The organism is Luteitalea sp. (assembly GCA_009377605.1).
Classification (GTDB): Bacteria; Acidobacteriota; Vicinamibacteria; order Vicinamibacterales; family Vicinamibacteraceae; genus WHTT01.
In genome coordinates, this window is record WHTT01000010.1 from 1 (window position 1) to 57,671 (window position 57,671).

Genomic DNA, 57,671 nt, shown 5'->3' on the forward strand with positions numbered 1-57,671 from the left:
ACTGGCGAATCACCGAGCTCGATGCTCGCTTGTGTCAGGCGATCCGAGTACACGTTGGTCAGCAGCGAGGGCACCACTATTCCCTGTGCGTCGACCGGCTGCGCCAGCCCGAAGGCCACTGCCCCGCTTGCGATAATGCCGCCGCCAACCAGCGACGCTGCCATCACTTTCCGACTCCACCAATTCCTTGATCTCCAAGTTCGCATTGTTCGTCCTTTCTGAAGTCAGCTCCTACAAGAGCCTCCTCGGGTGCCTTGAGCCACCGGCGTGCGAAGCGTCGAACGCCACGCTGGCGTCTCCTCCGGCACCAAGCAACATCCAGTATTGGCAACCGCCAGGTATCTTGAATAGCTACATAAATGGGGGAGATTTCGGACAGACCGATCGGCTTCTGGGTGATGATCTGCACGGTCCGAGAGGACCGGCTCGTCGACGTGGGGAAGCTCGCCCGCGAGGGCCGCTTCGATTACTTGCTCGTGGAGTCGACGGAGATCTCGGCGCCGCTGCCCGTCGCGGGGCCTCGCCTGGGCCGGCGGACGGTCCTCACCTTCCCGCTCCCGCCTCCTCCGCAGAAGAACTGATCGCCGCCATCGGACTCGAGCCCTGACACGCCCACTCCGGGTGGCATCTCGAGCCTCTCCAGGACCTCTCCCGTTCGAGGATCGACGCGCCGCACCTCGCTCTCGTCACCTTCCCAGGTACCGTGCCACAGCTCTCCGTCGATCCAGGTGACCCCGGTGACGAAACGGTTGGACTCGATCGTGCGAAGAATCGCCCCTGTGTGGGGATCGACTTGATGGATCGTCCGGTCCCGATACTGCCCCACCCAGAGCGTCCCCTCGGCCCACGTGAGCCCCGAGTCACCGCCGCCGCCAGGCGCCGGGATCGTGGCGAGCACACGGCCGGTCTTCGGATCGATCTTCTGGATGCGATCCTCGGCGAGCTGAAACAGGTGCTGGCCGTCGAAGGCCGTTCCTGCGTGCGCGGCGACATCGATCGCGCGCAGCGTCTTCCCGCTCGCAGGATCGAAGGCGTTCAGCGTGTCTCCAGCAGCAATCCAGACGTGCTGACCGTCATACGTGACGCCATGCACCTGGTCGACGGCCGGAAAGGGTCCATACTCACGGACGATCTCAGCGGTTGATCGACTCATGCTTCCATCCTAATCAATCGGCAGAGGAGCGGGGAGTAACAAGGTCGTCGTGAATCCCGGCACGGGCGGGGTCATCCAACGACGCGCTCGCCCGCGACCGCACGACTGCACCTTGCCGGCTGCAGCAAGCGCGTCGAGCGCCCGCTGCACGGTGCGCTGGCTCGTCCCAAGCGCAAGCGCCAGGGCCGAGCTCGACCACGATTCACCGTCGGCGAGGAAGGCGAGCACCGCCGCATGCTCCTCTTCGACGGGCCGCGCCAGCACGACGACCTCGCGTGCCAGGCGCGGCGTCAGCGCAAACCCTCGCTTCGTTGCGCGCACGTCGGCCAGCCTCCGAAGCACCGTGCGAAGCCGCCCGACTTCGACGCGCAACCGCGCGCGGTGCGATTCATCGGCGTGCTTCGCTCCGAATGCCCGCGCCACGAGCGTGTCCCTCGGCACGTCTCCCGGCCACGCTTCGCCCAGCGCGCGTCCGAGCGCGAACAACACCGGACGCCTTGCGAGCGAGGCCACCGTGCGTGCGTCACGCACGACATGGCGGCACGCGTCCACGACGAGCGCGTTCGACGCCAGCAACGTTTCGACCTCCTCGAGCAGGAGGAGTCGCTCCTCGCCACTGGCAAGCAGGCGCGCGGCGGGCGTGTTCAGGACGAGGGAGGCGCTCTCGACCTCCGCCGTCAGCGCAGGGATACGTGCAAGGCGCGCGGCGCGCTCGGCCCGAGCGAGCGCCGCGCGCGCCGCCTTCGTCCGGAGGCGCCGCATCGCGATCCCCGCGACCACCAGCTCGTGGGCAGTCCTCGACGCGGGCGGGAAGGGCGCGGGGTCGAGCTCGGCGAGCGTTCGCTCGGCCGCGTCGAGGCGGCCGATCAGGAGGAGGCGCCGGACTTCGAGATACCGCGCATGCGCGGCGTTGACCCGGTCGCCGTGCGCGTCGAGCGTCGCCCGCGCCGCGTCGAGCGTCTTTGCAGGCCAGCCCAGGTCGCGCGAGACGAGCGCGATCTCGGCCTCGGCGACGACGCACCGCGCGCGGGCCACGGCCTCTTTCGGACCGAAGGCGCGCGCGGCACGTCGCAGGAGCGCCTTCGCGCGCACGAGATCGCCGAGCTGCGCCATCGCGATGCCTCGCAACGCGAGCGCCGGGGCGTCGTCGCGCAGGGCGACCCGCTTCAATGCGCCGAGGGGATCACCCGCAGCGAGTGCACGCGCCGCGGCCGTGATCAACGAGTCCATCGGAATCCCGCCACACTGGTCACTCCCACCGTTCGATATCCCGCGCTCAGTCTATGTCATGACCAGAAACACCAGGTCGTACCGAGAAACGACTGGAAGGAGAGCCTGGAGCAGCAGCAGTCGGGAGTCGTCGAGTGCCGAGGCTGATCGGGGGATCGCGCCCCCGGTGAGACGCTACACGGATCAATCTTGCCTGAGCGCGGCGACCGGATCGATCCGTCCTGCGCGCAGCGCCGGAATCAGCGCCGCACATGCGCACGCCTGGATCCGCTCCGCAATCGCCCAGCCATGGAGCGGCTGCGTCTGCAGCGTACGCAGGATGAGCATGTCGAGCGTCCCTGGCAGAAGGTCGGGAATGGAGCGGCGCGTCATGGTATGGGCTATCGACACTAACGCGTACGGCGGTCAGCTGTCAACCACTGGGCGTCGTGACGGCGGCCAAATCCAAACGAACGACTTGATCGTAGTTGCAGCGGCGAGAACAACGTAATGGTTACGATGACTACCGGACTGCTGACGATGAGGATTCGTCTGGCGCGTCACTGCTCCATGAGCTCCCGTGCAACCGCCAGCGCCTCGTCCAGCGTGGTGACAGCGCCGTCGAGTTGCCGTTCGTAGACAGCGCGTAGGATCTGCCCCATCGATGGTCCCGGCGAGACGCCGAGATCGATCAGGTGTCGCCCCATGAGCAGCGGCACGGGCGGTCGGTGCTCGACGCCAAGCGCGCGCGCGCGTTGGATGAACCAGTCGATCGCGGAGCAATCGAAGTGACCGGCGCGGCCGCGGCAATCGGCGTGAGCGAGACGGCTGAGCAGCTCGAGGTCCAACTTCCGCGCAAGCCGGCGGAACGCACCGTCTCCCACCGGCGTCGGCGACTTGTACCATGCATTTGGCGCCAGGTGATACTGCACGAGCCCGAGCACCTGTCGCCGCACGTCGTACCCATCCATCGTGTGTACGTTGAGCCGATCCAAGAAGCGCTTCGCCGGCTCCACGCCGCGCGCCTCGTGGTTCGGCGATCGGATCCTCCCGTCGATGTCAGCCGTGGTCATCGGCTTGCCGAAATCGTGTGTGATCGCACCGAGCATGATCGTCACCCGTTCGGGACGAGACAGGCCGTCGAGTTGCTTCGTCGCCTCGTCTATCACCATCAACGTGTGGATCCAGACGTCACCTTCGGGATGCCACTCGGGCTCCTGCGGGCAGCCGATGAGAGCATGCATCTCGGGCCACAGCACTTGAACGATGCCAAGGTCACCTGCGAGCGCGAAGCCCGCGGATGGTCGTGGTGCCTGCAGCAGGAGCTTTTCCAGCTCACCCCAGACGCGCTCAGCGGGCAGATCATCGAGCGGGACTTGTCGGCAGAGCGCCGCCGTTGCCTCGTCGAGGCTGTACTCGAACCGGGCGGCAAACTGCAGCGCGCGCAATACGCGTAACGAGTCGTCTGCAAACGTGGCGAGATCGGTAGCACGGAGGCGTCGCGCCGCAAGATCCGAGCGTCCACCGTGGGGATCCAGCAGCTCGTCGGTCAGCGGATCCCATCCCATGGCATTGATGGTGAAGTCGCGGCGGCGCGACGCTTCCACGAAGGAGAGCGACGGATCGCCGGTAACCGCGAATCCACGATGACCGCGCCCCACCTTCGACTCACGTCGTGGCAGTGCCACGTCGATATCCTTCACCTTGTACACGGTGAAGCTTTCGCCCACCACGTCGACACGACCGATGGATTCGAGCAGCGCGCGGAGCTCGGCTGCCGGCACGCCGTAGACCTCGAGGTCGACGTCCTTGGAGAGACGACCAAGGAGCCGGTCGCGCACGAAGCCGCCGACGACTATCGCGCGGCCACCATGCGCATCGACGACACGGGCAATGTCGATGGCCACCGTCAGATCGTGGGGCCGAGGCGAGTTCATGAGCGGCGGTGACGAGTGAATCGGCGCATGATGCGGTCACCCACCGCGGGTGCCATTGCATTCAGCACCGGCAACAGACGAGACAACCGATGCGGGTAGACCTCGGCACGAGGGCGTGTGAGACAGCGCACGATGGCATCCGCCACCTGCTCGGCCGACTGGCGTGGTCCCAGGCCACCGACACGTCGGCCGAAGTCTCGCACCATCACCTCGCGAAACTCCGTATCCGTACTAATAGGAAACACGACGCTGACATGTATGCCGGAGCCGGCCAGCTCCGTGCGAAGTGCTTCGGCGAGCCCCGCTTGGGCAAATTTCGTGGCGCAGTAAGCGCTGTACAAGGGCAAGCCACGGCGGCCGACGATCGACGAGACGAACACCAGGTGCCCGCTGCCTTGGGAGCGGAACAGTGGGAGCGCCGCGCGGGCCGCGTGAAGTGAGCCAAGCAGGTTGACGTCCATCAGATGACGGACGATCTCGACGGGTGTGTCTTCGAGCGCGCCGTGGTAGCCGATACCGGCGTTGCAAATCATGACGTCGAGTCGGCCGGTCGTCTGTGCCGCCTCGCCCGCAAGCCGGTGCATGTCTGCCTCCGAGGTCACATCTGCAATCACCGGTATGGCCATCCGGCTCGTCGTGCGCAGCTCGTCCGCGAGCCTCGCCAAGCGATCGGCTCTCCGCGCTGCCAAGGCGACGTGCATGCCACGGCCCGCACACGCACGGGCGCATGCGGCGCCAATGCCAGCGGAGGCTCCGGTGATCGCAACAGTACGACCCGCAAGATCGCGTGCCATGCGACCATCATAGCGAAGGTCCTTGGTCCTTGGTCCTGGGTCCTGGGTCCTTAGTTCTTGGCGTGGTGGCTGGGCGTCGTCTGGCAGGCTGGACGACCTGTTAGAATCGCGGCGACGCCGCGCACCAAGAACTAAGGACCAAGGACCAAGAACCAACGCTGCCATGGACCCGACCATTCACCTCCTACGCGACCTCGTCGCCATCGATTCGGTGAACCCATCGCTCGTCCCTGGCGGCGCCGGGGAGCAGCAGATGGCAGAGGCGTATGCTGCGGATCTTCGAAGTGCCGGCTTGGACGTCGAGCTCGTCGAGGTCGCGTCTGGCCGTCCCAATGTCGTAGGCGTTCTGCAAGGACGCGAGCCCGGCCGGACGCTCTTGCTGTGCGGTCATCTAGACACGGTCGGTGTGGAGGGCATGGAGGCGCCGTTCACACCGATCGAGCGAGACGGCCGGCTCTATGGACGTGGCGCGCAGGACATGAAGGGGGGCCTTGCGGCGATTGCCGGCGCGGCACGAGCGGTGGCCTCGTCTGGCCGATTCACTCGCGGCCGCCTCGTGGTGGCGGGTGTGATCGACGAGGAGTATGCGAGTGTCGGCGCCGACGCGCTGGTCGCCGATTGGCATGCGGATGCCGCGGTGGTCACCGAGCCGACGGGGCTGCAGCTCGCCGTCGCCCACAAAGGCTTTGTGTGGATCGAAGCCGAGACGCAAGGGCGAGCGGCGCACGGCAGCCGCCCGGAGGATGGACGCGACGCCATCATGCGCATGGGCCGCGTGATCGCGGCGCTGGAGCAGTTGAATGGCGAGCTGCGCGCGCGGTCGCCTCATCCGCTTGTCGGTACCGCCTCGTTGCATGCATCGATGATCGACGGCGGGCGCGAGTGGAGCAGCTATCCGGATACCTGTCGTCTGCGGCTCGAGCGCCGCACCGTGAGCGGCGAAACGGCGGACACGGCCCTGGCGGAGGTGACCTCGACCCTGGAGGCGTTGCGTGAAGCGGATGCCGAGTTCGAGGGACACGCGCGTATGGTTTTCGCGCGGCCCTCTTACGAAATCGACCGACGCGCGGAGATCGTGCAGGCGCTCATCGCTGCCGCCCATGGGACCGGTCTGGGCCTGACACCGGAAGGGGTGAGCTTTTGGACAGACGCCGCCATTCTCGGCGGCGCCGGCATTCCGTCCGTGGTGTTCGGCCCCGGCGGCGCGGGACTTCACGGCACCTGCGAGCACGTGGTGATATCGGATGTCTTGATCTGTCGCGATGTGCTCGTGCGGTTGGCGGAGCAGTTTTGCTAAAGGTTCGAGGTAAAAGGTCCGAGGTAAGAGGTTATCTGCAGGGTTCAACGCCGGAGGTTTCCTTCGGGTTTCGGGGTAAGGGCTTGACGAAACGCTCGACGTTCCAGCCCTCGGCGCTCGACGTCAACCTCTTCGCAGGAACTGGCCTCCTACCTTGAACCTCGAACCTCGAACCTCGAACCTTGAACCTCTTTCCTTCCCGGCAACCGATGCCGTGCCGCATCTCCTTCGAAGCGAAGCACCGGCGCGCGTGGCTCCGTCGTCCATCCCGGGGAGGTGTGCCCGCATGCAGCACAACGCAGCGTGACCCGATTGGGCTCGAAGTGGAGGAGCGCGTCATGTCCCTGTATCCCGCACAGCCATTGTGCCAACCGTGTCACGACCCGCTGCGCCAAGCTCTCACGCGACGCGGGTGCCGCGGCGCTCGGCGTCTCAGCCTGGAGCGCCAACCGAGCAACGTTGGTCGTCATGTCCATCCTCTCCTGGTACCGCCGCGCCTTCGCTGACGCGGCACCGGTGCGTGTGGCACGCAAAGAGATCACCCCGCACACCTGCCAGCAAATGATGTGCCTACAGACTCTCCAGGGGGACCATGATGAGCAACTATTTTATTCGTAGCGCATTAGGGATGCTTGGCGCCAAACAGATGAGCTCCGGCGCGCCATGGAATTCCTTCCGCCGGTCACGGAAATTTGACCTGCTGGATCGACGATTGGGATTCCCGGATCCCGAGGGGACGGCGGGTCAGCTCTTCGGTGCGAGGAGATGGTCGAGGGCGTGCCCGTAATAGCGCAGGACACCACGGTCGCGCACGCGAAAACGGTGCCCCTCGCGCACGATGACGCCGCGCAGACAGAGCAGCTCCACGCCGCGCTCGGTCGCCACGGTCGGGTCACTGACGTCGAGGTTCGCCCCTCGGACCATGAGCGTCGTCGTCAGGGCTTCGACGCGCGCTTCGAGATCGGACTCCGCAATCGACGGCCGCATGGCCGTGGCGACGAGGGCGGTGGGCAATACCTTGTAGAGCTGGCTGACGCGCTCTCGTGTCAGACGTGCGAGCTGCAGCACATCGCGCCGCGAATCGGAGCAATACCCAGTCAATGAAATCGGCGGGCCGAAGGTCACGAACGCCCGCGTCTCGTAGCCAACGGCAGAGCCGACCATCTCGGCAATCTCTCGCGTGAAGGGTCGCTGGCCACGCTTCACGCCCTGGCGAGCCAGCGTGCGATCCTCGAGCACCAGGTCGTAGGTGATCGCGCAGGGGACGATCTGCACATGCGCACCGTTGTCGGCCAGCAGCGTGGCATGAACCAGCCCCGTCTTGAACGGCTTGAGATCACCCGCGTAGCTCCTGCCGCCCTCCGGATAGAACAACAGATCGTGCTGCTCGAGTATCTCGGCGACGTACGCCTTCTGCGTCGCCAGATATACTGGGTCGCGGGCGTTACGTCGAATCGGAATCGCGCCGGTGACATGCCGGTTGATCAAGCCGAACGCCCCGCCGAACAGGTTGATGCCGGCGGCGATAATCGGCGGCCGGATCGCGTAGTCTTCGAGCACGAGCGGGCCGATCAGGTAATCCAGGTGACTCCTGTGGTTCGAGACGTAGACCGTACGTCCTGCCGCCACGCTCCGTTCGACATGCTCCAGGCCTTCGCCGATCCGTGTGATCTTTCGAAGAATAGGGTAGAGAGGGTGTTTCAGCGCGCGGTAGATGTGATACCGCTGCGTCGTGCGAAGCTCGTCGAGATAGGCGTGGATTCGCTCCCGCGCCTCAACCGGCGAGAGTCCCTCGGTGCCGCGGAGGTAGCGGGCCACCTCCTCGCGTGAGAGGACCGCCTGGGTAATCTCGTCCAGCATCAGCGGAGAATATAGCATCGCTTCCTCGCGGGGCGCAGCCTTAGGGCGGTGCCTCGCCACGCTCGCGGTGCGTTCGGCGAACGCGCCCTACCATCGTGGTAGGGACGCCTCGCCGAGGTGTCCGTTTCCGGCTCCAGGGCTGTTGGTTCTCAGGACCCAAGAATCGCACAGATCCTTTGCGTGAACTGCGCCGTCGTTGCCGATCCGCCAAGATCCGGCGTGCGGCAGCCTTCGTCGAGCGCTTTATGCAACGCGGTTCGGATGCGATTCGCCGCGGCGCCCTCGCCTATATGGTGCAACATCATCAACGCCGAGAGCAGAAGTGCTGTGGGGTTGGCCACACCCTTGCCGGCGATATCCGGTGCGCTGCCGTGTACCGCCTCGAAGACCGCCATCTCCTCGCCCAGGTTCGCGCCAGGGACGACGCCGAGGCCGCCCACGAGGCCTGCGCAAAGGTCGGACACGATGTCGCCATACAGATTGGGCATCAGCAGCACGTCGAACCGCTCCGGGTGCATGACGAGCTGCATGCACGCGGCATCCACAATGCGCTCATCGTAGGTGATGTCGGTGAACTCCTTGGCTACGGCGCGGACGCTGTCGAGGAAGAGACCGTCGCTCAGCTTCATGATGTTGGCCTTGTGCACCGCCGTGATCCGTTTCCGGTCGTGCTCACGCGCGTATGCAAACGCAAACCGCGCGATGCGCCCGGACGCGTGCGCCGTGATCACCTTCAGGCTCTCGACGACGCCCGGGACGACCCGATGCTCGAGACCGGCATACAGGTCCTCAGTGTTCTCGCGTACCACGACGAGGTCGACGTCGGCAAAGCGCGACGGCACACTCGGCAGGTTCGTCACGGGCCGGAGATTCGCGAACAGGTCGAGCTGCTGGCGCAGCGCGACGTTCACGCTCGTGAATCCCGAGCCAACCGGCGTCGTCACAGGGCCCTTGAGCGCCACCTTGTGGTGCCGAATCGAGGTCAGGAGCGCCTCTGGTAACGTTGTCTGTTGCTGCTCCAAGGCTGACGCTCCGACGTCGAAGCGTTCCCAGGTCACGTCGACACCAGCCGCGTCGATGATGCGCACAACGGCTTCCGTGACCTCAGGGCCGATACCGTCGCCAGGGATCAGGGCAATTTGATGCATGGGAGTAAGGGTCAGCGTCGAGGTTCGAGGTTCAAGGTTCAAGGTTCGAGGTTCGAGGTTCAAGGTCCAAGGTGGAAGGTCCGGCGTTCGGGCGCCCCGGCGCTCAACCTCGAGCCTTTCGTGGCTCCCGGGTGCTTTCAACCTCGAACCTTGAACCTCGAACCTCTCACCTTATAATTCCACAGGGAGGCACTCTTGACTGTGACTACTGCTGTTTCGCTCGACGTTCTACAGAATATCGCCACGCGGCTTCGCATCGACTCCGTTCGTGCGACCAGCGAAGCCGGAAGCGGCCATCCTACGACCTGTTGCTCCGCGGCTGATATCGTAGCCGCGCTGTTCTTCGCGGACATGCAATTCGACCCCAAGAATCCGCGGCGGCCGGATAACGACCGCTTCGTGTTGTCGAAGGGGCATGCGGCGCCGCTGCTCTACGCGGTCTGGGCCGAGCTGGGCGTGATCGGCCGCGCCAGCCTCTTGAAGCTCCGCCAGATCGACTCCGACCTCGAAGGTCATCCGACGCCGCGCCTGCCGTTTGTCGACGTGGCGACCGGTTCTCTTGGCCAAGGCATTTGTGCGGCGGTGGGGATGGCCCTCAACGCGCGCCGCATTGGATCCACCTACCGCACCTACGCCTTGTTGGGTGACGGCGAGTCGGCGGAAGGCTCCGTGTGGGAGGCTGCTCAGAGCGCGCAATTCTATGCGCTCGAGAATCTCTGCGCCATTGTCGACGTCAACAAGTATGGGCAGAGCGGCCAGACGCAGCTCGGGCACGACCTCGAATCGACCGCGGCCAGATGGCGTGGCTTTGGTTGGCATGCACTCGTGGTCGATGGCCACGACCTGCAGGCGCTCGTCGAGGCGTACGCCACCGCGCGCGCGACGCAAGGTCGTCCAACTGTCATTCTGGCACGGACGCTCAAGGGCAAAGGCATCTCCTTTGTCGAAGGCAAGGACGGGTGGCACGGCAAGCCGCTCAAGAAGAATGGTGAGATGGAGCGCGCGATTGCCGAGCTCGAGCAGCAACTCGTCGACGAGCGTGGCGCCACGCGTCCGGTCATCCCGGCTCCGGTGAACGCGACGAGCCCTCCGACGCCTCGCACGCCTCCGGATGTGCTCGTGCCCGCTTACAGCAAGGGGGACAAGGTTGCCACACGGGAAGCGTATGGCACAGCGCTCGCCAAGCTTGGCGCCGCCGATCCACGCGTGGTGGCGCTCGACGGCGACGTCAAGAACTCAACCTTCAGCGAGAAGTTCAAGGAACAGTTTCCGGATCGTTTCTACGAGGCGTTCATTGCCGAGCAGTCAATGGTCGGCATGGCCATGGGACTCGCAAGCGTCGGTGCCATTCCGTTCGCCTCGACCTTTGGGTGCTTCCTCACACGCGCCGCGGATTTCATTCGCATGGCCGGCATCAGTGCGGTGAACGTCAAGCTCTCCGGATCGCATTGCGGCGTGTCCATCGGCGAGGATGGACCGTCCCAGATGGCGCTCGAGGACCTCGCGCTGATGCGGGCCGTGCCGGACGCGACCGTCCTGTATCCCTGCGATGCGGTCAGCACCGAGCGCCTCACCATCCTTGCTGCTCAACAGCCGGGCATTGTCTACCTGCGAACGACGCGGCCGAAGACTCCGGTGCTGTACGGGGCAGATGAGCCGTTCACCGTCGGCGGGTCCAAGGTCCTCCGGAGCGGTACGAAGGACCAGGCCACTGTCGTCGGGGCCGGGATCACCGTCTATGAGGCGTTGGCCGCATTCGACGAGCTGTCCAAGAAGGGAATCTCGATTCGCGTGATCGATCTGTACTCGATCCAGCCGGTCGATGCCGATGCGTTGGTGGCTGCGGGGAGGGAGACCGGCAGGATCATCACGGTTGAAGATCACTACGCCGCTGGCGGGTTGGGCGATGCGGTTGCTGAAGCGGTCGCACCACACGCCATCCCGGTACAGCGTCTGGCCGTGCGTGAGATTCCCCGAAGCGGCCAAGCCGACGTGCTCCTCGATCGCTACGGCATCTCCGCGCGTCACATCGTGGAAGCCGTTGTCGGAGCAACGGCTTAACGAAGGTCCGAGGTTCGAGGTGTGATGGAAGGTAGGGACGCGTCGCCGACGCGTCCGTTCGCCGACGCGCTGTTCGCACACGGCGCGTTCGGCGAACACGGCCTACCGCAGCTCCCTGACCCCGATGCGGTCTTTCCTGCTCCATGTCGTTCCCGTGTTGATGGGGCTGGCGGCCGCGCCCGGCGCGGCGGGCACCGGTGTGCGGGATCCCACATGGTCACCCGACGGCCGGCAGTTGGCCGTCTCGGTTCTGGATCAGATCTGGACCGTCAGCCCGAGGGGCGAGCTCTCTGCCGCTCTCGCCAAATGGCCTGATAAGAAGCCGGCCGTCGAGCGCGACCCTGCGTGGTCTGCTGATGGTCGCTGGATCGTCTTTGCCGCCGATCGGGGCGAGGGATTCGATCTCTTCATGGTCGACCGTGGCGGCGGGGCACCGACACGCCTGACATTCTTGCCGGGCGACGAACGCTGGCCGTCGTGGACGCCCGATGGGCGCGTGGTGTTCGCCCATCACGCGATCGATCAGTGGGACCTCTACATTCTCGATGCCGCGGGCGCCGGTCCAGGTGCGCCGCCCACGCCGGTGCCTTTGGGCAAGACGTCAGACGATGAGATGCAGCCGCGGGTCTCGCGGGACGGCACGCGCCTCGCCTTCGCCTCCACACGCGACGTGCTCCCGGGCGACATTGACATCTGGGTGACGGCGCTCCCTGGGCGGAGCGAGATCGCCGATCCGCAAGGCACAACGCCGGAGGGCGACACAGGCGAAGGCGCCACGGTGATCGAACGGGCGCGCCGCGTCCTGCGCGCAGGCGGTGCCGACCAGTATCCATCGTGGGCGCCGGACGGCAGCCGTCTCGCCTTCTTTGCGACCCGACAAGGTGTTGGCTCCGTCTGGATAGCGAACGTCGCTCCGCCGAATGGGCGAACCAGCCAGCCATCCTCGACCGAGCCGGCCGTTCCTGACGTCGCGCGGCAGGAGAGCCTTCCGCGCGAGTATCCGGAGGCGCCACCGGTCTTGCTCTCGCGCGATGGCGGCCAACCCGCCTGGTCGCCGGATGGTCGGACGATCATGGTGGCGGATGCGCCAGGGGCGGGGCTGGCCTACAACGGCAATCCGCTGCGGACGCGCGATGAGCCACCGCCGCTCTTCACGCTCGGGCGCGCCTACCGCTTACGCGCGCTGCCCGCGCCACGAGCACCAGACGAGGGCGTCGTCTCGATCGCGACGAGCAGACCAGCGAGCCGCGCGCGCTGGCTCTTCGCATTCGATCGTGTGTGGGAGACACTGCGATCGCTCTACTACGCGGAGCCACCAACCGCCGCGGCATGGCAGGCGCTGGCCGCGCGGTATCGACCACGCGCGGCCGAGGCGCGCTCCGAGCCGGAGCTCGAAGCGGTTGTCGACGCGATGATCGACGAGCAGCCGCTCGTGAGGCAGCAGGTGACGTCTGACCACACCATTGTCGTTTCGGCGCACCCTCTTGCGTCACAAGCGGGCGTCGGCGTGTTGGCGTCTGGGGGCAACATCGTCGATGCGGCGATTGCCGTCTCGTTTGCGCTCGGTGTGGTCGAGCCGGACGCCTCTGGCATCGGTGGCGACGGTATGGCGCTGTTGTACCTGCGGGGGATGTCTCGGCCCACGCTCATCGATTTCAAGGATCAATCGCCCAGCCACGCAACGCTCGACAACCCCAAGATCCTTCGCGACGATCGGCTCGTGTCGGACGGACCGGCGGCCGCGAATGTCCCTGGGGTGGTGGCAGGCATGGACTCTCTCTTCAAGAAGTACGGGTCTGGCAACGTCACGTGGGCACGCTTGCTCGAGCCGGCCATCGAATACGCGGAGGACGGGGTCGTGCTCGACGCCTCTCTCCCCACGACGATTGCGACTGCGCGGCCCATCATCGAGAAATACACCGAGACGGCGCGCATCTTCCTGCCGAACGGCAGTGTGCCAGCGAGTGGCGCTCGGTTCGTGAACCGCGACTACGCGTCCACACTCCGGACGCTGGCCATTGAGGGCGCACGGTCCTTCTACGAGGGGAGCATCGGTAAGCGCATCGCCGACGACATGGCGGAGCAGGGCGGTCTCATCAATGGTGCGGATCTGGCGCAGTATCGGGCCCTCGAGCGCGCTCCCCTACATGGACGCTATCGCGGCCATGCCGTCTGGACGGCGGCGCCGCCAGTCGCCTCCGGTGCCGCCCTCATTGAAATGCTGCAGATCCTCGGCCACTATGACCCGCGAGATGGCGCGACGTTTCGCCATGATGCAGACTACCTTCACTACGCCATCGAAGCCCGGAAGGTCCGCGACCCGATGCGCCACGTCGCGGATCCTGCGCGCTGGACGGTCGAGGTGGATGAGCACCTCACGGACGCCCACGCCAAGTTGCTGTTTCGCACGATTCGACGCGATCGCGCGTCGCGGTTCACGGACGGCGGCGCGGACATCGAGAGGGAGCAGGACGTGGCGGGGGCGGATGAGAGCGGTCTCGGGCGCGGCACGACAGCCTTCGTGGTTGCCGACACCGCCGGCAACATGATCGTCGTGACGCAAACGCTCAGCACGTGGGGTGGGAGCTTCTACGTCTCGAAGGGGCTCGGATTTCTCTACAACAACCACGTCAAGTCGTACCGGACGAGAAGCGGCGCCTACGGTCAATTGCTGCCGCTCACGCGATCGTCCACGACCAACGCTGTCTCTCTCGTGTTCGAGCGAGACGACCGGACGCGACCGTTGCTCGGTGTCGCCGCAGCCGGCAATCAGTGGATCCTGCCGTCAGTGTTCCAGACGATCGCCGGCGTCATCGATGGCGGCCTCTCCGCGCAGCAGGCGGTCGAGGCGCCGCGGTTCTTCGTGGCGCGCGATCCATCGGATCCCGATCGTCGTGCGGCGAGCGTCCAGATCGAGGACCGCTTTCCCCGAGGGGTGCTCACCAACCTCATCTCTCGAGGGCACCGGTTCCACAAGATTGGCCGCAAGGGCGAGCTGCGCTATGGATACGCGTCGGCGGTCATCGTCGACCGGCAGCGCGGTACCGTGGCGGGCGGCGCCGATCCGCGTCGCTCGCACGCCGCTCTCGCTTGGGAGCCTTCATCGAGCGCGCCGGACGGCGGCGCGTTCGGCGAACGCGCCCTGCCATTGCAAGGTAGGGACGCCTCGCTGAGGCGTCCGTTACCGTAAACACTTAGGCCCTTACGCTTGCAGAAGCTCTGGTTCGGTATTACCGTCTGGCGCGGGCTGCGGCGCTGCCACGGGCGTCGGCGACCAGTCTACCAGTCGGCCGTCCTTGGGGATCTTGAGGGCCACAGGCTGTACACCGGCCGGCAGCGGCACGGCCTTCCGCGGGTTCGCGTAGACGGGATGCTTGCCGTGCTCCTTGTACCATTCCGCCACGGTTGCGGTCTGGTGCATCTGCTCGACGATTTGCCGCCAGCCCACGCCCGTGTTGTAGGCGCAGAACGAGATCTCACCCATTTGCGTCGCGTACGGAATGATGCACATCTCCGTGCGCCGAAAGTCGTACGTCCAGAGGTCCTGGAACCACATGCCGGCAACGAACATGATGAGCCACTCGTCGCTCTTCCGGTCGCCGTTGTCGGGAGCACCCAGCCGACCGCCGAGCGCCCCTCCACTCTGCTTGTCGTACTTCTTCACCAGGTCCAGGAGCCGGAAGCCTCGTGGCGCCGCGAGAGGCGAGTAGTTGCGGAGCAGGCTCAGCGCCGTTTGCAGCTTGGTGGCCAATGGCCCGCGGGCCGCATCGACGATGAGGCGCGCGTCTTCGAGGAAGCGATCGATGTTGATGAACTCCGAGACGGGGGCCCACGTCTTGGTGCGCTTGCTGACCATGAACGCCGTGCCAACGCCGCACTCCGGATGGCAGCCACACTTCAGCGTGCCCCAGTCCGCACCCGGCCCCTTGAGCAGGTCGGTCACGTCCGAAAGCGGTCCGGTGGCGGATAACGGAAACCAGTCGCGCAGCGGCTCGGTCACGCCCGTCTGCCGCTTCACGTCCTGGGCGAGGTGCGAGAGGGTGTAACGCTTCTCGAGGCGTTCCTCTGTCGAGATGTCCTCGTCACGCCCTGTGAACGATACGGGCTGGAACGAGACAAAGCTGATCTTGTCGCAGTTCTCGATCGCGAACTTGATGATCGCGCCGACCTGGTCGTTGTTCACGCCGTTGACGATCGTAACCACGAGGCACACGTCGATCCCCGCCGCGTACAGGTGCTCGATGGCCCGCAGCTTCACGTCGAAGAGGTTCTTGACCTTGCGGTGTGAGTTCGCCTCCTCGCCGATGCCGTCGAATTGCAAGTACGCAATGCGGAGCCCGGCTTCACGCGCGGCCCGCGCGAACTCCGGATCCTGGGCGAAGCGAATCCCGTTCGTCGCCGCCTGCACGCTGAAAAAGCCCACCTCGCGCGCGTAACCGACGGCATCGAGAAAGAGCGGAGAGATCGTGGGCTCGCCACCGGAGAACTGCACCGAGAGCTGGCGCCGCGGCTGAACCGTGACGGCATCGTTCAGCAGCTGCTTCACATCGTCCAACGTGAGCTCGTGCACATAGCCCACCTGATTGGCGTCCATGAAGCACGGGTCGCACATCATGTTGCAGCGGTTGGTCAGATCTATCGTGAGCACAGCTCCACGGCCGTACTGGATGGAGGAGGTACCGTGGTTGTGCAACCGATCGGTCAGCGCGGTGAAGTCCCGGCCCGGAAAGAGCCGCTCCATACGCGCGAGGAAGGCGGGATCGATGGCGAGGACGTCCGTGAATGTGCCGTGGATCGGGCAGGTCTTCTCGATGATGACCTTACCGTCCCGCTCGACGATGTCTGCTTTGATCTCGCCGACGTGATCCTGCGTCAACGTCTCCAACGCTTGATCGCCGGCGAGAATACGCCGCCGCGCTTCCTTGACGCACGTGGGACAGAGCGAGTCGGTCGTTCGGGGCCATCCCAGCGGCGGCTTCGTGCGCTGCCCACTCTTCAGGAGCGGGGCAGGCGCCCACTTCGGCTGAAATGGCCGTCCCTCGATGCGGCGGTTCACCGCCTGGAACATCGGCCAGGCAATCCGCGCGGCTCCGGTCAAAGCCAGCTCGACCGGCTTCCACACGTTGATCTCCACTCATCCTCCACGGCAGCCCCACGGATACCCATGGGACTTGGAACGGATCGACGACGGTCACCGTCCGGCTCGTCCAGGCAAGTAGCGGATATCACGGAAGTTAGCTCTTGTTGCTGGGCCAGGACAGCAGGGTGACTATAACAGAAGTTCGCTCGCTTCGCTCGCCTACCAGGGCAGTGACCAGTGGTCAGTGATCAGCCGATGTACGAGCTTCCGGGGGTTGCATCGTTTACCGGGGTCGTTCGCCGTTAGCCCCCGAACAGTCGAAGATCGGCTGACCACTGGCCACTGATCACTGACCACTGCCCTGGCGCGCGGAGCGCGCCAGGGCATCAAGCGCCTGCCGATCCACCTTGCCGCGGTCCGTGCGCGGTATCTCGTCAATGAAGAGGACGTCTCGGGGGATTTTATGAGGCGCGACCCGCTCGGCCAGGAAGGTTCGGACGGCCATCGGTCGTAGCCCGAGCCCGGTATCCGCTCGCACGATGCAGGCGACCAGCACCTGCCCCCGGCGGTCATCCGGCGCTCCGACCACGGAGACTTCGGCCACACCTGGCATGGTGCGGAGCACCCGCTCGATCTCGTCTGGTTGCACCTTCCGGCCGGCCACGTTGACAAACGACGACATGCGTCCCGAGAGCACCAAGTCGCCGTCGGCATCGAAGAACCCGAGATCGCCGGTGAGATAGCCGCCATCGACGAATCCTTCTCCAGGCTGGGTCTCATCCACGTACCCGTGCGAGACGGCCGAGCTGCAGACGTGCACCCGCCCGCTGCCCTGCGGCAGATCGGCGTGCTCGATCGGCCGTAACGTGATATGCACATCGCCGAGCGGTCGGCCGACGGGTACGGGGCTCTTGACGGCGGCCGAATCGTCGAAGGTGATGCCGCCCGTTTCGGTGCTGCCGTAGAACGAATGGATCTTTCGATGGAAGTGGCGCTCGAACGCGTCGACGGTGCGGAATTCCAACCGCGCGCCAGCCGAGATGCACGTGCCAAACTGCGGCGGGAGCGCCCCGCCAGGGACCTGATCCACGAGCGCGTCGAACATGAACGGCACGCCGGGCCAGATGCGGACGCGGTCGTCGATGATGTCCTGCACGAGCTGTGTGGGCGCGAACGCCTCGCGAAGCACCATGGCCGTTCCCTGCAGCAACATCGGCAGCAGCAGGTTGCCCAGGCCGTACATGTGTGACAGTGGAATCACCGCCAGCTGTACGTCCTCCGGGCGGATATCCATGGCTGCAGTGATCTGGCGGACGTCTGCCATGAGGTGTCGCTCGGCTGCTCGGGCGGCCTTCGGTAGGCCGCTCGACCCAGACGTGAGCTTCAGCAAGCAGGTGTCGGGATAGCGCCCGCGCGGCGGTTGCTCGAGCAGCAGCTCGACGACGAGGCCCCCTGGTAGGGGAGTCGTCGTGTGTGGCAGCCGAATGTGGACGCCCTCGGGTGCGACGACGGCACAAGCGCCATAGGCGGTGGCGAGGGTGGTGACTTCCGGCATCGCGGTGCTGCGATCCACCGGCATGAGCGTGACGCCGAGGTCGAAGCAGGCGAGCAAGACTGCCGCGAAGGAGGAGCGGTTCCCCGCCAGCGAGAGCACCACCGAGCCAGGTGCGAGCCCGAGTCCGGCAAAGGTCTCCCTCGTGCTCACGTATTCGTCCCAGATCCCGCGCGCCGTAAGGGCTCGTCCCTCGGAGCGGGCGACGATGAGCGTGCGTGACGGCGTATCGCGACACACCCGGCGAAAGCTATCGAGGAGCTCGCTCATTGAGATAGGCTCGTTCTCATGCGCTACCTCGACCTGCTGCCCCACGCGCCGCCGATGCGCCTGATCGAAGAGGTGCTGGAGGTCGCTCCGGGCGCGCGCGTGCAGGGACGCCGCATCGCACATGCAGACGACTGGTACTTCAACGGACACTTTCCGGGTCGACCTGTCGTGCCCGCCATTGTACTCGTCGAGCTCGTCGCGCAGGCAGGTGGGCTTGCCGTGGGTACGGCTGCGGAGGACGCGCCACCGGCGCCGCGAGCGCTGCGCGTGGCAGGGCTCGGGCCGTTCAAGTTTCCGGCGGCGGCGGGACCGGGCAGCGTGCTCGTCGTCAACGCGCGCGTCGTCGGCCGCATCGGCAGTCTTGTCAAGATCGAGGGCGACGTGCACGCAGACGGAACCTTAGTCGCGGCAGGGAGCGTGGTGCTCGCGGACGTCGGCACTCGTCGCGCAGGCCTGCGCTACGACTGACCATTCCCAAGAGCCGCAATACCTTCGACCTCGACGAGGAGCTCTCGCCGGCAGATCTCACCGCGTGCGATTTCGATGTCCTCGGTGTCGGGAAAGAGCTTGCTGGTCTGTTCCAACACGAATGCGGCGTCATCCGCACGCACGACGTAGGCGCGCAGTGCGGTGAACCGGTACGACGGCTGTGGGGCAGGCCCCTCGATTGAGGCATTCGCCGCCGCGAGCAGCGCTTCGAGATTGGTCAGCGTTTCGCGGGTCTGGCGGCCGATATCCTCCGCATGCCGCGATTCCTCGCCCACGATGCTTGCCGTACCCCCCACCAACAGGAGCTCTCGCCCGCCGATGGCGCGAGCAGGCCGCGTGGCGCGCGCAAAGCAGGGTGGCCGCGGACCGTAGCGAGTCGAGTAGTGATACGAAGGGATCTGACGAGGATTCTCAATCGGCGTCCCCGGCTCGTCTGCCGCCAGACAATGCACCGTGAGCGTGGCCCCCTCGACGCCCACTGCCGACGCTGTTGCAAGCGTGTGATCGAACGCGCGCGGTGTGCCGTACCACGAGGTGAACGCGCGATAGCGCCCTCGGTTGAACACCATGTAGCGATCGAGCCCCTCGCCCATGGGGGCATGGATGTCCGGCACGTAGCTCCAAAATCGCACAGGGTGCCGTGCTTCGTCTGCCAGTCGGTGCGCGATGTTCAAGTACACATCCGCTACCAGGTCCTGGAATCGTTCGGGCGGGAGAGCCGTGGCTCGCGAGACCTCAACCTCGACGAACGACAACTGCGGCAGGCGGCGCACATAGACGCCTCCGAGTCTGGTCGGCCCATCGTCGACTCGCCGGCGCGGTGCCTCACCTAGCAGCTCTATGAGCCACCGGGGAGGAGCGGCGACGAGAGTGGGCAGCGCAGGCGGACGGGCATAGGGGGCGCGAATCGTCATGGGAACGTGCAGGGAGACCTGCCCTGCGCCGGTGCGACCATGATACAGCCAAGACGCACGAGTCGGCGGGCACCGACTACAATGCGAGGAGGTTATGGCTGTCGACATGTCCTCGGCCGGACGTCTCCGATCGCGCGCGCTCACGCGAGCCGGGCGGCTCCAGCGAGTGATCTACGAGCTTCGGACGGAGGGCACCAGCCGGCGCCGCGACGCAGTGGCGGTCGGCCTGGGACTCTTCGTGGGCTGCTCGCCGTTCTGGGGGCTTCACCTGGTGCTCTGCTGGATCGCTGGGCGACTCCTTGGCCTCAACCGCTTGAAGCTGTACCTCGCCGCGAACCTTGCAAACCCGTTCTCCGCGCCGTTTCTGGTGTTCGGGGAGGTGCAGACCGGTGCCTTCTTGCGGCGCGGCGCGCCGCATGAGCTGTCATTGGAGGGCATCAAACAGACCAGTCCATGGGTCTTTGGTGGTGACTTCGTGCTCGGGAGCCTGGTCGTTGGTGGGGTGCTCGGCCTCCTGGCTGCGGCGATTACGTACTTCACGATGCGACGCGCATCACACGATCCGGCATTTTCGACGGTGGTGCGCGAGGCTGCCGATCGGTTTCTCGCCACCGGCATCACCGCCTGGGAGTTCGCGCGCGGGAAGTTGCGGAACGATCCCGTCTACCGCGAGGTGTTGTGTGGCGGCTGGCTGCCATCAGGTGGGACCCTAGTCGATGTTGGATGTGGTCAAGGACTCATGCTCGCGCTGCTTGCCGACGCTCGGCAGGAAATGGAAGAAGGGAGGTGGCCGTCGACCTTGCCCCCGCCGCCTCGCTTCGACGGCTTGGCGGGCCTCGAGCTGCGGCGGCGTGTCGCACATATCGCAGAGCGCGCGTTGGAGAAGGACGCCACGATCGTCCACGGTGATGCGCGCCACACCCTGCCTCGAGGCTGTCGCGTCGTCCTTTGCTTCGATGTTCTTCACCTCATGTCGGCCGAGGACCAAGATCAGCTGCTGGCGTCGGTCGCGAGCGCGCTAGAGCCGGGGGGCATTCTCGTGGTGCGCGAGGCGGATGCGGCCGGAGGTTGGCGCTTTCAGATGGTTCGCGCCGGCAACTGGATCAAGGCGATTGCGATCGGCCGGTGGCGGCAGAGGTTTCACTTTCGCACGACGGACGAGTGGCTGGCCTGCCTGGCGCGTCACGGCTTCGTGGCCGATGTTCGGCCCATGGGCCACGGGACTCCTTTTGCGAACGTCCTGCTCCGGGCCAAGCGGCAGCAAGAGCTAAGGACCGACGCGGCGTGATTGGACCAGGTCGGCGATCTGAACGATCTGCCTGAGCGCGCGCCCGTCGCGGTCGAACGTGCCGCCAAACCAAATCCCACACCTGATGGGGACGCCGCTCAACGAGGGTGTCGTTGGAGCGGGCCACCCGCTGGTCGCTGGCGCGTCGTTGGCTGGCGCGCGCGACATGGCCGTTCCAGAACGTGCCCAGCAGTACCTGATGTCCGACCAGACCGCCCGTTGGAGCCCGTTCGGACTCTGTTGCTCGACCGGAAAAGCGAGAGCGTGACCACGGAGGAAGTTCTGGACGGTACCCAACGCACGCGATGACTGGACGAGCGGGGTTTCTCGACGGATCGGGTATGCGAATCGCAATGTGACCGTGCCCGAGCCGTCGACGCGCCACGCGCGTAGGGCATGGTCCGTCCGGTCGAAGATATCCCACTCGAGCAAATGGCCCCAGGGGACCTCGATCGCGGAGGCGACCACGCGATCCCCACGGGTCAGGAGCGTGTCGCGATGCGCTTCGACCGCCCGATGTCGCAGCACGAGCTTGCCGCACAGCAAGCCTGCCAGCACGAAGATGGTTGCCGCGGCAAGGCCCACCTGGGAATGCCGGCGCACTCGGATTGCGACCGCGCCGGTGATCAAGAGCACCAAGACGAACGGATCGCCCATCGCGACGAGCGGTGCGCTGATGAGCGGGTCGACGAGCGGCCATCCGACACGAACGCTGGCGCCGGAGACGAGGTCCCAGAAGAGGTGGCCGAGGCTGCCAGCCCACGCCGCGGCGAGTAGGCGCGGAAAGCGTGCCTGGGAACGTGCGAGACGCACCATGCCCGCGGCGGCGACGGCACACACCGCCGTGCCAACGAGCGCGTGGGTACCGGCGACATGGGCGCGCAGATAGACGTCCCACGCCACCGGCATCAAGACAACGTCGCTGTCGGGCAGAATCGAGCCTAGTAGACACGCGCCAACGGCACCCGAGCCGAGCCGCTTCCGATCATCCAGCCCGATGAGCACGCGGCCGAACAGCAGGTGCGAGAGCGCGTCCATGTGGCGCCGTCACCTCCTCACCTGGTCGCGCCGTCACCTGCCACGTCCCAGTAGCGATAGAACTGATACCACAGCTCGGGGCGCGCGCGAACGCGTGCTTCGATCGCTTCCGCCACGCGTTGCGTGGCGTTCTGAACGAGCGTCTCACGATCGCCGTCACGCCCGACGAAGATGGGAGCCCCCAGGTGCACCAGAAATCGTCCATCGTCGCGACGCTCGAGCGAGACCGGCACGAGCGGCGCGCCGGTCAAGTACGCCATGAGCGCCGGCGTGCGGAGAAAGAGCGCTTGGCGTTCGAAGAGCGTGACCGGCACGCGGTCGCGGCCGACGTGCCGATCGACGAGGAGAGCCACGAGCTGACCTTCCGAGAGCTTCCGGCGAATCTGCAGCGCGGTGTCCATCGACTGTCGCACGGAAATCGTGTCGATGCCCAGCGCCTGCCGAATCGTGTCCCGGAGGCGATTGGCCTCCGGGCTCGCTTCCGTCATGGCCAACACGCTCAGCGGGTAGTCGTACGCGCGGCGCAACAGGATGCCGCCCATCTCCCAGTTGCCATGATGAGCGCTGACGAGGAGCATGCCGCGTCCAGCATGCAGGAGCTCATCGACCGTCTCCCGGTTATCGAACAGGAACAGGTCGCGCGCCTCTTCTCGTGAGAGGCGCAAGCCGCGAATGAAGTCGATGACGTCGCGCGCGTAGCTGCGATAGGTCGCCAGCGCGCGTTGCCGGAGCGCCGCGTCACTCTCGGTTGGAAAGACGACGCGGAGGTTGTGGACGAGGGCGTCCGTCGTTGCGTGCATCAATCGCCATGCGAGGAAGGTGCTCGCATGGCCAATGCCGTACGAGACCGAGCGGGGCAGCACGCTCACGCCACGATACGTGGCGGCGTAGATGGTCCCGCTGTTCAAAGCGTGTGACGTCCAGGAGGTTGTCGGCGAATCGGCGCTACGCACGTCAGGTTACATCCTTTCGAGGAACCGGTAATACACCGCGAGAAAGCAGGTCTTCGTAGTGTCGCGCATGGGCCGCAGCTTGCTGCGCTCCATGCCGTACACCGCGCTGACGGGCATCTCGATGATCCGAGCTCGGCGTCGCGCGAGCTTGACCAGCATCTCGGTCTCGATCTCGAAGCCCGTGGCGCTGAGCGGGACGTTGCGCAGCGCCTCGCAGCGGTACACACGGAATCCTGACTGTGTATCTCGAAGTGGAAGCCCCACGAACCACGAGAGCACGCGGCTACCAGTCACGTTCGCGTAATAGCGTGAGGCTGGCATCGCAGCTCTGTCGAACCGCCGGCCGCCGATGACGAGGTCGGCTCCGGAGCGCCGCGCCGTGTCGAGCAGCCGCGGGACCTCGTCTGGAACGTGCTGCAAGTCACCGTCCAAGACGACGAGGTGTGTGGCAGGCGAAGCGAGCACGACTGCCAGCCCGGCACGCACCGCACGCCCTTTTCCGAGGTTGCGCGTGTGCGAAATGACGTCGGCGCCCGCCTGCCGCGCTGCTTCACCCGTTCGATCCGTCGATCCATCGTCGACCACGAGCACCCGCTCGACGTGCGGCGCGACGCCGCGGACGACGCGGGCGATCGTGCTCACTTCGTTGTACGCAGGAATCATGGCTTGCGCGCGCATGTCGCTCCAACCCGCTCCAACATCGCCGGCAGCACCAGCACCGACGCCGCCACCAGCGCCAGCACGCTCACCGCGGACACGACGCCGATCGACTGCAGCGGCGGGTACGACGAGTTGATCAATGTGCCATATCCGAGCAGCGTGATGAGGCCGGCCACGAGAATCACGGGCGCGAGCTCCGACGTAGCCCGTTCAGCGTGGTAGCCATACTGCCGGTACCGGTGCACGAGGTGGATGCCATAGTCGACGCCGATGCCCACGAAGGTGACGACCGCAAAGACGGCGAACAGATCCAGCTCGACACCGGCGAGTGCGAGCACACCGGCGGTCCAGACGAGGCCGAGCGCCGTTGGGGCAAGCGCGAGCAGCGAGAGCCGCCACTCGCGGAACGTCGCGAGGATCAGCGCGAGCACGATTGCCGTGCCCACGCCGAGGCCCTTGAGAAACTCCGGCAGGAAGCGTGCCGCGAGCTCGGCGTTCACGAGCGGCAAGCCGGTGAGCTGTTGATCTGGCGCCACGCGTCGCACCAGCGCGTCGACGCGCGCGATATCCTTGGCGTCGCGTGGCAGCACGTACGAGGCGAGCACCCAACCGCCGCCCTCGCGCGACACGAAGCGCGAGATGACATCGCCGAGACCGTGGTCGACATACCCCTGATAGCTCACCCGTTGCGCGCGGTCGAGCAGACGCGGCAGACGCGCCACGAAGGGGGCGAGCGTGTCGGTGCGGAAGCCAACGTCGGTCGCGACTTGGTGGATTCTCCGTCCAGCGACGTCGGGCGAGAGACCCTCCTGGCGCAAGCGCTGCCTCGTGACGGCTTGCTGGCGAGACGAGGGCAGCAGCGCGCTCACGGTGTGAATCGGAAGGCCCGGTAGCTCGCGATGGATCGCGTCGGCGAGCTTCGCGTTCCCGTCGACGAGCGTCTGCAGCTCCCTGCCGCGCGCGAGCACGACGCCGACGTCGGTTGGCAGGCCAAACCGTCGCGCCACCGCTTGCTCGAACTGGACAGCGGGCGTCGTGGACTCCAAGCGCTCCAGTGTCGGGTTGACCTGCAGTCCGAGCGCGGCGACGGCGAGCGCGACCGTGACCAGGGCGGCCGCGATGAGAACGAGGCGACTTTGTCGACCGATGAGCGCGGCAAGACCTGGCAGGGTGAGCGCTCGTGGCGGGCGGGTCCCCGGTCGGGACGGGAGCATGGCCGGCACGAGGAGCAATGTCAGAATGCCACAGACGACCATACTGTGGCCAATGAGCATACCGAGCTGTTGCAAGCTCGGGTAGTCGATCACCACGAGCCCGTAGAAGGTTGCGGCCGTGGTCCACATGCCGAGCAGCATGCTCGCCGATGCGCCTGACGTTCGACGCACGGCCTCGTGCGAGGGCAGCCCGTCGCTCAGACCGAGCCGATACGTCACATAGAGCAACACCACGCCATCGATGCCAAGGCCGAAGAGCATGGCCGACGCGCCTGTCGCAGCGGCTGAGAGGGTAGTGCCGGCGAAGCCCAGGGCCCCCAGTACCACGAGCAGCGAGAGCCCGGTCGGAATTGCGCCACAGGCCAGCAGCCACGGGCTACGAAAGATGAGCAGGAGAGCGGGCAGGATCAGGACCAGCGATCCGATGCTGTTGACGATGCTCTCGCGCTTGATCTGTGCCTCGGTCTCGATGCCGATCCGATGGCCACCAGCGTATGCCACGTCCAGCGGCGGCAACGCGTCGGCGAACGGATCGGAGATCACGTCGCGGGACTCTTCGTTCGGCGTGTTGCGTTCGAGACCCATATCGTGCGTGACGGCCCGCTCGATGTCGTTCAGCCGCTCGAACAATCGATGCGAAAACGCGGTATCGAACGGCGGCGAGCTGGGGCGGGCGATCACGAGCCGGCTCTGGCCATCAGGAGCGACGTATCCGGAGCTGCTCGCCCCGAGGCCTACACCGGCGCTGCCGCCTCCGAGCTGCGCGCTCAAGAGGTTGAACAGCCCAAGGGGATCCTGGCTCACCATCGTGGTCACCGCAGGTGATGGCAGCGTCAGCAGCCTTCGGCTTGCGTCGAGCGCCTCACGCATCTCCTCCGGCTCGAAGCGTGCAAGGGCCGCGTGGAGCCGTTGCTCGTCGAGCAGCCACAACAGGTGATCGGCCAGATACGACCAGTCGCGCGTGGTATCGATGCGACCGGTGTCGATGTGATCGATTTCGGGAGCTTTGCCCAGTCGTGCGACGAACCGATCGATGACGGAATCGTATTCGTCGATGGTGTGGTCAGGCGGTGCGGTAAAGACGATGTAGAGTTGATCGAGGCTGCCGAATCGTTCGAGATAGGTCTCGAAGGCGGGCACCGCCGCGCCCTCTCGAGGCAACAGATGGAGCACGTTGGCATCGAACCTCACTCGACTGACACCAACCACCGAGACGAGTAAGAGCACGCAGGTGCCGATGAGCACCAGGCGGCGGTGGCCCCTGGCCCAAGCGATGAGGGCGGGTATTGAAAAGATGCCTGTCATCGTCACGTTCGAGAGCGGTCGATCGGCGCCGTCTGCGATGACTTCGCGTCGGTTGGCGATCATATCTTCATCGCGGACGATTTGTGCCACGTAGGGCTTGACACGCGGCGAGGGTGACGCTAATTTTTCAGCATTGTGGGACTTGAGCGCGTTCACCCTCGGACTTCACGCTAGATCATCGTGGCTTTACGAATGAACCGACCGCTTCACCTGGACGTTTCCCGCCGCGAGCGGCAAATCCTGGAGATCCTGTACGCGCGTGAGCGAGCGAGCGTCGCAGAGGTTCGCGCCGCCCTGCCCGAAGCGCCGAGCTATTCAGCCGTACGCGCCCTCCTTCGGATCCTCGAAGAGAAGGGCCATGTTCGGCACGTGCAGGATGGGCCGCGCTACGTCTACGCGCCGACAATCGCTCGCGACAGCGCCAAGCGGTCGGCGCTACGACACATGCTCCGGACCTTTTTCAACGGGTCGACCGAGCAAGCCATCGCCGCCCTCTTGGACGACTCCTCTTCCCGACTCTCCGACGACGAACTGGCTCGCCTGGCGCGCCTGATCAACCAGGCACGACACAAGGAATAACCGATGCAAATCTCACCCAGCGCCGTGGACTTGGGGTGGACGATGCTCGCGGCCGACATCGCCATCAAGTCGAGCATCCTCCTGATCGTTGTGCTGCTCCTCAACGCGTGGGTGTTGCGGCGCGCCCCCGCCTCGTTACGCCACCTGACACTGGTCGTCGCGCTCATCTCTACGCTCGCGCTGCCTCCATTGTCGCGATGGCTGCCAAGCTGGTCCGTCCCACTGCTTGGCGTCGCGACATCAGGTGAGCCGGCAGGGACGCTCGACCTGACGATGAGGGGAGACACTCACGACGTACTGCCCGCAACCAGCGCTCCAAGCGCGAAGCCGGTCTCACCTCCGCTCGGCGCCCAAGCGGCGGCGCCAGCCACAGCTCCTCCTTCCACGAGCGGAGGCTGGGTGGATCGAATCGGCTGGGCTCAGCTGCTCGGCATCATCTGGCTCGCCGGTGTCGTGCTGCTGCTACTGCGTGTGGCCGTCGGGACTCTCCGTGCGGGGCGAGTCACGCGGGACGCCGAGGCCGAGGCACGTTGGCAGTCGTTGGCCCATAGACTCGCGCGTGTCCTTCGTGCTCCGCGGACGACCCGGTTTGTGCGCTCCGAGACCGTCGCGATGCCCATGGCCTGCGGGCTCTTGCGCCCGATCGTCGCGCTGCCGGTCGAAGCGGATCATTGGCCTCGAGGACGACTGCGGGCCGTGCTTCTCCACGAGCTGGCACACGTGCAGCGCCGCGACTGCCTCACGCAGCTCATCGCCGACGTGGCGTGTGCGATTCAGTGGTACTCGCCGCTGGTCTGGCTCGCGGCGCGACAGCTACGCCGCGAGCCGCCTGCTCAGGGATAACTAGCCCACTAGGTAGGGCCGCTTCGCCGAAGGCGGCCGTCATCTCGTGGTCGAAGATGCTAAGTTCTTAGCTTGTCAGGAAGGGGAGGTCACGACATGCGACTCCTGGTAATCGTGATCGAGGTGTTGGCCGACGTGGTGACGTGGTTGACCGTGATTATCTCTTCTCTCGTCGGCATGGCCGTGGACGGCAAGGCAGCCGTCGCCGGACGGGACGTCGGCACCCTGGTCTCGGCTGCTGCACGTCCGGACGCCGGCGCCAGGATGCATTCCCCTGTTTTGCCGGTGGTCGTCGAGGATCGCCAAGACGTCCCCTCGCTCGCCGCCCAGCTTCACTCGAAGTCGCGGGTCGAGTGCGCGCGCACGGCGTCTGCCTTGCGAGAGCACCGCTCGGCGGCAGCGCCCACGGGTTCCGCCATCAGCGAACTCCTGAATGACCGAGCGCGCGCGGATCTCCTATGCGGCTGCAACGGTACGACTCATTGCCCTTCCCAATCAATCTGGGGGTTCAATTCGACGTCTTCGAACGTCATGAGCTTCGTGTCCCCGCTCGGGAACGTCAAACGCATTCCGCTCGGCAGAAACGAGCGCTGATCGACCCACAGCTCCAACTTTGTGATCGCCTGCAAAATCTGTTTGCGCTTGGGCACCATGGTGACGAGATACACGCCCTTCGACTCGCCCCTTTGGGCGGAGGTAATGCTGGCGTGAATGCGAAAGTGGCTCCGTAACTCATCCGGGTCGGCGTCGACGAAGTATCGTTGGATGCGTCGCTGCGCGGTCCCGATGTCCTTCGTTTCATTCACGCCACGGCTTGGCCACGTAAGGATCAACCGCTCGCCGTCGATCACAATCGTTCGTTCGTCGGGCGATGTGTACGTGAGCCGCACGCGCGACGGTCGAACGAGTGCCACCGAGCCGTGCTCGACGAGCGGTCGCGTGAGCATCGACGAGGTGGTGGTCTCGGTGACGCGAGCGGTCAGCGTCCGGAGAGATGTGCGCACGTGCTCGCTCTTGCGAAAGAGCTCATCGAAGAGATCCGGATCTTGGCTGGCGGTTCCGGCGCGAACGGTCACGAGGCCAAACAGCGCATGGAAGATGCACCACAACGAGGCAGCGGCGCCGAGACGAGCCGTCCAGGTGCGCACCCGGAGCCCCGCGCCCTGGCTCTCGAGTGGTTGATGCTTCATCGCGGCCAATGGTAACGTACGCCGCGTGCAGCGCCCCGCCTGCATTACCGGCATTGGTGTTCTCTCCGCCCTTGGTTGCTCTCCTCACGCATTTCGCGAGGCCTTGCTCGGCGGGCGTACGGGCATTGGCCCGATCACGACGTTCGACACGTCAGGCTGCCAGTCGAAGCTGGGTGCGCCACTCAAGGACTTCGATGCGACGCGCTGGCTCTCCCCGCTCAAGTTGCGACGCATGGATGAGACCGGCCGTCTCGCCGTCGTCGCCACGCGCGAAGCGCTCGACGATGGGGGCTGTCGTATCGGCGAAGGGGGCGACGATCGCCTCGGCGTCGTCTTGGGCACGTATACGGCGGGCGGACCTGCAACCAGCGAGTTCTTGGCGGCCCTCCTCCGTGGCGGGCCAACGGGCGTGCCCGCGCTCCTCTTCAGCAGCACGGTCGGGAACGCGCCAGCCAGTCTCGCGGCGCTCGAGTACAAGCTCCGCGGGCCGAACAGCACCATCAGCCAGAAAGAGTGCTCGGGCCTTGCCGCGATTGCCACCGCCGTGGATCTGCTCGCCGAAGGTCGTGCGCGTGCCGTTGTCACCGGCGGCGTCGATGCACTGTTCGCTGTCTTCTTTCAGGTCCATGATCGGTTTGGTGTACTGGCCAAATCAGATGGGGACGTACCCGAACGGAGCCAGCCATTCGATCGGTGGCGCAATGGATTCGTGCTCGGCGAAGGCGGCTTCGGCCTCCTGCTCGAGGAAGCCGAGTCCGCCCGGGCGCGTGGTGCGCGTGTGTACGGCGCGGTGCTGGGCGTCGGAGCGTCGAGCGCCGTGTCCGGGATCAACGCCTGGCCTTCGGACCCGCGCGCCCTCGCGCGGACCATGCGGCTGGCGCTGGAGGAGGCGGGTGTCGACCCGGCGGACATCGCGGCCATCTACGCCTCGGCGAACTCGACGGTGGTGCTGGACCGCGCGGAGGCAGAGGCCATCGCCCTCGTATTCGGGCCGCGCGATGTGCTCGTCACTGCGATCAAGGGCGCGATCGGCGAGTTCGGAGCATCTGGTGCGGCCGCGTGTGCCGCAGCGCTCCTGTGTGGCGAGGCAGGTCTCGTCTCCCCCACGGCCGGACTGACGGAGCAGGATCCGGCATGCGCCCACCTTCGGATCCCGACTGCGGCGGTGCCGCTGGCCGGACGCTTCGTCCTCGTCAACAGCTTTGCAAGCGGCGGTGCCACATACAGCGTCGTCTTGCGGGTGGGCGACCAAGCGTGACGGCTGCGTGGAGGTTCGGGCCGCATGGTAGGGCGCGTTCGGCGAACGCGCCGTGCTAGGATAGGGGTTTACTTCCCGCCAGGAGCAGCGGGCAGGGAGGGGCGTGTCCTTTCGAGGAACTCCAGCTCACGGACCGCGTAGCGGTCGTCACCGGCGGGTCTCGCGGCATCGGACGCAGCATCTCGGAGCTCTTGGCGGAGCGTGGCGCGGCCGTTGGCATCTTGTTTCGCGAACGTGTCGACGCGGCGCGCGAGGTCATCGCGACGGTCGAGGCGCGCGGTGGCCGCGCAGTGGCGGTGCAGTGTGATGTGGCCGACGAGGCCGCAGTGAACGATGCATTTGCCCGTGTCACGCGTGAGCTCGGACCTGTCGATATCCTGGTCAACAATGCGGGCATCAATCATGACGTGCGCTTCCTGTTGATGGACCGCGCGGCATGGGACAAGGTGTTGAGGGTCAACCTCGATGGGGCGTACTACTGTACGCGAGCCGTCATTCGAGCCATGCTACAGCGTCAGCGGGGACGTATCGTGAACATCACCTCACCCAGCGCAACGTTGCCGCTGCCGGGGCAAGCGAACTATGCGGCGTCGAAGGCGGGATTGGTCGGCTTGACACGTGCGCTCTCACGCGAGCTCGCTGGCCGCGGCGTCCTCGTGAATGCCGTCTGCCCAGGCCTCGTCGAGACCGACATGGTGACCAGCATGCCGGCCGACTTGCGGGCCGAGAGCCTTGGGGCCATACCCATGAATCGGTTCGGTTTTCCACGCGAGGTTGCCGCGTTGGTCGCCTTCATTTGTTCCGATGCCGCGAGCTACATCACAGGCCAGGTCATTGCCGTTGACGGCGGTCTTACATAGCAGGGATCAAGGGATCAAGGGGTCAAGGGATCAAGGGATCAAGGGATCAAGGGGTCAAGGGGCACAGGCGGCGGTCAGGGCAAGGCGAGGATCGAGGTTCGAGGTTGAGCGCGGCTTACCGCGATGGAAGGCGCGCCGGTCAGTGGCTGCTCGAAAACTTCTATGAGTGATGCTCTCAAGGCGGAGATCAAGCAGGCCATCGTGCGGTGTCTTCGGCTTCCCATCCAGCCGGAGGAAATCGAGGACCGAGCAGCCTTATTCGGGGAGGGGCTGGGGCTCGATTCCATCGACGCTCTCGAATTGGTCTTGGAGCTGGAGCGCTCGTTTGGTGCCGTGATCGACAACGAAGAGGCCGGCGGCCGAATCCTGCGGTCGGTCGACACGATTACAGAGTTCGTCGAGCAACAGCGCACGGGCAGCGGACGATAGACGCTTGTGTCACTGAACGCCTTCACGGTCGACCTCGAGGAGTGGTTCCACATCTGCGGTGTCGAGGGGCCGCTGTCTGCCTCCAACTGGGCGAACCTGCCATCTCGGGTCGAGCTCACCACGCGACGGTTACTGGACGAATTGGATGCCGCCGGCGTTCGGGCGACGTTCTTCGTCTTGGGGTGGGTTGCTGCGCGGTACCCCTCGATCGTGGGCGAGATCGCGGCCGGAGGGCACGAGATCGGGTCGCATGGCTACTGGCACCGCTGGGTCCACATGCAGACGCCAGAGGAGCTCGCCGCGGACCTCGATGCCGGCGTTGGTGCGCTCGCTGCGGCCGGGGTCGGTGGTGTCACGGCCTATCGAGCGCCCGAATGGTCGATCAACGGTCGCTCGCCTTGGGCGCTCGAATGCCTGGTACGTCACGGCTTTTGCATCGACGCGAGCATGGCACCGGTCGCGATCGTGGGACGTGCCTCGTACCCTCGCCGGCCGCACGTCCGCGCCACATGGGCAGGACCGATCCTCGAGGTGCCACCTCTCGTCATCGACCGTCTCGGCCAGGCGATGCCCATCGGCTGGGGCTGGGGCCTGCGGATGAGCGCACCGCGCCGCGTCTTGGCCGCCATCGAGCAGGCGAATCGTGCGGGCGATCCCGCGGTCCTCATGGTGCACCCCTGGGAAGTGGATGCTGATCCGCCGCGGGTGTCCTTGCCGGCACGCCAGCGCTTTGCCCACTACTTTCGGTTGGATGGCTTCCTCGCTCGGCTTCGTGTCATCCTGCGCGGCGCGTCGTTTCGACCGCTTGGCGAGGTGCTGGCGTCCGACGCGGGGCTGATCTCGCAGGGAGCCGCCAGATCGGCCGCACATGCGCATCAACGGTCGAATGGGTGTAGGCCCGACCTCTAGGTCGGCGTGCTCGGCAATTGCAATGCACGTCATGCTTCGTGCGTTCGGCTGCGTAGCCTGCCTGGTGATTGCTGTCGCAACCGTCACCGCGCAAGCTCAGCAGCCGTCGCTCCCACGCGTCGCGTTCGATGAGCGCCTGGACACGCCGCCCGTCCTGGTCTCCGCCCTCGCTTCGGCGCCTGCACCCGCGTTCCCGGTCATGGCACGAGTGCTCGTCACGCGCCGGGATCTCGAGCCGATGCCTGGGAAGTACGCGTTCGAGCGCCTCGAGGAGCGTTTGAATCAGTATGCCAAACGCGAGATTGACGTGTGGCTGAGCGTTGGCGGCATGCCGGACGGGCTCGACGAAGCGGAGGGTTGGACCGCGTTCGTGCGCGCCCTCGCGGCACGCTCGGTTCGCCGTGTTCGACTGTTCGAGCTGTCCATCGATGAGCGTGATCCCAAGGTCGCTGCCTACCTCTTCAAGCTGGCGGCGACAGAGATTCACGGACGCGACGAGGAGACCCTCGTCGGCCTCGGAACCAAGCCTGGCGTTAGCGCCTCGACACTCGAGGATCTCTATCGCGAGGATCTCGGGCCCTACGTGGACGCTGTCACTCTTCCCGCATCACTCGACGCCGATACCTCTCACGACATAGCGCGCGCGCTCGCACGCGTCGATCAGTCTGCCCGACTGCTCGTGAGCGGCGTCGCACTCGGAGAGACCACGCAAGCGGCCGCTCGCCAGTTCATAGGAAAAGAGCTGCAGGCGCTTGGAACGGCAACGCTCACACGGAGCTATCGGACCGAGCCGGCCAATGTGGAGCAGGTGCTCGCAGCTAGTCGAGCGATCGCCGACCTGCTCACGGGAGCGCTGGTGCCCCTCGATCCGGATGCTGCCTCATTGCGCCTCGCTCGGGGTGGCCAGGACCTCACCAAGACCGCGGGCTACCGGCTGCTCTACAGCATCGAGACATTCGCGACATACCTCGTCTACTGGGGCGACGCTGCAGACGGTGAAGCGCTGGAGGTCTCGCTGTCGCTTCCACTCGAAGGCGACCCGGTGGTGCGCGATCCGTTCGATGGGTCGCAACGGCCGGTAGACGGCTATGCGCATGACCGATCGGCCCAGCGGATCAGCGCACGTGTGCCGTGGAGGCCAGGGCCGTTGATCGTGGACTTCAACCAGGGGGCGACCTCGGTGGTCGCCGAGCGTCAAGAGGTGACGGGGCGCCCCTCGCTGAGCGTGGAGGAGATCATCGCGCGGCATCAGCGACAGCAGGTGTCACAGGACGCGGAAGTCGACAACTACACGGCCCTGGTTCGGATGGAACAGCATTTCCGTCCGGCGCTCACCGACCCGGGCTACGACATCGTCAGCGAGAACCGATACTTCGTGCAGGGGCGCGACGTGGAGTGGGAAGAGCTGTCGTTCTCGGTGAACGGGACGCGCTGGGGGCCGGACCGGCCGCCCTTCCCGCTGCTGCAACCGGAAAAAGTGCTTTCGCTGCCGCTCGACCTGCGGTTCACGGCCGACTACCGTTATCGACTGGCAGGAACCGAGCGCATTGGAGAGCGCGCCTGCTACGTGGTGCGATTCGACCCCGTGCATCGAGACCGCTCGCTGTATAGGGGGACCGTCTGGATCGATCAGGAGACGTTTGGACGCTTGAAGGTGCACGCCGTGCAAACGGCGCTCTCGGCACCGGTCGTGTCGAACGAGGAGATCCAGACGTTCGAGCGCGTCGCGACGGTGGGAGGGCGTCCGGTCATGCTGCTCACCGACCTCTCGAGCCGTCAGCTCCTGCTCATCGCGGGTCGCAACATCCTGGTCGAAAAGCGTGTGCGCTTCAGCGACTTGGCGATCAACGACCCTTCGTTCGACCGCAAACGTGAGGTGGCGCGGGCTAGCGATCGCGTGATGTACAAGGAGACGGAGGAGGGCCTGCGATACTTCGTGAAGGATGGGGAGCGCCGCGTGGTGCGCGAGCGACCGACGCTGTCGGCGAAGGCGATGGCCATGGGCACGACCATCGATCCTTCGTTCGACTTCCCTCTGCCGATCTTCGGCATCAACTACCTCGACTTCGAGTTCGGGGGCCCCGACACGCAGTTGGCGCTGCTGTTTGGCGGGGTGCTGGCGGTAGGGAACATTCAGTGGCCAAGGCTCGGTCGAACGCCGCTCGACGCAAGCGTCGACTTCTTCGCGATCGCGGTGCCCTCGAGCGACCGCGTCTACGACCCGGACGGGGAACTGGAGGCGGAGCGCCTCCTGACTTGGCCGATGACCGCTGGCGTCAACCTCGGCTATCAGTTCACCGACTTCCAAAAGGTGGGGCTGCGGTATCACCTTGGCTTCGATGCCTACGCCAATGAGCGGACTACCGGCGAGACGTTCGAGCGGCCCTCCAGTACGCTGACCAGCGGGATTGGTGCCACCTACGAGCTCCGGCGGCATGGCTATAACCTGACGGCCTGGGGCACCTGGTTCGGACGAGCTCGCTGGCGACCCTGGGGGCCAGCCGATGAGCTCGATCCGGGCGAGAAGACCTACGTCAAATACGGCGGCGTGCTAGCGCGGGACATCCACTTCCGGACGTTCCACAAGATTCACGTGGACGCCGCGTACTTTGGTGGGGAGCGCCTCGATAGGTTCAGCAAGTATCAGTTTGGACTCTTCGACGATACCCGGATCCACGGCGTGCCCGCGTCGGGGTTACGCTTTACCCAGCTCGCTGCCCTGCGGGCGTCGTATTCGTTTAATATCTTCGAGCAGTATCGGTTGGATCTGTTCGCCGACCGCGCCTGGGGTCGAGACGAGGAGCTCTCGAAGGCGTGGCAGCCAATCACGGGGCTTGGCGTCGGCGTGAACGTGCGGGCACCGTGGCGTACGATCTTGCGAGCCGATGTCAGCAAGAGCTTCTTGCCGCGCCAGTACCGCTCATCGGGGTCGACGGTGGTTCAGGTGATGCTCTTGAAACCGTTGTGAAGGGTCCTTAGTTCTTGGTCCCTGGTGCGCCTAGTACGCTTCGATGCTTCGCGACGCCAAGACGCACCAAGAACCAAGGACCAAGGACCAAGGACCTGAAAGAATGGCCCGCGCCGACTTACACGTCCACTCGTGTCACTCCAAAGCGAACGGCAACCTGCCGTTGTTGAAGAGCCGTGACTGCTACTCGTCTCCGCTGGATGTGTATCGGCAGGCGCGAGCGCGCGGCATGGATGTAGTCACGATCACCGACCACGACAGCATCGATGGCTGCTTGGAGCTGCTGGCGGAGCGGCCGGATGCGCGCGACGTCATCATCGGCGAGGAGATCTCCTGCTGGGTGCCGGACACGGACTTGCAAGTTCACCTGGGCGCGTACGGGATGACGGAAGCCATCCATCGGTCCGTTCAGCCGCTGCGCGACAACGTGTTCGATGTCGCCGCGTACCTCCGCGCATCAGGCGTCTTCTTCTCGCTGAACCACCTGCTTCACTTCTACAAGGACCAAGTTCCGCTCGAGGCGTACCTCCGCCTGCTCACGGAGGTCCCCGCCCTCGAGGTCCGCAACGGCACGATGCTCGAGGCCCACAACCAGTTGGTCGAGTCCATCCGTGAAAAAGGAACCGGTTCTTTTTTCTCCCCACTCGCTCTGGTGGCTGGCAGTGACGCGCACACGCTGCGGCGGGTGGGCACGACGTGGACCGCGGCTCCGGGCGAGGACGCGCACGAGTTCCTCGCGAACGTGGCGTGCGGCCTGGGGCAGGCCGGCGGCGTGCACGGGACGACGCTCACAATTGCCGGCGACGCGTATGGCGTCATCTGGCGGTATTGCAAGAGTCTCGTCGGGTTGGGCCCCAACGATCACACCTGGCTCGAGCGTGTGTTCTGCCTCGCCACGGCCGTCGCGTCGATTCCGTTTCAGTGGCTGCCGGTGGCGATTGCGCTCCGTGGCAAGCGAAGCGAGGCACGCTACGTCGACCGCTGTGCGAGGCAGCTCCGCGAGTGGCGCGAGGGAGCCGAGGCGGCATCCCGCGCTGCCACCGTGAGCCGGGCGTCTGCGCCGGTGTTGGCGGATGAGGAGATGCTGGGGTGAGCGAGCGGCGCGTGGCCGTCACTGGCGTCGGCCTCATCTGCGCGCTGGGGATCTCGCGGGAGGAGGTCTGGCGGGCGATGCTTGCCGGCGAGTGTGGCATGCGTCGCGTGACGCTCTTCGATCCGGCGGGTCATCGGAGCGAGATCGCCGGCGAGATCGATCTCGAGCCTGCGCTCGACGGGTTCACGCCGCTCGAACGGCGCCGGTGGTCGCGGAGTGATCAGCTCGGTGTGATCGCGGCCAGCGAGGCGATCGCCGATGCCGGCCTGCTCGACGCGGCGCTCGATCCCACGCGAGTGGGCGTGCTGCTCGGCTCGGGCACCGCTGACTTGCTGCGCAACGAAGAGTACTATTTCACGATGTTGCGCCGCGGGATCGAGCGCGCGCGCCCGTCGAAGGCGTGGAACCATTTCTCCAGCACCCCGGTCGACGTCATTGCCGCGCGGTTTGGCTTTGAAGGCATGCGCTCCTGCATTGCCGCCGCCTGCTCGTCGAGCACCATCGCCATCGGCCACGCGGCAGAAGCCATCCGCCACCATCGCCTGGATGTTGCGCTGGCCGGCGGCACGGACGCATTGGCGAGGCTGACCTTCAGCGGCTTCAATGCGTTGCGGCTGATGGATCCGGGCCCCTGCCGTCCGTTCGACCAGCGGCGCAATGGCATGAACATCGGTGAAGGTGCCGCCATCCTCGTGCTCGAGGACCTGGCGCGTGCGCGCCGCCGCGGCGCCGCGATTTACGCGGAGGTGGCGGGCTACAGTTTGAGCTGCGAGGCGTACCACCCGACCGCGCCGGAGCCGGACGGCCGAGCCGTGGCGACGATGGTGAACGCGGCGCTCGACGCCGCTCGCGTGTCGGCGACGGAGGTCGATCACCTCAACGCGCACGGCACCGCGACACCTCAGAACGATAGGGCAGAGGCAAATGGGTTCGTTGCCGTCTTCGGTGCACACACACGCCGCTTACCGGTGACGTCGATCAAATCGATGGTCGGTCATTGCCTCGGGGCGGCGGGCGCCGTGGAAGCAGCGGTGCTCGCGCTGACCATCGCGCGAGGCGTCATCCCCCCTACGATTCACCACGAGGCCACCGATCCGGCGTGTCCAATCGATGTCGTCGCCAATCGAGCGCGCGAGCAGCGCGTCGGCTGCGGCGTCTCGACCTCGCTCGCCTTTGGCGGCAACGATGCCGCTCTCGTGTTGCGCGCCGTTCAGTGAGAGATGGTAGGGCGCGTCAGCCTCCCGCGCCGATCCACCTGAGAACGAGCCAGGCGAGGATGCCGACCGCCAGTCCCCCAACCGCGTCGACGAGGTAGTGATAGCGTCCAGCGACGGTTGCCGCAGCAATCACCAGTGTCAGCAGGATGAGCAGCATGCCGGCGATCGGAAGAAACTGCGCCACGACCAAGGCCGCAGCGACCGCCACGGCAACATGGCCGCTGGGAAGCGTGTCGCCGCCGACACCCATGGATCCCGACACATGCTCATTCAGCTGGCGGAGCACGCGATGTGCAAGTGAGGCGGGTACGGCCGGTCGCGCGTGAGGATTGTCGGATCGATCGTGCGCTGCGATCTGTCGTGGCGGCCGCGCGGGCAACCACGGCAGCGTGCCGTAGCACGCGTAGCCGGAGGCCAGCACCGCTGACCAGAAGGTATCGGACACCTCGGATGGCGCCGTCGAGTACAGCAGAAGAAAACAGGCCGGGACGAACGGGTAAACGAGCAGATACACGGCTTCGAGCATGGCGCTGCGCCAGAACGGCGAGTCCAGATTCGACCCGAGCCAGGTGAGCAGCTGTCGGTCGGCCCTTGCGAGCCACGCTTCCAGACGAGGATTGGGGGGACGCTGCAGCCAGCCAGGCAGCCAGTAGCCGAACATCAGATATGCAGCGGGCGCCCAGTCACGTGCGATCGCGAGCCACCAGGCAGCGTCCGCCGCCGCGGCCATCGCAATCACGAGTGCCACGGCAGCCGCGGCGAGCCCGGCCACGGCCAGCCGCTTCTGCACAACGCCGCCCCTCGCCCCTCCGATCGCGACGAGAGCCGTGACGACGAAATAGGTGACGGCAATCCACTCGCTCACACGCATGGCGGTTCTCCGTCAGCCGCTGCGGTCGTTCCCATCTCCTAAATCGGTTATCGGCTTGGGGATCTACGAAGTAGCCAGGTTCGAGAAGATGGTGACGCTGACGACACACGCGTAACGACAACGTGACGAGTCTGTTCGTCTTGTCTCGAGGGCCGAGCCTGCATCGGGGCCGATTGGCCTGGAGAGGCACACTAGGCTACCAGAGGTGGTAGTACCCATCTCGCCGCACGAGCTCGACCGCGCTTCCGAACAGCTCACGTAACACGGCGGATGTCAGCACCTGTTCCTTCGGCCCGTCCAGGAAGAGCCGGCCATCCTTGAGCAGGATGACGCGCTCGATCTCCGGGATGCTCACCCGCGGTTGCAGACCATGGCCGAGCGCGCAAGCTTGGAATGTCCGCTCGCGATGAGGTGGTGTCGTAAGGAAATCCTGGGGCATCTCATCGATTCCGCCGCCAACAATCACCATCGCTTCATCCGGGCTCAAGCCGTCGTTCGCCTGCAGTTTCCTCCGTACCAGCAGGACCAGTGGGTCGCGGCACAAGGCTATCGCGAGCGTCCGTGGCTCGAGCTGGTCGAGCTCTGGCGGCTGTACAACCAGCACCTCGTTCACGTGATGAACAGGGTGCCGAAGGAGTCACTCGGGAACGAGTGCGTGGTCTCGCCTGACGAGCCGTCGACCCTGGCCGACCACATGGTGGACTACGTCCGCCACGTGGAGCATCACCTAGGGCAAATCTTCGCTCAGGGTTGAAGCGCGATGGGACCGTCACCGAGGCGGCTTGGGATCGCTCTTGAAGCTCTCGGGGAACGCCGTCGCTCCTGGTCCATCCTTACGCCGCAGGTTGTTCTGGCCGCCGCGATCTCGATAGAGCGGCATCTGCATGCCGTCGGTCTGCTCGAGGACGTCGAAGAGCTGTTGGTTCATCTGCTCCACGACCTCCTTGTGCGCGGGATCGTTGATGAGATTCTTGATCTCGCCAGGGTCGGCTTGTAGGTCGTACAGCTCGTCCAAGTCCCAAATGCCGTGATAGTGGATGTACTTGTAACGCTGCGCCCGCAAGGCATGGATGGTCGGCGTCTGAGGGAAGTTCCGTTCCCAGAAGTACTCGTACAGCACGGAGTCCCGCCACGGCACCTCTTTGCCTCGCGCGAGGTCGAGGAAGCTGCGGCCGTCCATGTCCGAAGGCGGCTGGAGCCCGGCGGCCGCGAGCACGGTCGGTGCGATGTCGATGTTCCCCACGACCTCCGAGACCTTGCCGCCTGCGGGAAGCTCGCCTGGCGCATACGCGACGAGCGGTACCAGCATCGACTCCTCGTATGCTGTCCGCTTGTCGATGAGACCATGCTCACCCCAGGCAAAGCCGTTGTCTCCCATGAGCATGATGACGGTTGATTCGAGCAGGCCTTGCTCGCGGAGCGCCTCAACCACGCGACCCACACTGTCGTCCACGGCCAACACGGCCTCCAGGTACCGACGGTACTCCTCCGTGATGTCGCGCCGGCCGTAGTACGCGAAGTCGACGCCGTGCCAGCTGTTGCGTTGGTTGGTGACCCACATGGGACGCCCGGCCGGATCGGTGGTGGGATCGAACGAGGCGGGCCAGTCCACCTGCTGCTTTGCGTAGCGCCCTTGATGGCGCTCGGCCGGCGTGAAATTCTCGTGGACGGCCTTGTGCGACAAGTAGAGCATGAACGGGCGCTTCGCATCGCGCTCTTTCAGCCAGTCGAGGGCGTAGTCGGTGAGCTCGTCGGTGATGTATCCCTTCTGTGGGACATGACGGCCGTTGACATTGAAGATCGTCTTGGGCCCCGGGAGATACTGTCCTTGCCCACTGAAGCTGACCCAATGATCGAATCCGCGTTGGGGGTCGTCTGTATCGTGGCCCATGTGCCATTTCCCGACGAACGCGGTCTCGTAGCCGCCGTTCTGCAGGTACTGCGAGAAGAACACGAGGCCAGGCGGGACAGGCTCGTTGTTGTTGATGACGCGGTGCCGATGCGCGTAGAGCCCGGTCAGAATGGACGCTCGGCTCGGCGAGCAGAGCGAGGTCGTGACCACCGCATGCGGGAAGTGCACGCCGCCGCGAGCCAGCGCGTCGATGTGGGGTGTTTCGACGAACGGGTGGCCCGTGAAGCCGAACACGTCGTACCGCAAGTCGTCCACCAGAATGAAGACGACGTTGCGGGGCTTCGCGTTGGGGATGGGCGGTAGTTGCAGCGATGGCTGTGCCTCAGTCGCCGATTCCGTGCTCTGTCCACTGTGCGCGCGCGCTCTCTCTCCAGCGGAAAAGGGCTCGGATCCGACCGAGGTTGTTATGACGTACAGAAGCGGAAGGGTGGTGACAAGGAAGCGAAGCATGGCTCGAGTTATGGATGCCCGCCCAATATACAGGTATCGTCTTCCCACACACAAGGAGCGCAGGCCCTTCCGACAGCGTCAGGTGATCGGGAAAGAGAGCTCAGAGCTCAACACCTCAACACTCAACTCCCGTGCCTTGACCGACCCGTGGAGATCATGGTAAGGAAGTAAGGTAGAGCGCTGAGAATGCAGTAATACCTGAACGACTGTAAGGCCTCATGGAGGGAGCCATGGCGAAGCACCAAGACGTTCGCTACGCCAGCCGTCTGACGCGAAAGGCGCAGGTCACGATACCCCGGGCCGTGCGAGAGACCCTCGGCGTGGCGCCCGGGGATTACATCGCCTACGAGCTGGGCGAGGGACGCGTCTCGCTCCGCCGTGTGGAGCCATTCGACCTCGAGTTCCATGCGGCCCTCAGCGAGACCCTCGACGAGTGGAGTACGCCGGAGGACGAAGAGGCGTTCCGTGACCTGTGACGCCTGGGAGGTCGTGGCCGTGCCGTTTCCCTTCACGGATCGTAGTGGGCAAAAGCGTCGTCCGGCGCTCATCTTGAGCCCGCGCCGCTTCAATGCCGAGGGGCACAGCGTGATGGCCATGATGACCACCAAGCGTCATGCGCCCTGGCCCGGCGACACCTCGATTGCCAATCTCGATGCCGCTGGACTCCGTACCGCCTGCATCGTCCGCCTCAAGATCTTCACCCTCGACAATCGCCTCATCGTCCGCCGGATCGGCTCGCTGGCGGCGCCAGACAAGAAGGCAATCCGCGCGAGCGTCCGCCAGCATCTCTGGTAGGCGGCAGGCAGCCGTCCAGCCGGTTCCAACCACTCGCGAGCGCGCGATAACGCCAGGCTATGCCTACCATCAAAATAATAGATACGAACGATCCTATGCATATAATCGCTGCACGGTCTTTCTGCTCGAGGGGCGCCGGCCGCCATCGTGCTCTGGAAACCGAGAGTACGGCGGTCTCTGTGTTCCCATCTCCCGTGGGCAGTACGAAGAAAGGCAGCGCGCTTGATGGACCCGTATCCCCAGCGACCCCAAGGTGGCCTCTACACACCGGATCGTGAGCACGACGCCTGCGGCGTCGGCTTTCTCGTGAATCTCAAGGGGCGTCGCAGCCGTTCCATTGTCAATCTTGGTCTCGAGGCGCTCGAACGGCTTGCGCACCGCGCGGCCACCGGCGGGGACTGTTGCACGGGCGATGGGGCGGGTCTCCTCATCCAGATTCCTGACAAACTGTTCCGCCGTGAGGCGGCGCTCGGCCGCATCACGGCGGACGAGAGCGCCCCCCGGCTCACGACGCTGCCCGCGTCCGGGCGCTACGCCGTTGGCTTGTTCTTCGGCTCACCAGACCCACAGGCGAACGCCCTCGCAAAGATGCTGTTTGCCATGGTCGTGCGGCAGGAGGGCCAACAGCTTCTCGGCTGGCGCCGCGTTCCCACCGACAATCGCAGTCTCGGTGACATTGCCAAGGGCGTCGAGCCGGCGATGGACCACGTCTTCCTGGCGCCCGGCGAGGCGGCAGACGATGAGGACGCCTTCGAGCGGAGGCTGCTCGTCATTCGGCAGCGCTTTCAGACGCTCGTCCGCACCAGCGGCATCGACGACCGCAAGTACTTCTACGTCGCGAGCCTCTCGTGTCGCACGCTGGTGTACAAGGGCATGCTCACGCCGATGCAGCTCCGCGAGTATTTCGCGGATCTCGACGACCCGCGGCTCGAGAGCGCGCTGTGTCTGTTCCACTCGCGTTTTTCGACCAACACGTTTCCGAGCTGGGAGCTGGCGCATCCCTACCGCATGGTCGCGCACAACGGCGAGATCAACACGCTGCGCGGCAACATCAACTGGATGCGCGCGCGCGAGGCGCAGCTCGCGTCACCGCTTCTCGACGGGGACATTCCGAAGATCCTGCCAGTGGTCCGGGAAGGGCTCAGCGACTCGGCCTGCTTCGACTCCGTCCTGGAGCTCTTGGCGTTGGGCGGACGCTCGCTCCCGCATGCCGTGATGATGATGATCCCCGAAGCGTGGGAGCGCCACGAGAGCATGAGCGCCGAGAAGAAGTCGTTCTACGCCTATCACTCCTGTCTCATGGAGCCGTGGGACGGACCCGCCTGCATTTGCTTCACCGACGGGCGGCAGATTGGTGCCGTCCTCGACCGAAACGGCTTGCGACCGGCGCGCTACTGGGTCACGAAGGACGACCTCGTCATCGTCGGCTCCGAAGTGGGCATTCTCGATGTCCCGGCGGACCGCATCGCGGAGAAGGGACGCTTGCAGCCGGGGCGGATGTTCCTCGTCGACCTGCACGAGCAGCGCATTATTGGTGACGATGAGCTGAAGCATCGAATTGCAACGGAACAGCCATACCAGCAGTGGGTCGCGGAGAATCTCATTCCACTCGATCACCTGGATCCGGCCGATCCGCCGCCGGCACTCCAGCCCGATGAGCGACACGTTCGCCAGCTCGCCTTCGGCTACACGCAGGAAGAGCTCAAGCTGCTCCTGGCGCCGATGGCGATGAAGGGCGAGGAGGCGGTCGGCTCGATGGGGAACGACGCCGCGCTGGCGGTGCTCAGCAATCGGCCACGCGCGCTGGCGGACTACTTCCAGCAGTTGTTCGCGCAGGTGACCAATCCGCCGCTGGATGCGATCCGAGAACGGCTGGTCACGTCGGTGACGACCGCCATCGGACCCGAGCGAAACCTGCTCGACCCGGAACCGGACAGTTGTCGGATGATTCTGTGCGACAGCCCGTTCCTCGACAACGAGGAAATGGCCCGCTTCAAGGCGCTTGCGCAGTACGACCGCGTGGGGCACCGGTTTGCCGCGAACGGTCGAAGCGCCGATCTCGAGCCGGCAGTTGGTGCTGGAGAACGCAAGGGGCCCGAGCCAGACAACCCGTACTACGTGACGGCGCTCGACATGATCTTTCCGGTCGCGGAGGGTGAGGAGGGGCTCGAGCCGGCGCTCAAGGCGTTGTTTGCAAAGGCGGACATTGCCATTGGCAAGGGTGCGAGGGTCCTCGTGCTTTCGGATCGGGCGGTGGATGCCCATCACGCGGCGATTCCCGCGCTGCTGGCGGTGGCAGGGCTGCAGAATCACCTGGTTCGCGAGGGCACGCGCACGAACGTGACGCTCATCGTCGAGACGGGCGAGGCGCGCGAGGTGCACCAATTTGCGACGCTCATCGGCTACGGTGCAAGCGCCGTCAATCCTTGGCTGGTGCTGGAGACGCTGCCGGCGCTTGGCGATCTCGGCTTCGTGGATCCCACGATGCCAGCGGCCAAGCTGCGCCGCCAGTACCTCAAGGCCGTAGAAAAGGGTGTCGTCAAAGTGATGTCCAAGATGGGCATCTCGACGATTGCCAGCTATCGCGGGGCACAGGTGTTCGAGGCTGTCGGTTTGTCGAAGGAGCTCGTCGACAAGTACTTCACTTACACGCCATCACGCATCGGCGGTCTCGGCATTCGCGAGATTGCGCGCGAGACCCTCGTGCATCACGCGCAGGCCTTCGGGTACGCGCGGCCGCCGAAGCTTTATGCGAAGGCGGAAGGCCGCGCGCTACCGGCGGCTGCTACGGTCGTGCGTAGCGCGGGGCCTTCAGGCCCCGCGTCGCCAAGCCGCGTGTTACCCGAGCTCGACAGCGGCGGCCAATATCAATGGCGCAGCGAGGGTGAATACCACCTCTTCAACCCGGAGACCGTCTTTCGCCTGCAGCACGCGACGCGCTCCGCGCGCTACGACATGTTCCGGGAGTACACCCGTCGTGTCGACGAGCAGAGCGAGCGCATGGCGACGCTGCGGGGCCTGTTCGCGATTCGGCCCGCCGGCCGGACGCCGGTGCCCCTCGACGAGGTGGGGCCGGTCGACGATATCGTCAAGCGCTTCTGTACGGGCGCGATGAGCTATGGCGCGATCAGCGCAGAGGCGCACGAGACGCTCGCGGTGGCCATGAACCGCCTCGGCGGGCGCTCGAACAGCGGCGAGGGAGGTGAGGATCCGCAACGGTACGTCCCGGATCCGAACGGCGACTCCCGGCGCAGCGCCATCAAGCAGGTGGCGTCGGCTCGATTCGGCGTCACGAGCGAGTATCTCGTCAACGCCGACGAGCTGCAGATCAAGATGGCGCAGGGCGCCAAGCCGGGCGAGGGAGGGCAGCTTCCGGGCAACAAGGTCTATCCCTGGATCGCCAAGGTTCGCTACTCGACGCCGGGTGTCGGTCTCATCAGCCCACCGCCGCATCACGACATCTATTCGATCGAAGACCTCGCACAGCTCATCTTCGATCTCAAGAACGCGAACCCACGGGCGCGGGTCAGCGTCAAGCTGGTGGCGGAGGTGGGTGTTGGCACCGTGGCGGCCGGTGTGGCCAAGGCGAAGAGCGACCATGTGCTCATCAGCGGCCACGATGGCGGCACGGGCGCCAGTCCCTTGACCTCGATCAAGCACGCCGGCATCCCGTGGGAGCTCGGCCTCGCCGAAACGCAGCAAACGCTCATTGCGAACGACTTGCGCGACCGCATCGTCGTGCAGGTCGATGGGCAGCTCAAGACGGGGCGTGACGTCGTGGTTGCCGCACTGCTCGGCGCCGAGGAATATGGCTTTTCCACGGCACCGCTCGTCGTCATGGGTTGCGTCATGATGCGCGTCTGCCACTTGGACACCTGTCCGGTAGGTGTCGCGACGCAGAATCCGCAGCTGCGCGCAAAGTTCACAGGGCGTGCCGAGCACGTCGTCAACTTCTTCCGTTTCGTTGCCGAAGAGGTGCGCGAGCACATGGCGCAGCTCGGCTTTCGCACGTTGGACGAGATGATCGGCCGAGCGGACCTGCTCGACGTCGTGCCTGCCGTTGAGCACTGGAAGGCGCACGGGCTCGATCTCTCCACGATCCTCTACGCTCCGTGGCTGGAGACCGAGACCGACACCGAGCGCACGACGGTAGCTCTGCATGCTGTGACGGCGCAGGAGCACGGGCTGCGTTCGGTGCTCGACAATGAGCTCTTGAAGATTGCAGAGCCGGCGCTGCTCGGTCGCGAGCGCGTGAACGCGTCGCGCCGAATACGGAACGTCAATCGGGCCACGGGCACGATGCTGGGGAGCGAGGTCACCCGACGCTTCGGTGCCGAGGGGTTGCCGGACGACACCATCGAGCTGCGCTTCACCGGGTCGGCGGGGCAGAGCTTTGGAGCGTTCCTCCCGCGCGGTATCACGATGACGCTCGAGGGTGATGCCAACGATTATGTCGGGAAGGGGCTTTCGGGCGGCCGGTTGATTCTCGTCCCGCCCGCGAATGCGGGCTTCGTCCCGGAGCGGAACATCATTGCGGGTAACGTCATGCTCTACGGCGCCACAGGCGGCGAGCTATTCGTGCGCGGTGTCGTGGGCGAGCGGTTTGCTGTCCGCAACAGTGGTGCTCACACTGTGGTCGAGGGTGTCGGCGATCACGGATGCGAGTACATGACGGGTGGACGCGTTCTGGTGCTTGGGGCGACGGGGCGTAATTTTGCGGCCGGCATGAGCGGCGGCATTGCCTACGTCGCGAATGTCAACGGTGACTTCGAGCGGCGTTGCAACCTCGAGATGGTGGCGCTCGAGACGCTGGATGAGGACGATGCGCAGTTCGTGCAGGGCATGCTGGCCAGGCACTATGAGCTGACCGGCAGCTCGGTGGCCAAGCAGCTGCTCGACGGTTGGCCGGCGGAGGCTGGGCGCTTCGCGAAGGTGATGCCAATCGACTACAAGCGTGCCCTCGAGCGGGAGAGACAGGAAGAGCTGGCCCTACTGGCCAGCGCCTGACACAAGATGGGTAATCCGACTGGGTTCATCGAGTTTCGACGGGAGACGCCGACGCGCCGGCCGGCCGACGTGCGCGTGCGCGACTACGACGAGGTGTACGAGCCGTTTCCGGAGGCGAGCCTGCGCGGGCAGGCCTCGCGCTGCATGGACTGTGGCATTCCGTTCTGCCACCAGGGGTGCCCGCTTGGGAACCTCATTCCGGAGTGGAACGATCTCGTCTACCACGATCGCTGGCGTGAAGCACTTGCCCGCCTGCATGCGACCAACAACTTTCCGGAGTTCACCGGTCGTTTGTGTCCGGCGCCGTGTGAGTCTTCGTGCGTGCTCAGCATCAACGACGATCCGGTCACGATCAAACAGGTCGAGGTCAGCATCATCGACCGCGGGTTGGACGAGGGATGGGTAGTCCCGGAGCCACCGGCGCATCGCACGGAGCGCCGCGTTGCCGTGATCGGGTCTGGCCCATCCGGTCTCGCCTGCGCGCAGCAGCTCGCGCGGGAAGGCCACGAGGCCGTCGTCTTCGAGCGTGCGGACCGCGTGGGCGGCTTACTCCGTTACGGCATCCCCGATTTCAAGATGCACAAGCGCCTGCTCGATCGGCGGCTCGAGCAGATGGTGGCCGAGGGCGTCCTGTTTCGGCCGGGTGTCAGCGCGGGCGTTGACGTGACGGGTGAGGAGTTGATCAGCGATTTCGACGCTGTGTGTCTCGCGGTTGGAGCCACGGCACCGCGTGGCCTCAATGTGCCGGGTGACGATCTTGCCGGGGTCCATCTGGCGATGGACTATCTCGAGCAACAGAATCGACGGCTGGCCGGGGACTCGCTCGATCCGGTACAGGACATCACTGCCCGCGGCAAGCGCGTGATCATTCTGGGCGGTGGGGACACTGGCGCGGACTGTCTGGGCACGGCGCACCGCCAAGGCGCGCGGGAGGTCCTGCAGTTCGAGATTGCCCCTCGGCCACCGGACGCCCGTGTGTCCAATAATCCGTGGCCGGAATGGCCCAACATCTTCCGCGTATCCGCGGCCCACGAGGAAGGCGGCGCGCGCGAGTACTCGCTGATGACGACCCGGCTCGAGGGAGACGGCCAGGGTCGGGTGACGCGGCTGCACGGTGTGCGTGTCGAGACGATTGTCGAGAACGGGCGGCTCACGTTCAAGCCAATCGAGGGAACCGATTTCGTCGAGGATGCGGATCTCGTGCTCGTCGCGACCGGATTCGTTGGCCCAGAGCGCAGTCCGCTCTTCGAGCAGCTTGGCATCGAGCTCGATGCTCGCGGTCGCATCAAGCACGACGCGGATTACCACACCACGGCCGACGGTGTCTTCGTCGCGGGCGATGCCCGCCGCGGCGCGTCGCTCATTGTCTGGGCGATTGCCGAAGGACGACGTGCTGCGGCCGCGGTGGATCGCTATTTGTCGGCAGCAAGATCGGCTCTGCCCTCATTCTCCTCCTGAATCCCCCGTGCGGTCGGGACCAGTGCCCACGGCCCCGACCGCCTTCTTTTTACGTCGGTCTCTTTGTGTACAGGTACGACACGATCAGTAGCAGCACACCCAGCACCAACACCGTCGCCATCTTGTAGAACTGGCTGAGCGTCGCGAGGTCGATCACGAAAACCTTGAGGATCGTGACGGCGAATAGCGCAAGCGCCAGATAGCGAATGGGGGCGTACTGTCGCCTGAGGCCGATGGCGACGAGTACTAGGGCGTATCCCGCCCACAGTGCCGAGATGGTGCCCTGCCGCGCAAGATCCGGCGACGTCAACCAGCTACCGCTGTAACCCAGGTGTTGGAACGCCGTGCTGGTCTCGACGGTGAGCGCGAGCAGAGTGACCAGATTCGCGCTGACGAAGAGCAGCGCGCGCATGCCATCCTGCGCCGCGGCCTCCCATCGTCGGTACATGGCTGCGGTCACGTACATGACGGCCACGACGCATGTGCTCGTGAAGGCGAGCGTATTCAGGAAAGGCACGGCGATGCCAGCGTGGCCTGAAAGCAGGTGGCCAACGAGACGAAGACCGGCGACGATCACCAGTAACTCACCCACGCCTCGCGCCCAGCGGCGCTGGCCGATGAGACCGAGCCAGACGAGCGAGCAGCCTTCGATGGCTAGCGCCACGGTAGCCACGTAGCCCTCGAGCCAAATAACGATGGAGGCTGCCGTGAGGCCGAGCGCGAGGCCCAGGTGGTGCATGGCCGCCGCGGGCAGGCGCGACCAAAGCCCCGTCGCGACCAGGCCGTTGACAGCGGCAAGACCGAGGGTGGCAGGTGCTTGCCAGTCCGGCGCATGAACGCCCAGCAGCTGATAGCTGACCGCGAACAGCCACCACCCATTCAAGTGAATGAGCGCCACGCGCGAAAGGGGAACGGGCCGGGGCTGACTACTATCCGAGGCACCCGCCGAACGCCAGGCGACCAGCAGATGCGCTACATAGATCGCTCCACCGGCCCCAAGGGCCGGCCACAGCCACTCACCGCGCGCGAACCCTTGCGCATGCACCAAGAACGGCACAGCCGCTGCAGCCCAGAAGACGAGCGTGGCATCCCGGCGTTCGGAACCGACGTCGAACATCACGCCTACCAGCGCCAGCGCGACCAGGAAAACGAGGAGTGCTGCATCATGTCCCGCGAGCAGGCCGAGCGAGACGATGTAGTACAAGACCGGCGCCGAGAGGATCGCTGCAACGATGACGTCCTTCCTGGGCGAGCTCGAGTGCCTTGCCTGTAATGCCGCCAGGATGAAGACCGCTGCAAATGCGGTCAGGAACAGCTCGGTCGTCAGCCAGAGCGACGGCTGGTAGGCGCTGTTCGCCCAGCCGAGCAAGCTTGCCGCGGTGGCAGCGTACGCAAGGACCGGCAGAGCGGGCCAGTCGTGGCGCGCCGCGATGACCACCGTACCGCCCGCTAGAACCAAATCGAAGGTGAGCAGCGCGATGGGGCTCTCGCGGTATCCGCCGGCGAGGAAGGGCGTGACGAAGCCACCGATCACTGCCAAGGCGGCAAACGGCAGCGACTCGTAGCGGCGCGCTAGCACGTATGCGAGTGCGGTCACACCGAGCAGCAGAGGAAACGCCAGCGCGCTCTCGATCAGCGCGTAATAGCCGTATGCGGCGTAGACGGCCACATATAGGACGACCAGGCCGGCACTGCTCAGCACTTGGCCAAACAGGGGCGTGCCGCGCGCAACCAGCCGTTCACCGAGCGCGATGAGCCCCACGCCCGCTGTGGCTGCGAGTCCTACGCGCGTCACCTCGTTCAGCCACAGTTGCGCAAACGCATAGCGCACGAAGTATCCCAGGCCAAGGATGATCGCTGCCACGCCGATGTACAGGAGCCAGCGCGTGCCGATGAGCGTCTCGATCTCTCCGCGCGGCGCGGCGGGCGCCGGGCCGGTAGCTTCAGGATGGCTCTCCAACGCCGACGACTCTGGAGGCATCGATTGGTGCGGCGTGTGCTCCGCTGCTGCTGCCCTGGCGGAGGGTGCGGGCACAGTTGGCTGTTGCCGGCGGACCAGCAGCACCGGAATCAGAACGAGCAAGGCGATGCCGATGGCTGCAAAGAATGCCATCAGCAGGAGTAGGAACAGGAGCTCCACCAGCGCTTCTCCTAACGCAAGACCAGCTCTGCAAGAGCCTACAGGCTCTCACATCGGTCATTCTGCATTAGAAGAAGTGCTAGGGGCGAGGGCCTGCCACAGCACGTAGCGACCGTGCTACGTACCGTTGAACCTTCTCAAGGTCGAACTGTGATCTCGATGGCCTTGAGGAATTTCACGGGTTGGCCGTCTCGCGTCGCCGGCTTGTATTGCCAGCTCTCGGCGGCGTCCAACACCAGCGCATCATAGATTGGGTGTAGCGGTTGCGTCACCGCCGCACGCTCGACGCGCCCTTGCTCGTCGATGAGCACCTCGAGTGCCAGCGTCGCGGGTTGGCGATTGAGGGTGATGCCGCGCGGCGGAGGGACCTTTTGGCTGATGACGACTGGTGGGATGATTTCGGGTGGCGTCGCGGCACGAGGCTTGCTTGGTGGGACGTCCGCTGCCGCATCCGTCGTATCCTCGCCAGCCGCGGTACCACCGGGCGCCGCCGCTCCATCCCCGTCGGTCTCCTCGTTCGGAGTACTGGCGCCGTCACTATTCGCTGCTGGCTCAGAGGGGGCCGGGGCGACTTCGAGGGGCACCGGGCTCGGCGCCGAGGCAGACGCAGGGGCATCATCTGCTGCGGAAGTCAGCGCCAGGAAACCGTCCACCAGGACACGCAGATCGGACGTGCCCATCTTTGCAAGATCAGAATCGTCGAGGAGCGGCCTCAGCTCCTTGAACGCGACCGCTGCTTCGTCGCGCTTTCCCTCGCTGAAGAGTGTCTTGGCTGCTGCGAAGCGCTCTTTGACGAGCGACGGCAGCACGCGCTGACGGACCTCGCCAAACAGCTCGCGCACGCGCGGCGATACTTCCGCCTCGGTGAGTCGCACCAGTGGATCTGCTTCGACGAGCGTCTCGAACGCGCCCTCTGCCTCCGGCGCTCGACCAAGAGCGATCAAGCACAGGGCTCGTGTCTTGGCCGCGCCCACGGTCTCGGCTCGTGTCGCCGGCCGGATGCCGGTCAACACGGCCAGCGCGTCGGCGAACTGTGCGGACGCGTACAGCGCCTTTGCCCGCTCGAGCGGCTCCTGTGCCCGCACCAGCAGCGGGGCCAGAAAGATCGTGGCGAGGCCGGCGATCCAAACGATGTTCTGGCGAACCGTAGTCATGACACTCTCCCCCGGAGAACGCGTGACGGCAGGGAGGGGGGCGCGCCGCAATCACCTGATGGGCAGGCCTGAATGAAGGCCTGCACTACTGGCTGAAATCCACTGTTGCCACTGCTGGCTCATCGGCACGGATTGTCACGGGCACGCGTCGCTCGCCAAGCTTCGGGTGACGGAACACCAGCTCGTAGCGTCCCACGGGCAGCGTGGCCTGGCCGATCGGGGTCTCGCCGAGCGAGCGACCGTTGACGAACACCTCTGCCCACGGCGTCGCATTGGCGTGCAATTGGCCATCCGGCAGCGTGACGGCCACCGTGAGGCCACGGCCGGCAGCGACGTCAATCATTTGCTCGTTGCGAAAGCCATACGTCTCGTTCACCAGGGTCAGCACATGCCTGCCGGGCCGGAGCGCCAGCTGGCCGCCATCGCTGGATCCGAGAACTTCACCCTTCTCCAGCACCGTGACTGGGATCTTCGAGGCAATGGTCACCTGTCCCGTCTGCGGCTGGGGTGGCGGCTTTGGCGCCAACGCCACTGCCAAGTTCGTCGTCTGACCGCCGCGAATCTGGACGTCACGTGTCTGCTCGATGCCCTCTCGGCTCAGACGTACGCTGTGGCGGCCTACGGACAGCTCTTTCAGGGTCAGCGGGGTGGTGCCGCGCGTCTGACCACCGATCTCCACCTGTGCACCGCTCGGATCGCTGGTAATGACGAGTGCGCCGGCGTTCGCTACCGGCTCCGGCGTATCGGAGGGAGGCGCCGCCCCACCCAGCTCGACGTACTGTGAAGCGACCTGTCCTGCCGCGACGCCAACGTGTTGCCGGCGGACAACGCCACCGGCACGCAGCTCGACGACGTGATACCCGGGCCAGACCCGGACGCTCAGCGGGGTTCTCCCACGCGGCCGGCCATCGATCGCGACGTCGACACCGCTCGGGCGCGACTCGATGATGATCTCGCCGTCGGCCGTGGCTCCACCACCCCTGCCAGGCCCAAAGAACCGCACTGCAATGTAGATTCCCTGCGCGAGAACGGCCAGGATCAGGCCCACGAGCAGGAGCCGCATCAAACGGCGCGAGCGCCCAGTGGCGATCGACACGCTGGGCTCCGCCTGACGATCGTGCAGGATCGAGGGAGGCGCGCCTGGCGCGCGGGTCGACGGCGCGAGAAAGGTGTGCCCAGTAGGTGAGCCGGCGCCACCGCGCCCTGCCGCTTCGGTTGGCGGCGCGGGCTGTCCAAGCGTAGCGGGTTGCACCGCCCCGGGACTTGACCCAGCACTGGGACCCTCAGACTCTCGTCTCTCGACGGGCCCGCCCCGAGCCGGGTCGAGGGGCTGGTCCCGAGCGGAGTCGAGGGACGACCCTGAGCGAGACTCGATTGCGTCGGGACGTCCTGAGCTTGTCCCCCCTCGGCCGTGCTCAGGGCCATCCTCAGGTTCTTGACGGGTCGAGGGGCTGAGGCTCGAGGCGCTTGGGGTTTCGGCGGCGGAGGAAGTTTCCACCACCAGGGCCCGCGGCGTGTTCGCCTCTGGTGCAAAGGCCTCGAGCGCACCGAGCTCTTCGTCGCGCGATGGCCACACGAGCTGCGGCGTGTGCTCACCGCTCACGAGCGGCGCTGACTCTTCACCGGAAATCGGCTTGCTGACTTGGCTGCCAGGAGAGGAGGTGGCCCAAGTACGCGGCCGGGGCTCACCACTCATGGTTGACTCTGCCCACGACAAACTCCAATCCGCTCGCGACTGAGCACCCGGGGCCCGCAAGTGAGCGTCGCCCCTCGACTCGCTCGCTCGGGGCGCGGCCGACAGGCTGCGTCCCGGAAGAAGAGCGAAGCTCTTCCGTTAGCCCGGAAACCTATTGAGGTCGTCTCCGCCTCCCGAATGGTCTCCAGCGGCGGCGACGATTGGGGCCAGCCGAAGGAATAATAATCCAAACTGGCGTATACCAATACAAGGTACGTGTTCGACGCCTGTTTTCACCCTTACAGACACCCTACTACATTCAACGCCTTGCTCCGGCTCAAGGCACGGATCGTGCTCGCTCGGCAGCAACGCGTTGCGGTGGCCGCCAGTCTTGATCTGTCAGGTCAATCTCCCCGCGCTCCACGATGCGGACGAGCGCCTCGACGACCCCAGGGTCGAAGTGCTTGCCGCTCTGACTGGCGATTTCCCCCAGCGCGTTGCTGATCGACCAGGCCGGCTTGTACGGTCGTGAGTGCGTGAGCGCGTCGAACACGTCCGCCACGGCGACGATACGGCTTACGAGCGGGATCTCATCACCCTTGAGCGCGCGGTCGTATCCCGACCCGTCCCAGTGCTCGTGGTGTGTCAGCGCGATCTGTTCCGCCATCTGCAGCAATCCGTGTGCGCTGCCGGAGAGCAGGTCGGCGCCTGCAGCCGTGTGTGCCCGCATCGCCGCGTACTCCTGCTCATCCAGCCGGGCGAACTTCAGCAGAATCTGGTCTGGGATCGCGATCTTTCCAAGGTCGTGCAGCGGTGCCGCCAACCGCAGTAGGCGGACCGTCTCCGTGGACAGTCCCATCTCCGCGCCGATCTGCGCGGCGACCCGTCCCACCCGATGCATGTGCTGCATCGTGTCATCGTCACGAAACTCCGCTGCGAGCGTGAGACGGTACAAGATCTCCTTTTGCGCATCTTCGAGCTCTGTCGTGCGGTCGCGGACCTTTCGCTCGAGCAGCTCGTTTTGCGCCTGGAGCGCCACGTACAGAAACCGCGCCTCGAGCAAGTTGCGCAGCCGAAGCAGGATCTCGGTTCGGTCGAACGGCTTGTTGACGAAATCCTTCGCGCCGACGGCCAAGGCGCGCTTCTTCACTGAATGGCTGTCGTCTGCCGTGATGAAGACAATCGGCAGAAACTCGTCCTCACGGATGTGCGGCGTGATCTCGGCGAGCACGTGAAAGCCATCGTGGCCTGGCATGTGCAGGTCCAGCAAAACCAAATCTGGGCGGTGGTCGAGGAACAGGCGCAGCGCCGCGCGCGGATCGCTCGTTCCGACGACGTGGAGAAGCCCCGCGCCTCGGAGCAGCCGCTCGAGAATCTCGACGTTCGATGGTTGATCGTCGACGACGAGGACGCGTGCTTCTGGCCACGGCAAATCCGACATGGTGCACGCCCTGAAGAGAGCTGGGGAGCGCTCAATCGCGATTCTACCGCGACAGGTGCTGGGCGTGAGACTGTTTTTGGCCGCCCTACGCGCTTTCCATTTTCGTCGCACGGTAAAGGTAGGCCATTGTGAGCAAGACCATGCCCAGGCTCAGGGCGGACACCAGCCGCGCCACGGGGCCAATTACCGGGAAGTCGTTGACGCACAGCTTGCCGAGCGCGAGGATGGCCAGCGTCACGCCCAGGTATCGCAGGGCGGCGTGTCGGCGCCAAATCCCCGCTGTGACCAGGCCACAGCCGTAGGCCGCCCACAGCATGGTGGGGCCGACCCGTTGGGCCGTCTGCCAAGCGTGCGCGCGCGTCGACACCTCGAACGCGGCGGCATCGAGCGCCTGCTGCTGGAGCCACACCGCGGTCTCCATGGTGAGCACCAGGACAACCAAGAGGTGTGCGCCGAGCAGCAGCGCGCCGCGCGTGGGGCCCAGCTCGCCCGAGCTCGGCTGAGCCTCTCGTCCAACCCGCCACCAGGCAACCAGCAGCGCGACCACCACCACGAAGGCTGGTCCCGTCCGATGGTTGAGAAACGCCGGCGCGATCAAGCTCGTACGCGTCGCCAGAGTGTGTAGGGCGCTGAAGTAGGCAAGGGCCAGTAGCGCCTCGCCTGTGATGCGGAGGCCGGTTCGCGATGCACCGAGCGACAGTAAGACCACACCCTCGAGCGCGAGCGCCACCGTGGCGGCAAACCCTCCCGTCCACAGCGTCACGGCTGTCGCGCCCAGCGCCAGCGCGATGCCCGCGTGATGACGCGCGGCTTCGCCGTATCGGCGCCACCACCCTGCGCCTAGCGTCACATGCGCCACGATCAGCGGCGCGCCGGCAAGTATCGGCCACGATGCGAACCGCGGCGCGAGGAGCAGGCCAAGCGCCACGAACGTCCACCATGCGTTGACGTGGCTCAAGGCGATCTCGGCGCCCGTCACCGGCTGCTCACCCAGCGCTTCCCACTCCGAGACCACATGCAGCGCGCTGACTGCTGCGACAGCGACGAGGCCGGCCACGAACCATTCGCGATCGAGCGATGCATAGCACCACGCCAGGAGCGGAGCTGCCACCCCGGCGAATGTCGCCCCTCGCACCAGGCGCGAGCCCAGACGAGCCGCCGCGACCAGGCCGGCTAGCGTCGCAGCAATGGCGTACACGAGCCAGCCTCCGGCGTGTGGTAAGAGGATCGCCACCGACGCGGCATGGTAGGCAACCGGCGCGCTCGCCAGCGCGACGGCTGCCCAAGGCTGGAACGGGTGGACCGGTGCGTTGCCACGCGTCTCCCGCCGTGCCTCGCGCCACGCGATGACGAACAGCGCAAGATAGGCGGTGAGGAACAGCTCGAGTATCCACCACTGGTCGCGTGTATACGAATGTTCGGACCACCACACGAGCAGCCAGACGGTCAGCAGGTACGACGCGACGTCGACGAGCGGCCACCGCGCGCGATGCGCCAGCCAGCGCGCCACCAGAATGAGGACGCCGACATACATGAACAGCGCAACGGGCGCATGCTCAGGTCCCATCAGCACCGGCGTGACGAAGCCCGCACCTAGGGCGATCAGCGCGAAGGAGAGCGACCGATGGCGTATGCTCTGGACGAATGCCAGCGCGGTCACCGACGCGAGCAGGGCGAAGGCCGGCCAGGGCAACAGCAGCCAGGAGCCCGGTCCGATCATCCAAGCGCTTGCGTAGAGTGTGGCCAGCGCCACGCCGATGAGCACGCGCCCGCGTGCGATCTGCCGCCTCGCAGTGCGTTCCCCGAGCGCTAGCAAGCCGACCCCCAACAGAGCGCCGGACGCGGCACGGATAGGGGCGGCCATCCAGTCACGGCTCACGACATATTCGAGCAGCCACACGACCCCGACGGCCGTCAAGCCCAGACCGATGTAGAGAAACCAGTGCGCGCCGATACGTTGTTCTAGGTAGGGCCGCCTCGCCGAGGCGGCCGTGCCCGCGCTTGGTGCCTGAGGCTGCGTCTCGACCTCCGAGCTCAGTCTCTCAGCCTGCAGGCCACGAATCGTCTCGCGCCACTCTTCATCGTCGTCTGCGCGCTCCGATGCTTCGTCGTCAGGCACTGCGGCAGCTTGTTTGCCCAGCAGGTCGACGCGCTCGCCCAAGTGGCGGACCTGCTCGCCGAGCGCGCGCAGCTCACGCTCCAGCCCGTCCGCCACCTCGAGCGCGCGCGCCGCCCGCAGGAGGGCGCCGCTCGTCGTGATCAGTATGAGGAGCAGGCAGCCGAACAGGGCGAGGATCAGGAGCAAGTAGGAAGTAGCGTCGACCATTCAGGATCCACATTTTTTGCGCGACGTGCTAAGTCTCTACGTCAGATTCGCCGAGGGCCTCCGCCATCGGCGAATCTGGCCAGCGCGCCTCCGGAGCGGCGGCGTACCCCGCATGAGCGAGCCGACTTTGGAACAGCGAGACTGCGGACGCGTAGAATTGCAGCTTCACCGCTAGGCGTGCGAGGATCCACAACTGGCCAGCGAGAAGGATGATCCATACCGGCCGCGCCGCCCCGGGGGCGGCCAGCCCGTAGCAGCTGGCGAGCAGGAGAAAGAGCAGGCCGTTCAGCCCATACAGAGCAATGACGCTTCCCGAGTGTCGGCCGACGAACCGCGCGCCAGCCAGCAGCGCCCCGGATGCGCTCCTCCGATCTTCGACGACCAGCCGGACGCGTGCATAGTCGAGGATGATGTTGGCGATGAGGAGCAGCCCGCCGAAGAGAACGTACAGGACGACGCGTAGGGCGAGGGCGGTGCGCTCGGACGTGACGTCGCGTATCAGACGAGCGTAGAGGTCATCGAACAGCCAACCGTGCAGCACGCCGAAGAGCAGCGCGTACACGCCGAGTCCGACCAGGCCGAGCCGCAGCAATCGGAAGAAATACCCGCCGCACGCACCGAAGAAGCCCCACGCGTAGAGCCGTCGTTGTCGCGCGAACCGGTCTAGGACTCCGCCTGAAAAGAACGTCCAGACGACGAGGAAGGTGGCGACGACCCACGCGAGCCCGTTCAGGATTTCCTCGTTGTCCAGAAGGTCGCTCACATTGTGCAGCACCGCTGCAAATCCAACCACTGCCGGCGTGAACGACCTGGCCAGCCCATGTGCGTTGGCGGAGAGCTCGCCCCACCAATCATCGTCTGCGCCCTGCGCCAC

General features: G+C 65.6%; 42 protein-coding genes and 2 pseudogenes (1 of these 44 running past the window's edge). 20 read left to right on the plus strand and 24 right to left on the minus strand.

Annotated elements, in window-relative coordinates; all coding sequences use genetic code 11:
- The first annotated feature begins 398 nt into the window (after positions 1-398).
- Positions 399-515, plus strand: a pseudogene (locus GEV06_04915) (hypothetical protein).
- On the opposite strand, the gene GEV06_04920 reads toward GEV06_04915, so the two are convergent.
- From GEV06_04920 to GEV06_04940, 5 genes and pseudogenes are all read right to left on the minus strand, one after another.
- The gene (locus GEV06_04920) at positions 467-1,153 is read right to left on the minus strand and encodes a PQQ-binding-like beta-propeller repeat protein (protein MPZ17240.1); all 687 of its coding nucleotides are present in this window, start codon (positions 1,151-1,153) and stop codon (positions 467-469) included. The pseudogene GEV06_04915 and the gene GEV06_04920 overlap by 49 nt on opposite strands.
- Before the next feature lie 9 nt (positions 1,154-1,162).
- Positions 1,163-2,383 (minus strand): helix-turn-helix domain-containing protein, encoded by a 1,221-nt coding sequence (locus GEV06_04925; protein MPZ17241.1) that lies wholly within the window; start codon positions 2,381-2,383, stop codon positions 1,163-1,165.
- A 261-nt stretch (positions 2,384-2,644) separates the two neighbouring features.
- Positions 2,645-2,755, minus strand: a pseudogene (locus tag GEV06_04930) (PadR family transcriptional regulator).
- 167 nt (positions 2,756-2,922) lie between these two features.
- Complete coding sequence (locus GEV06_04935) at positions 2,923-4,299, minus strand: polynucleotide adenylyltransferase (protein ID MPZ17242.1); 1,377 nt, start codon at positions 4,297-4,299, stop codon at positions 2,923-2,925.
- A complete protein-coding gene (locus GEV06_04940) occupies positions 4,296-5,270 on the minus strand; it encodes an SDR family NAD(P)-dependent oxidoreductase (GenBank protein ID MPZ17243.1) in 975 nt (324 codons plus the stop codon). The genes GEV06_04935 and GEV06_04940 overlap by 4 nt, the downstream gene beginning before the upstream one ends.
- On the opposite strand from GEV06_04940, the gene GEV06_04945 reads away from it, so the two are divergent.
- Positions 5,257-6,390, plus strand: coding sequence for a M20/M25/M40 family metallo-hydrolase (locus GEV06_04945; protein MPZ17244.1), 1,134 nt, complete (start codon positions 5,257-5,259; stop codon positions 6,388-6,390). The genes GEV06_04940 and GEV06_04945 overlap by 14 nt on opposite strands.
- A 149-nt stretch (positions 6,391-6,539) precedes the next feature.
- On the opposite strand, the gene GEV06_04950 is transcribed toward GEV06_04945, so the two are convergent.
- The 3 genes from GEV06_04950 to GEV06_04960 form a co-directional block, all read right to left on the minus strand.
- On the minus strand, positions 6,540-6,860 hold the full coding sequence (locus tag GEV06_04950) for a hypothetical protein (GenBank protein ID MPZ17245.1): 321 nt from the start codon (positions 6,858-6,860) through the stop codon (positions 6,540-6,542).
- Positions 6,861-7,134: 274 nt separating this feature from the next.
- Positions 7,135-8,268, minus strand: a complete 1,134-nt coding sequence (locus GEV06_04955) for a hypothetical protein (protein ID MPZ17246.1) — start codon at positions 8,266-8,268, stop codon at positions 7,135-7,137.
- 131 nt (positions 8,269-8,399) lie between these two features.
- Complete coding sequence (locus GEV06_04960) at positions 8,400-9,398, minus strand: isocitrate dehydrogenase (NAD(+)) (protein MPZ17247.1); 999 nt, start codon at positions 9,396-9,398, stop codon at positions 8,400-8,402.
- A 201-nt stretch (positions 9,399-9,599) separates the two neighbouring features.
- On the opposite strand from GEV06_04960, the gene GEV06_04965 reads away from it, so the two are divergent.
- Together GEV06_04965 and GEV06_04970 are read left to right on the plus strand one after the other, a co-directional pair.
- Positions 9,600-11,459 (plus strand): transketolase, encoded by a 1,860-nt coding sequence (locus GEV06_04965; GenBank protein ID MPZ17248.1) that lies wholly within the window; start codon positions 9,600-9,602, stop codon positions 11,457-11,459.
- A 124-nt stretch (positions 11,460-11,583) separates the two neighbouring features.
- Positions 11,584-14,649 (plus strand): hypothetical protein, encoded by a 3,066-nt coding sequence (locus GEV06_04970; GenBank protein MPZ17249.1) that lies wholly within the window; start codon positions 11,584-11,586, stop codon positions 14,647-14,649.
- Between the two features lie 12 nt (positions 14,650-14,661).
- Here GEV06_04970 and GEV06_04975 read toward each other — a convergent pair whose 3' ends face one another.
- On the minus strand, positions 14,662-16,527 hold the full coding sequence (locus tag GEV06_04975) for a radical SAM protein (protein MPZ17250.1): 1,866 nt from the start codon (positions 16,525-16,527) through the stop codon (positions 14,662-14,664).
- A gap of 358 nt (positions 16,528-16,885) precedes the next feature.
- Positions 16,886-18,484 carry an AMP-binding protein gene (locus tag GEV06_04980; GenBank protein ID MPZ17251.1) on the minus strand — a complete coding sequence of 533 codons (1,599 nt, stop codon included), beginning with the start codon at positions 18,482-18,484 and terminating at the stop codon, positions 16,886-16,888.
- Between GEV06_04980 and GEV06_04985 the strand changes: the two genes are divergently transcribed.
- The gene (locus GEV06_04985) at positions 18,380-18,829 is read left to right on the plus strand and encodes a hypothetical protein (GenBank protein ID MPZ17252.1); all 450 of its coding nucleotides are present in this window, start codon (positions 18,380-18,382) and stop codon (positions 18,827-18,829) included. The two genes, GEV06_04980 and GEV06_04985, sit on opposite strands and share 105 nt — an antisense overlap.
- On the opposite strand, the gene GEV06_04990 is transcribed toward GEV06_04985, so the two are convergent.
- Complete coding sequence (locus tag GEV06_04990; GenBank protein MPZ17253.1) at positions 18,820-19,764, minus strand: pteridine-dependent deoxygenase like protein; 945 nt, start codon at positions 19,762-19,764, stop codon at positions 18,820-18,822. The genes GEV06_04985 and GEV06_04990 overlap by 10 nt on opposite strands.
- Before the next feature lie 94 nt (positions 19,765-19,858).
- Here GEV06_04990 and GEV06_04995 point away from each other — a divergent pair, with 94 nt between their 5' ends.
- Positions 19,859-21,052 carry a DUF2062 domain-containing protein gene (locus GEV06_04995; GenBank protein MPZ17254.1) on the plus strand — a complete coding sequence of 398 codons (1,194 nt, stop codon included), beginning with the start codon at positions 19,859-19,861 and terminating at the stop codon, positions 21,050-21,052.
- On the opposite strand, the gene GEV06_05000 is transcribed toward GEV06_04995, so the two are convergent.
- The 4 genes from GEV06_05000 to GEV06_05015 are packed head-to-tail and all read right to left on the minus strand — an operon-like array spanning position 21,032 to position 26,285.
- A complete protein-coding gene (locus GEV06_05000) occupies positions 21,032-22,090 on the minus strand; it encodes a hypothetical protein (protein ID MPZ17255.1) in 1,059 nt (352 codons plus the stop codon). The genes GEV06_04995 and GEV06_05000 overlap by 21 nt on opposite strands.
- 17 nt (positions 22,091-22,107) lie before the next feature.
- Complete coding sequence (locus GEV06_05005) at positions 22,108-23,043, minus strand: hypothetical protein (GenBank protein ID MPZ17256.1); 936 nt, start codon at positions 23,041-23,043, stop codon at positions 22,108-22,110.
- A gap of 6 nt (positions 23,044-23,049) precedes the next feature.
- A complete protein-coding gene (locus GEV06_05010; protein MPZ17257.1) occupies positions 23,050-23,721 on the minus strand; it encodes a glycosyltransferase in 672 nt (223 codons plus the stop codon).
- Positions 23,703-26,285 (minus strand): MMPL family transporter, encoded by a 2,583-nt coding sequence (locus tag GEV06_05015; protein MPZ17258.1) that lies wholly within the window; start codon positions 26,283-26,285, stop codon positions 23,703-23,705. The genes GEV06_05010 and GEV06_05015 overlap by 19 nt, the downstream gene beginning before the upstream one ends.
- 129 nt (positions 26,286-26,414) lie before the next feature.
- Here GEV06_05015 and GEV06_05020 point away from each other — a divergent pair, with 129 nt between their 5' ends.
- Together GEV06_05020 and GEV06_05025 are read left to right on the plus strand one after the other, a co-directional pair.
- Positions 26,415-26,801: a BlaI/MecI/CopY family transcriptional regulator gene (locus GEV06_05020; protein MPZ17259.1), complete on the plus strand. Its 387-nt coding sequence runs from the start codon at positions 26,415-26,417 to the stop codon at positions 26,799-26,801.
- A gap of 3 nt (positions 26,802-26,804) precedes the next feature.
- Positions 26,805-27,644 carry a hypothetical protein gene (locus GEV06_05025; GenBank protein MPZ17260.1) on the plus strand — a complete coding sequence of 280 codons (840 nt, stop codon included), beginning with the start codon at positions 26,805-26,807 and terminating at the stop codon, positions 27,642-27,644.
- Between the two features lie 479 nt (positions 27,645-28,123).
- Here GEV06_05025 and GEV06_05030 read toward each other — a convergent pair whose 3' ends face one another.
- Entirely contained in the window at positions 28,124-28,888 is a 765-nt protein-coding gene (locus GEV06_05030; protein MPZ17261.1) for a hypothetical protein, read from the minus strand.
- Between GEV06_05030 and GEV06_05035 the strand changes: the two genes are divergently transcribed.
- The 7 genes from GEV06_05035 (at position 28,860) to GEV06_05065 (ending at position 37,568) form a co-directional block, all read left to right on the plus strand.
- Positions 28,860-30,092, plus strand: a complete 1,233-nt coding sequence (locus GEV06_05035; GenBank protein ID MPZ17262.1) for a hypothetical protein — start codon at positions 28,860-28,862, stop codon at positions 30,090-30,092. The two genes, GEV06_05030 and GEV06_05035, sit on opposite strands and share 29 nt — an antisense overlap.
- Positions 30,093-30,259: 167 nt before the next feature.
- The gene (locus GEV06_05040) at positions 30,260-30,952 is read left to right on the plus strand and encodes an SDR family oxidoreductase (protein MPZ17263.1); all 693 of its coding nucleotides are present in this window, start codon (positions 30,260-30,262) and stop codon (positions 30,950-30,952) included.
- A gap of 162 nt (positions 30,953-31,114) precedes the next feature.
- Positions 31,115-31,381 carry an acyl carrier protein gene (locus GEV06_05045; GenBank protein ID MPZ17264.1) on the plus strand — a complete coding sequence of 89 codons (267 nt, stop codon included), beginning with the start codon at positions 31,115-31,117 and terminating at the stop codon, positions 31,379-31,381.
- 6 nt (positions 31,382-31,387) lie between these two features.
- Positions 31,388-32,290 (plus strand): DUF3473 domain-containing protein, encoded by a 903-nt coding sequence (locus GEV06_05050; GenBank protein ID MPZ17265.1) that lies wholly within the window; start codon positions 31,388-31,390, stop codon positions 32,288-32,290.
- Positions 32,250-35,258 (plus strand): hypothetical protein, encoded by a 3,009-nt coding sequence (locus GEV06_05055; GenBank protein ID MPZ17266.1) that lies wholly within the window; start codon positions 32,250-32,252, stop codon positions 35,256-35,258. Before GEV06_05050 ends, GEV06_05055 begins: the two co-directional genes overlap by 41 nt.
- Before the next feature lie 43 nt (positions 35,259-35,301).
- Positions 35,302-36,351, plus strand: coding sequence for a hypothetical protein (locus tag GEV06_05060; GenBank protein ID MPZ17267.1), 1,050 nt, complete (start codon positions 35,302-35,304; stop codon positions 36,349-36,351).
- Positions 36,348-37,568 (plus strand): hypothetical protein, encoded by a 1,221-nt coding sequence (locus GEV06_05065; protein MPZ17268.1) that lies wholly within the window; start codon positions 36,348-36,350, stop codon positions 37,566-37,568. The genes GEV06_05060 and GEV06_05065 overlap by 4 nt, the downstream gene beginning before the upstream one ends.
- A 16-nt stretch (positions 37,569-37,584) precedes the next feature.
- On the opposite strand, the gene GEV06_05070 is transcribed toward GEV06_05065, so the two are convergent.
- Positions 37,585-38,439 (minus strand): phosphatase PAP2 family protein, encoded by an 855-nt coding sequence (locus GEV06_05070; GenBank protein MPZ17269.1) that lies wholly within the window; start codon positions 38,437-38,439, stop codon positions 37,585-37,587.
- A gap of 370 nt (positions 38,440-38,809) precedes the next feature.
- Between GEV06_05070 and GEV06_05075 the strand changes: the two genes are divergently transcribed.
- Positions 38,810-39,193, plus strand: coding sequence for a DinB family protein (locus GEV06_05075; GenBank protein ID MPZ17270.1), 384 nt, complete (start codon positions 38,810-38,812; stop codon positions 39,191-39,193).
- A gap of 15 nt (positions 39,194-39,208) precedes the next feature.
- Here GEV06_05075 and GEV06_05080 read toward each other — a convergent pair whose 3' ends face one another.
- Positions 39,209-40,801 carry a sulfatase-like hydrolase/transferase gene (locus tag GEV06_05080; protein MPZ17271.1) on the minus strand — a complete coding sequence of 531 codons (1,593 nt, stop codon included), beginning with the start codon at positions 40,799-40,801 and terminating at the stop codon, positions 39,209-39,211.
- A 230-nt stretch (positions 40,802-41,031) separates the two neighbouring features.
- Between GEV06_05080 and GEV06_05085 the strand changes: the two genes are divergently transcribed.
- The 4 genes from GEV06_05085 to gltD all read left to right on the plus strand — a co-directional run bounded on the left by GEV06_05085 (position 41,032) and on the right by gltD (position 48,061).
- Positions 41,032-41,277 (plus strand): AbrB/MazE/SpoVT family DNA-binding domain-containing protein, encoded by a 246-nt coding sequence (locus tag GEV06_05085; protein ID MPZ17272.1) that lies wholly within the window; start codon positions 41,032-41,034, stop codon positions 41,275-41,277.
- Positions 41,267-41,596: a type II toxin-antitoxin system PemK/MazF family toxin gene (locus tag GEV06_05090; protein MPZ17273.1), complete on the plus strand. Its 330-nt coding sequence runs from the start codon at positions 41,267-41,269 to the stop codon at positions 41,594-41,596. Before GEV06_05085 ends, GEV06_05090 begins: the two co-directional genes overlap by 11 nt.
- A gap of 225 nt (positions 41,597-41,821) precedes the next feature.
- Entirely contained in the window at positions 41,822-46,603 is a 4,782-nt protein-coding gene (locus tag GEV06_05095; protein MPZ17274.1) for a glutamate synthase subunit alpha, read from the plus strand.
- A 6-nt stretch (positions 46,604-46,609) separates the two neighbouring features.
- A complete protein-coding gene (gene gltD, locus GEV06_05100) occupies positions 46,610-48,061 on the plus strand; it encodes a glutamate synthase small subunit (GenBank protein MPZ17275.1) in 1,452 nt (483 codons plus the stop codon).
- Positions 48,062-48,110: 49 nt separating this feature from the next.
- On the opposite strand, the gene GEV06_05105 is transcribed toward gltD, so the two are convergent.
- The 6 genes from GEV06_05105 to GEV06_05130 form a co-directional block, all read right to left on the minus strand.
- Positions 48,111-50,201 carry a DUF2339 domain-containing protein gene (locus GEV06_05105; GenBank protein ID MPZ17276.1) on the minus strand — a complete coding sequence of 697 codons (2,091 nt, stop codon included), beginning with the start codon at positions 50,199-50,201 and terminating at the stop codon, positions 48,111-48,113.
- A 137-nt stretch (positions 50,202-50,338) separates the two neighbouring features.
- Positions 50,339-51,355: a TonB family protein gene (locus tag GEV06_05110; GenBank protein MPZ17277.1), complete on the minus strand. Its 1,017-nt coding sequence runs from the start codon at positions 51,353-51,355 to the stop codon at positions 50,339-50,341.
- An 85-nt stretch (positions 51,356-51,440) separates the two neighbouring features.
- Positions 51,441-53,051 carry a PEGA domain-containing protein gene (locus tag GEV06_05115; protein ID MPZ17278.1) on the minus strand — a complete coding sequence of 537 codons (1,611 nt, stop codon included), beginning with the start codon at positions 53,049-53,051 and terminating at the stop codon, positions 51,441-51,443.
- A gap of 316 nt (positions 53,052-53,367) precedes the next feature.
- The gene (locus GEV06_05120) at positions 53,368-54,471 is read right to left on the minus strand and encodes a response regulator (protein MPZ17279.1); all 1,104 of its coding nucleotides are present in this window, start codon (positions 54,469-54,471) and stop codon (positions 53,368-53,370) included.
- Positions 54,472-54,556: 85 nt separating this feature from the next.
- Entirely contained in the window at positions 54,557-56,797 is a 2,241-nt protein-coding gene (locus GEV06_05125) for a DUF2339 domain-containing protein (GenBank protein ID MPZ17280.1), read from the minus strand.
- A gap of 28 nt (positions 56,798-56,825) precedes the next feature.
- Positions 56,826-57,671 carry the 3' portion of a hypothetical protein gene (locus GEV06_05130; GenBank protein ID MPZ17281.1) on the minus strand. 165 nt of this gene lie beyond the right edge of the window, so the window shows 846 of its 1,011 coding nt (coding positions 166-1,011); the start codon falls outside the window, past its right edge; the stop codon is at positions 56,826-56,828.

Coding starts and splice junctions, on each gene's coding strand:
- GEV06_05125 (MPZ17280.1), bottom strand. CDS start 56,797: ATGGTCGACGCTACTTCCTACTTGCTCCTGATCCTCGCCCTGTTCGGC.
- GEV06_05030 (MPZ17261.1), bottom strand. CDS start 28,888: ATGCCGGTAATGCAGGCGGGGCGCTGCACGCGGCGTACGTTACCATTG.
- GEV06_05055 (MPZ17266.1), top strand. CDS start 32,250: ATGCGCATCAACGGTCGAATGGGTGTAGGCCCGACCTCTAGGTCGGCG.
- gltD (MPZ17275.1), top strand. CDS start 46,610: ATGGGTAATCCGACTGGGTTCATCGAGTTTCGACGGGAGACGCCGACG.
- GEV06_05095 (MPZ17274.1), top strand. CDS start 41,822: ATGGACCCGTATCCCCAGCGACCCCAAGGTGGCCTCTACACACCGGAT.
- GEV06_04925 (MPZ17241.1), bottom strand. CDS start 2,383: ATGGACTCGTTGATCACGGCCGCGGCGCGTGCACTCGCTGCGGGTGAT.
- GEV06_05115 (MPZ17278.1), bottom strand. CDS start 53,051: ATGAGTGGTGAGCCCCGGCCGCGTACTTGGGCCACCTCCTCTCCTGGC.
- GEV06_04935 (MPZ17242.1), bottom strand. CDS start 4,299: ATGAACTCGCCTCGGCCCCACGATCTGACGGTGGCCATCGACATTGCC.
- GEV06_05120 (MPZ17279.1), bottom strand. CDS start 54,471: ATGTCGGATTTGCCGTGGCCAGAAGCACGCGTCCTCGTCGTCGACGAT.
- GEV06_05060 (MPZ17267.1), top strand. CDS start 35,302: ATGCTTCGCGACGCCAAGACGCACCAAGAACCAAGGACCAAGGACCAA.
- GEV06_05075 (MPZ17270.1), top strand. CDS start 38,810: ATGGCCGAGCGCGCAAGCTTGGAATGTCCGCTCGCGATGAGGTGGTGT.
- GEV06_04995 (MPZ17254.1), top strand. CDS start 19,859: ATGGCTGTCGACATGTCCTCGGCCGGACGTCTCCGATCGCGCGCGCTC.
- GEV06_04950 (MPZ17245.1), bottom strand. CDS start 6,860: ATGACGACCAACGTTGCTCGGTTGGCGCTCCAGGCTGAGACGCCGAGC.
- GEV06_05000 (MPZ17255.1), bottom strand. CDS start 22,090: ATGGACGCGCTCTCGCACCTGCTGTTCGGCCGCGTGCTCATCGGGCTG.
- GEV06_04970 (MPZ17249.1), top strand. CDS start 11,584: ATGCGGTCTTTCCTGCTCCATGTCGTTCCCGTGTTGATGGGGCTGGCG.
- GEV06_05110 (MPZ17277.1), bottom strand. CDS start 51,355: ATGACTACGGTTCGCCAGAACATCGTTTGGATCGCCGGCCTCGCCACG.
- GEV06_04960 (MPZ17247.1), bottom strand. CDS start 9,398: ATGCATCAAATTGCCCTGATCCCTGGCGACGGTATCGGCCCTGAGGTC.
- GEV06_05070 (MPZ17269.1), bottom strand. CDS start 38,439: ATGCGTGTGAGCGAGTGGATTGCCGTCACCTATTTCGTCGTCACGGCT.
- GEV06_04940 (MPZ17243.1), bottom strand. CDS start 5,270: ATGGTCGGGTCCATGGCAGCGTTGGTTCTTGGTCCTTGGTCCTTAGTT.
- GEV06_04985 (MPZ17252.1), top strand. CDS start 18,380: ATGCGCTACCTCGACCTGCTGCCCCACGCGCCGCCGATGCGCCTGATC.
- GEV06_04955 (MPZ17246.1), bottom strand. CDS start 8,268: ATGCTATATTCTCCGCTGATGCTGGACGAGATTACCCAGGCGGTCCTC.
- GEV06_04945 (MPZ17244.1), top strand. CDS start 5,257: ATGGACCCGACCATTCACCTCCTACGCGACCTCGTCGCCATCGATTCG.
- GEV06_05085 (MPZ17272.1), top strand. CDS start 41,032: ATGGCGAAGCACCAAGACGTTCGCTACGCCAGCCGTCTGACGCGAAAG.
- GEV06_05020 (MPZ17259.1), top strand. CDS start 26,415: ATGAACCGACCGCTTCACCTGGACGTTTCCCGCCGCGAGCGGCAAATC.
- GEV06_04990 (MPZ17253.1), bottom strand. CDS start 19,764: ATGACGATTCGCGCCCCCTATGCCCGTCCGCCTGCGCTGCCCACTCTC.
- GEV06_05015 (MPZ17258.1), bottom strand. CDS start 26,285: ATGATCGCCAACCGACGCGAAGTCATCGCAGACGGCGCCGATCGACCG.
- GEV06_05010 (MPZ17257.1), bottom strand. CDS start 23,721: ATGCGCGCGCAAGCCATGATTCCTGCGTACAACGAAGTGAGCACGATC.
- GEV06_04980 (MPZ17251.1), bottom strand. CDS start 18,484: ATGTGCGATGCGGCGTCCCTGCACGCGCGCGCCCGGAGCGACCTCCAG.
- GEV06_05080 (MPZ17271.1), bottom strand. CDS start 40,801: ATGCTTCGCTTCCTTGTCACCACCCTTCCGCTTCTGTACGTCATAACA.
- GEV06_04920 (MPZ17240.1), bottom strand. CDS start 1,153: ATGAGTCGATCAACCGCTGAGATCGTCCGTGAGTATGGACCCTTTCCG.
- GEV06_05025 (MPZ17260.1), top strand. CDS start 26,805: ATGCAAATCTCACCCAGCGCCGTGGACTTGGGGTGGACGATGCTCGCG.
- GEV06_05045 (MPZ17264.1), top strand. CDS start 31,115: ATGAGTGATGCTCTCAAGGCGGAGATCAAGCAGGCCATCGTGCGGTGT.
- GEV06_04975 (MPZ17250.1), bottom strand. CDS start 16,527: ATGTTCCAGGCGGTGAACCGCCGCATCGAGGGACGGCCATTTCAGCCG.